This window comes from Cupriavidus neocaledonicus (genome assembly GCF_000372525.1).
GTDB lineage: Bacteria > Pseudomonadota > Gammaproteobacteria > Burkholderiales > Burkholderiaceae > Cupriavidus > Cupriavidus neocaledonicus.
This window is the reverse complement of sequence record NZ_AQUR01000093.1, coordinates 57,672-114,222: the sequence shown is the minus strand read 5'-3', so window position 1 is coordinate 114,222 and position 56,551 is coordinate 57,672. Positions and strand designations below refer to the sequence as shown.

50 protein-coding genes and 1 tRNA gene (2 of these 51 only partly in view) are annotated in these 56,551 nt (G+C 68.0%); 26 read left to right on the top strand and 25 right to left on the bottom strand.

Annotation, left to right across the window (positions count from 1 at the left end; translation table 11 throughout):
- The 3 genes in view from A3AG_RS0113595 to denD are tightly spaced (at most 26 nt apart) and all read left to right on the top strand, a layout consistent with a single transcriptional unit that may run on beyond the window.
- Window positions 1-237, top strand: partial view of an MFS transporter gene (locus A3AG_RS0113595; RefSeq protein ID WP_018005937.1) — the end only. Its footprint begins 1,128 nt before the window's first position; the window shows 237 of its 1,365 coding nt (coding positions 1,129-1,365); its start codon lies off the left edge, out of view; it ends in the stop codon at window positions 235-237.
- A 26-nt stretch (window positions 238-263) separates the two neighbouring features.
- Complete coding sequence (gene otnI / locus A3AG_RS0113590) at window positions 264-1,046, top strand: 2-oxo-tetronate isomerase (RefSeq protein ID WP_018005936.1); 783 nt, start codon at window positions 264-266, stop codon at window positions 1,044-1,046.
- Window positions 1,047-1,072: 26 nt separating this feature from the next.
- Window positions 1,073-2,047, top strand: a complete 975-nt coding sequence (gene denD / locus A3AG_RS0113585) for a D-erythronate dehydrogenase (RefSeq protein ID WP_018005935.1) — start codon at window positions 1,073-1,075, stop codon at window positions 2,045-2,047.
- A 226-nt stretch (window positions 2,048-2,273) separates the two neighbouring features.
- On the opposite strand, the gene A3AG_RS0113580 is transcribed toward denD, so the two are convergent.
- The 3 genes from A3AG_RS0113580 to A3AG_RS0113570 form a co-directional block, all read right to left on the bottom strand.
- On the bottom strand, window positions 2,274-2,711 hold the full coding sequence (locus tag A3AG_RS0113580; protein WP_018005934.1) for a YbgC/FadM family acyl-CoA thioesterase: 438 nt from the start codon (window positions 2,709-2,711) through the stop codon (window positions 2,274-2,276).
- Window positions 2,712-2,822: 111 nt separating this feature from the next.
- Window positions 2,823-3,806, bottom strand: coding sequence for a tripartite tricarboxylate transporter substrate binding protein (locus A3AG_RS0113575; RefSeq protein ID WP_018005933.1), 984 nt, complete (start codon window positions 3,804-3,806; stop codon window positions 2,823-2,825).
- A 72-nt stretch (window positions 3,807-3,878) separates the two neighbouring features.
- Window positions 3,879-4,892: an alpha/beta hydrolase gene (locus tag A3AG_RS0113570; RefSeq protein WP_018005932.1), complete on the bottom strand. Its 1,014-nt coding sequence runs from the start codon at window positions 4,890-4,892 to the stop codon at window positions 3,879-3,881.
- A 336-nt stretch (window positions 4,893-5,228) separates the two neighbouring features.
- On the opposite strand from A3AG_RS0113570, the gene A3AG_RS0113565 reads away from it, so the two are divergent.
- Both A3AG_RS0113565 and A3AG_RS0113560 read left to right on the top strand, forming a co-directional pair.
- Window positions 5,229-6,377: an iron-containing alcohol dehydrogenase gene (locus tag A3AG_RS0113565; RefSeq protein WP_018005931.1), complete on the top strand. Its 1,149-nt coding sequence runs from the start codon at window positions 5,229-5,231 to the stop codon at window positions 6,375-6,377.
- An 88-nt stretch (window positions 6,378-6,465) separates the two neighbouring features.
- The gene (locus A3AG_RS0113560) at window positions 6,466-6,987 is read left to right on the top strand and encodes an O-acetyl-ADP-ribose deacetylase (protein WP_018005930.1); all 522 of its coding nucleotides are present in this window, start codon (window positions 6,466-6,468) and stop codon (window positions 6,985-6,987) included.
- Between the two features lie 55 nt (window positions 6,988-7,042).
- Here the strand turns inward: A3AG_RS0113560 and A3AG_RS0113555 are convergent, their stop codons facing one another.
- The 11 genes from A3AG_RS0113555 to A3AG_RS0113505 all read right to left on the bottom strand — a co-directional run bounded on the left by A3AG_RS0113555 (window position 7,043) and on the right by A3AG_RS0113505 (window position 18,804).
- The gene (locus A3AG_RS0113555) at window positions 7,043-7,990 is read right to left on the bottom strand and encodes an alpha/beta fold hydrolase (protein ID WP_018005929.1); all 948 of its coding nucleotides are present in this window, start codon (window positions 7,988-7,990) and stop codon (window positions 7,043-7,045) included.
- Window positions 7,991-8,028: 38 nt separating this feature from the next.
- Window positions 8,029-8,931 (bottom strand): SDR family oxidoreductase, encoded by a 903-nt coding sequence (locus A3AG_RS0113550; protein ID WP_018005928.1) that lies wholly within the window; start codon window positions 8,929-8,931, stop codon window positions 8,029-8,031.
- A 61-nt stretch (window positions 8,932-8,992) separates the two neighbouring features.
- Window positions 8,993-9,841 (bottom strand): class II aldolase/adducin family protein, encoded by an 849-nt coding sequence (locus A3AG_RS0113545; RefSeq protein ID WP_018005927.1) that lies wholly within the window; start codon window positions 9,839-9,841, stop codon window positions 8,993-8,995.
- 74 nt (window positions 9,842-9,915) lie between these two features.
- A complete protein-coding gene (locus tag A3AG_RS0113540) occupies window positions 9,916-10,926 on the bottom strand; it encodes an NADP-dependent oxidoreductase (protein WP_018005926.1) in 1,011 nt (336 codons plus the stop codon).
- A 98-nt stretch (window positions 10,927-11,024) separates the two neighbouring features.
- Entirely contained in the window at window positions 11,025-11,462 is a 438-nt protein-coding gene (locus tag A3AG_RS0113535) for a PaaI family thioesterase (protein WP_018005925.1), read from the bottom strand.
- A gap of 93 nt (window positions 11,463-11,555) precedes the next feature.
- Window positions 11,556-12,338: an SDR family oxidoreductase gene (locus A3AG_RS0113530; protein ID WP_018005924.1), complete on the bottom strand. Its 783-nt coding sequence runs from the start codon at window positions 12,336-12,338 to the stop codon at window positions 11,556-11,558.
- 54 nt (window positions 12,339-12,392) lie between these two features.
- Window positions 12,393-14,255 (bottom strand): acyl-CoA dehydrogenase, encoded by a 1,863-nt coding sequence (locus A3AG_RS0113525; RefSeq protein ID WP_018005923.1) that lies wholly within the window; start codon window positions 14,253-14,255, stop codon window positions 12,393-12,395.
- Between the two features lie 106 nt (window positions 14,256-14,361).
- Window positions 14,362-14,811 carry a PaaI family thioesterase gene (locus tag A3AG_RS0113520; RefSeq protein WP_018005922.1) on the bottom strand — a complete coding sequence of 150 codons (450 nt, stop codon included), beginning with the start codon at window positions 14,809-14,811 and terminating at the stop codon, window positions 14,362-14,364.
- Complete coding sequence (locus A3AG_RS0113515) at window positions 14,811-15,989, bottom strand: acetyl-CoA C-acyltransferase (protein WP_018005921.1); 1,179 nt, start codon at window positions 15,987-15,989, stop codon at window positions 14,811-14,813. The genes A3AG_RS0113520 and A3AG_RS0113515 overlap by 1 nt, the downstream gene beginning before the upstream one ends.
- Window positions 15,990-16,036: 47 nt before the next feature.
- Entirely contained in the window at window positions 16,037-16,681 is a 645-nt protein-coding gene (pncA, locus tag A3AG_RS0113510; protein ID WP_018005920.1) for a bifunctional nicotinamidase/pyrazinamidase, read from the bottom strand.
- A gap of 41 nt (window positions 16,682-16,722) precedes the next feature.
- The gene (locus tag A3AG_RS0113505; RefSeq protein WP_018005919.1) at window positions 16,723-18,804 is read right to left on the bottom strand and encodes a 3-hydroxyacyl-CoA dehydrogenase NAD-binding domain-containing protein; all 2,082 of its coding nucleotides are present in this window, start codon (window positions 18,802-18,804) and stop codon (window positions 16,723-16,725) included.
- A 493-nt stretch (window positions 18,805-19,297) separates the two neighbouring features.
- Here A3AG_RS0113505 and A3AG_RS0113500 point away from each other — a divergent pair, with 493 nt between their 5' ends.
- A complete protein-coding gene (locus A3AG_RS0113500; protein WP_081610726.1) occupies window positions 19,298-20,836 on the top strand; it encodes an amino acid permease in 1,539 nt (512 codons plus the stop codon).
- 116 nt (window positions 20,837-20,952) lie between these two features.
- Here the strand turns inward: A3AG_RS0113500 and A3AG_RS0113495 are convergent, their stop codons facing one another.
- From A3AG_RS0113495 to A3AG_RS0113470, 6 genes are all read right to left on the bottom strand, one after another.
- Complete coding sequence (locus tag A3AG_RS0113495) at window positions 20,953-21,666, bottom strand: ABC transporter ATP-binding protein (protein WP_018005917.1); 714 nt, start codon at window positions 21,664-21,666, stop codon at window positions 20,953-20,955.
- On the bottom strand, window positions 21,666-22,442 hold the full coding sequence (locus A3AG_RS0113490) for an ABC transporter ATP-binding protein (RefSeq protein WP_018005916.1): 777 nt from the start codon (window positions 22,440-22,442) through the stop codon (window positions 21,666-21,668). Before A3AG_RS0113490 ends, A3AG_RS0113495 begins: the two co-directional genes overlap by 1 nt.
- The gene (locus tag A3AG_RS0113485) at window positions 22,439-23,752 is read right to left on the bottom strand and encodes a branched-chain amino acid ABC transporter permease (protein ID WP_018005915.1); all 1,314 of its coding nucleotides are present in this window, start codon (window positions 23,750-23,752) and stop codon (window positions 22,439-22,441) included. The genes A3AG_RS0113490 and A3AG_RS0113485 overlap by 4 nt, the downstream gene beginning before the upstream one ends.
- A gap of 4 nt (window positions 23,753-23,756) precedes the next feature.
- A complete protein-coding gene (locus A3AG_RS0113480; protein WP_018005914.1) occupies window positions 23,757-24,704 on the bottom strand; it encodes a branched-chain amino acid ABC transporter permease in 948 nt (315 codons plus the stop codon).
- Between the two features lie 210 nt (window positions 24,705-24,914).
- Window positions 24,915-26,165 (bottom strand): branched-chain amino acid ABC transporter substrate-binding protein, encoded by a 1,251-nt coding sequence (locus A3AG_RS0113475; protein ID WP_018005913.1) that lies wholly within the window; start codon window positions 26,163-26,165, stop codon window positions 24,915-24,917.
- Window positions 26,166-26,314: 149 nt separating this feature from the next.
- The gene (locus tag A3AG_RS0113470; RefSeq protein WP_018005912.1) at window positions 26,315-27,940 is read right to left on the bottom strand and encodes a 3-(methylthio)propionyl-CoA ligase; all 1,626 of its coding nucleotides are present in this window, start codon (window positions 27,938-27,940) and stop codon (window positions 26,315-26,317) included.
- Window positions 27,941-28,367: 427 nt separating this feature from the next.
- Between A3AG_RS0113470 and A3AG_RS0113465 the strand changes: the two genes are divergently transcribed.
- From A3AG_RS0113465 to A3AG_RS0113445, 5 genes are all read left to right on the top strand, one after another.
- On the top strand, window positions 28,368-29,945 hold the full coding sequence (locus A3AG_RS0113465) for a protein adenylyltransferase SelO (protein WP_018005911.1): 1,578 nt from the start codon (window positions 28,368-28,370) through the stop codon (window positions 29,943-29,945).
- A gap of 157 nt (window positions 29,946-30,102) precedes the next feature.
- Window positions 30,103-30,570, top strand: coding sequence for a peptide-methionine (R)-S-oxide reductase MsrB (gene msrB, locus A3AG_RS0113460; protein WP_018005910.1), 468 nt, complete (start codon window positions 30,103-30,105; stop codon window positions 30,568-30,570).
- 46 nt (window positions 30,571-30,616) lie between these two features.
- Entirely contained in the window at window positions 30,617-31,156 is a 540-nt protein-coding gene (locus A3AG_RS0113455; protein WP_018005909.1) for a septation protein A, read from the top strand.
- 49 nt (window positions 31,157-31,205) lie between these two features.
- Window positions 31,206-31,532: a BolA family protein gene (locus tag A3AG_RS0113450; protein WP_018005908.1), complete on the top strand. Its 327-nt coding sequence runs from the start codon at window positions 31,206-31,208 to the stop codon at window positions 31,530-31,532.
- 4 nt (window positions 31,533-31,536) lie between these two features.
- Window positions 31,537-32,331: a peptidylprolyl isomerase gene (locus A3AG_RS0113445; protein WP_018005907.1), complete on the top strand. Its 795-nt coding sequence runs from the start codon at window positions 31,537-31,539 to the stop codon at window positions 32,329-32,331.
- 852 nt (window positions 32,332-33,183) lie between these two features.
- Here the strand turns inward: A3AG_RS0113445 and purL are convergent.
- Both purL and A3AG_RS0113430 read right to left on the bottom strand, forming a co-directional pair.
- Complete coding sequence (gene purL, locus A3AG_RS0113435) at window positions 33,184-37,230, bottom strand: phosphoribosylformylglycinamidine synthase (protein ID WP_018005905.1); 4,047 nt, start codon at window positions 37,228-37,230, stop codon at window positions 33,184-33,186.
- 212 nt (window positions 37,231-37,442) lie between these two features.
- Complete coding sequence (locus tag A3AG_RS0113430) at window positions 37,443-38,033, bottom strand: winged helix DNA-binding protein (RefSeq protein ID WP_018005904.1); 591 nt, start codon at window positions 38,031-38,033, stop codon at window positions 37,443-37,445.
- A gap of 246 nt (window positions 38,034-38,279) precedes the next feature.
- On the opposite strand from A3AG_RS0113430, the gene A3AG_RS0113425 reads away from it, so the two are divergent.
- The 11 genes from A3AG_RS0113425 (at window position 38,280) to pgi (ending at window position 49,862) form a co-directional block, all read left to right on the top strand.
- A complete protein-coding gene (locus A3AG_RS0113425) occupies window positions 38,280-38,528 on the top strand; it encodes a hypothetical protein (RefSeq protein WP_018005903.1) in 249 nt (82 codons plus the stop codon).
- A gap of 2 nt (window positions 38,529-38,530) precedes the next feature.
- Window positions 38,531-38,812 (top strand): hypothetical protein, encoded by a 282-nt coding sequence (locus tag A3AG_RS0113420; protein WP_018005902.1) that lies wholly within the window; start codon window positions 38,531-38,533, stop codon window positions 38,810-38,812.
- Between the two features lie 171 nt (window positions 38,813-38,983).
- Window positions 38,984-39,202 (top strand): DUF2188 domain-containing protein, encoded by a 219-nt coding sequence (locus tag A3AG_RS33375; RefSeq protein ID WP_018005901.1) that lies wholly within the window; start codon window positions 38,984-38,986, stop codon window positions 39,200-39,202.
- Between the two features lie 165 nt (window positions 39,203-39,367).
- Window positions 39,368-40,483, top strand: a complete 1,116-nt coding sequence (locus A3AG_RS0113415) for a sensor histidine kinase (RefSeq protein ID WP_018005900.1) — start codon at window positions 39,368-39,370, stop codon at window positions 40,481-40,483.
- Between the two features lie 143 nt (window positions 40,484-40,626).
- Window positions 40,627-42,003 (top strand): amidase, encoded by a 1,377-nt coding sequence (locus tag A3AG_RS0113410; protein WP_018005899.1) that lies wholly within the window; start codon window positions 40,627-40,629, stop codon window positions 42,001-42,003.
- Window positions 42,004-42,125: 122 nt separating this feature from the next.
- The gene (locus A3AG_RS0113405; RefSeq protein ID WP_018005898.1) at window positions 42,126-43,091 is read left to right on the top strand and encodes a TRAP transporter substrate-binding protein; all 966 of its coding nucleotides are present in this window, start codon (window positions 42,126-42,128) and stop codon (window positions 43,089-43,091) included.
- Between the two features lie 87 nt (window positions 43,092-43,178).
- Window positions 43,179-43,730 (top strand): TRAP transporter small permease subunit, encoded by a 552-nt coding sequence (locus tag A3AG_RS0113400; RefSeq protein ID WP_018005897.1) that lies wholly within the window; start codon window positions 43,179-43,181, stop codon window positions 43,728-43,730.
- A complete protein-coding gene (locus A3AG_RS0113395; protein WP_018005896.1) occupies window positions 43,730-45,040 on the top strand; it encodes a TRAP transporter large permease in 1,311 nt (436 codons plus the stop codon). Before A3AG_RS0113400 ends, A3AG_RS0113395 begins: the two co-directional genes overlap by 1 nt.
- 46 nt (window positions 45,041-45,086) lie before the next feature.
- Window positions 45,087-46,394, top strand: a complete 1,308-nt coding sequence (locus tag A3AG_RS0113390; protein ID WP_018005895.1) for a D-amino acid dehydrogenase — start codon at window positions 45,087-45,089, stop codon at window positions 46,392-46,394.
- A gap of 7 nt (window positions 46,395-46,401) precedes the next feature.
- Window positions 46,402-47,991: a bifunctional ADP-dependent NAD(P)H-hydrate dehydratase/NAD(P)H-hydrate epimerase gene (locus A3AG_RS0113385; RefSeq protein ID WP_018005894.1), complete on the top strand. Its 1,590-nt coding sequence runs from the start codon at window positions 46,402-46,404 to the stop codon at window positions 47,989-47,991.
- A gap of 227 nt (window positions 47,992-48,218) precedes the next feature.
- Complete coding sequence (gene pgi / locus A3AG_RS0113380; protein ID WP_018005893.1) at window positions 48,219-49,862, top strand: glucose-6-phosphate isomerase; 1,644 nt, start codon at window positions 48,219-48,221, stop codon at window positions 49,860-49,862.
- 3 nt (window positions 49,863-49,865) lie between these two features.
- On the opposite strand, the gene A3AG_RS0113375 is transcribed toward pgi, so the two are convergent.
- The gene (locus A3AG_RS0113375; RefSeq protein WP_018005892.1) at window positions 49,866-50,564 is read right to left on the bottom strand and encodes an ABC transporter ATP-binding protein; all 699 of its coding nucleotides are present in this window, start codon (window positions 50,562-50,564) and stop codon (window positions 49,866-49,868) included.
- Between A3AG_RS0113375 and A3AG_RS0113370 the strand changes: the two genes are divergently transcribed.
- A complete protein-coding gene (locus tag A3AG_RS0113370; RefSeq protein ID WP_018005891.1) occupies window positions 50,563-51,237 on the top strand; it encodes an arylesterase in 675 nt (224 codons plus the stop codon). The two genes, A3AG_RS0113375 and A3AG_RS0113370, sit on opposite strands and share 2 nt — an antisense overlap.
- Before the next feature lie 74 nt (window positions 51,238-51,311).
- Here A3AG_RS0113370 and A3AG_RS0113365 read toward each other — a convergent pair whose 3' ends face one another.
- Both A3AG_RS0113365 and A3AG_RS0113360 read right to left on the bottom strand, forming a co-directional pair.
- Window positions 51,312-53,246: a SurA N-terminal domain-containing protein gene (locus A3AG_RS0113365; protein WP_018005890.1), complete on the bottom strand. Its 1,935-nt coding sequence runs from the start codon at window positions 53,244-53,246 to the stop codon at window positions 51,312-51,314.
- 230 nt (window positions 53,247-53,476) lie between these two features.
- Window positions 53,477-53,553 (bottom strand) — tRNA-Asp (locus tag A3AG_RS0113360).
- 380 nt (window positions 53,554-53,933) lie between these two features.
- Between A3AG_RS0113360 and A3AG_RS0113355 the strand changes: the two genes are divergently transcribed.
- The 3 genes from A3AG_RS0113355 to A3AG_RS0113345 form a co-directional block, all read left to right on the top strand.
- Window positions 53,934-55,019, top strand: coding sequence for a LacI family DNA-binding transcriptional regulator (locus tag A3AG_RS0113355; RefSeq protein WP_018005889.1), 1,086 nt, complete (start codon window positions 53,934-53,936; stop codon window positions 55,017-55,019).
- Window positions 55,020-55,102: 83 nt separating this feature from the next.
- Window positions 55,103-56,125, top strand: coding sequence for an ABC transporter substrate-binding protein (locus A3AG_RS0113350; protein WP_018005888.1), 1,023 nt, complete (start codon window positions 55,103-55,105; stop codon window positions 56,123-56,125).
- Window positions 56,126-56,181: 56 nt separating this feature from the next.
- Window positions 56,182-56,551, top strand: partial view of an ABC transporter permease gene (locus A3AG_RS0113345; protein WP_018005887.1) — the beginning only. It continues 464 nt past the right edge of the window; only the first 370 of its 834 coding nucleotides appear in the window; the start codon lies at window positions 56,182-56,184; its stop codon lies off the right edge, out of view.

Genomic DNA, 56,551 nt, shown 5'->3' with positions numbered 1-56,551 from the left:
TGCGCGCCGCTGTTCTGGTCGCTGCCGACCTCGTTCCTGTCGGGCATCGCTGCGGCCTCGGGCATTGCGGTGGTCAACTCGGTGGGCAACCTGGCCGGCTTCGTGTCGCCGTACATGGTGGGCGCGCTCAAGGACCTGACCCAGAGCACCCAGCTGCCGATGTACGTGCTGTCGGCCATCCTGGTGGTCGGCGCCGTGCTGGTGTGGCTGACGCCCGCTAAACTGGTCAATCGCTGAACCCGCTTTCGCTTCCGGAGTTTTCCATGCCGCGCTTTGCCGCCAACCTGTCGATGATGTACCAAGAGCACGCCTTCCTGGACCGCTTTGCCGCTGCCGCGGCCGACGGCTTCCGGGCGGTCGAGTACCTGTTCCCGTACGAGCACCCCGCCGCCGAGCTGCGCGCGCGCCTCGACGCGAACGGCCTCGCGCAGGCGCTGTTCAATGCCCCGCCGGGCGACTGGGCGGCGGGCGAGCGCGGCCTGGCGGCGCTGCCGGGACGCGAGGCGGAATTCCGCGGCACCATCGGCCGCGCGCTCGAATACGCCGGCGTGATCGGCAACGACCGCATCCATGTGATGGCCGGCCTGGTCCCGGCCGATGCCGATCCCGCGCGCTGCCGCGCCGCCTACCTGGAGAACCTGGCCTTTGCCGCCAGCGCGGCGGCCGCGCAGGGCGTGACCGTGCTGATCGAGCCGATCAATACGCGCGACATGCCGGGCTATTTCCTCAACCGCCAGGACGACGGCCAGGCGATCTGCAAGGAGGTCGGCGCGGCCAACCTGAAGGTGCAGTTCGACTGCTACCACTGCCAGATCGTCGAGGGCGATGTCGCGATGAAGCTGCGGCGCGACATCGCCGGCATCGGCCATATCCAGGTCGCCGGCGTGCCGGAGCGCCATGAGCCCGACGTGGGCGAGCTGCACTACCCCTACCTGTTCGACGTCATTGACGCGCTCGGCTATGCCGGCTGGATCGGCTGCGAATACCGCCCGCGCGCCGGCACCTCGGCAGGCCTGGGCTGGCTCAAGCCCTACCTCGGCCGCTGATGCAACACCACTGAAGACCTCTTGCCATGAACGTACTGATTACCGGCGGCGCCGGCTTCCTCGGCCTGCAACTCGCCCGCCTGCTGCTGCAACGCGGCACCCTGAACCTGGACGGCCAGGCCGTCGCCTTCGAGCGCCTGACCCTGCTCGACGTGGTCGCGCCGCAAGGGCTGGACGATGCGCGCGTGCGCGTGGTGACCGGCGACCTGTCCGATCCCGCGGTGCTGCGCCAGGCCATCGACCAGGACACCGGCGCGGTGTTCCACCTCGCCGCCGTGGTCAGCGGCCAGGCCGAGGCCGATTTCGAACTCGGCATGCGCGTCAACCTGGACGCGTCGCGTGCGCTGCTGGAAACGTGCCGCGAACTGGGCCACAAGCCGCGCGTGCTGTTCACCAGCTCGGTCGCGGTCTATGGCGGCGAGCTGCCGCCGGTGGTGCAGGACGACACCGCGCTGAACCCGCAATCGTCGTACGGCGTGCAGAAGGCCATCGGCGAACTGCTGCTGTCCGACTACAGCCGCCGCGGCTTCGTCGATGGCCGCGTGCTGCGCCTGCCGACCATCAGCGTGCGCCCGGGCAAGCCCAACGCGGCGGCGTCGTCGTTCGCCAGCGGCATCATCCGCGAGCCGCTGGCGGGCGTGGCGGCCAACTGCCCGGTAGCACCGGAGACTAAGCTGTGGCTGCTGTCGCCACGCGCCGCGGTGGCCGCGCTGGTCAACGGCATCGAGCTGGCGGGCGAGCGCCTGGGCAACCGGCGCGTGGTCAACCTGCCGGGCTTGTCGGTCACCGCCGCGGGCATGGTCGACGCGCTGCGCCGCGTCGCGGGCGACGCGGTGGCGGACTTGGTGACGTGGCAACGCGAGGAGCGCGTCGAGAAGATCGTCGGCACGTGGCCCGCGGCGTGGAATGCGGAACGGGCCTTGTCGCTGGGGTTCGAGAGCGATGCGAGCTTTGATGCGGTGATCCGGGCTTATATGGAAGATGCGGGGGTGGGCAAGTAAGCTGCCCACGCGGCAAGCGGGTCGTAGGCAAATACGTCGGAGCTTGCCATCACCCCTCGCAATCGCTCCCCTCTCCCGCGAAGTGGGAGAGGGGTGGGGGTGAGGGCCGGAGCGGCAACGAAGTCAAGTGTGTCGGTATGCCTGCGCCTGCCCTCACCCCCTGCCCCTCTCCCGCGCGCGGGAGAGGGGAGCAAACAAGCGGGATTTGAAGTTTCGTTTGGGCGGGTCACCCCGCCGGCTTCACCACCTCATACCCCTCGATCACCTCCCGCACCACCCCCGGGATCGGCGCCGACTTCTTCGTCGCCGGGTCCGCGCACACATAGACGATTTCACCGGTGATCAGGTGCTCGTCGCCCCGATACATCTCCACCCGGAACAGCATGCTCGACCGCCCCAGCCGCGCCATGCGGCCGCGGATGTCGAGCTGATCGTCGAAGCGCGCCGACGCGTGGTACTCCAGCGTCGACTTGACCACGAAGATATCCACGCCGTGCGCGTGCAGCACGTCCTCCGGATAGCGGATGCCCAGCGCGCGCCAGTACTCGGTCACGCAGATATCGCAATAGGTCAGGTAGTGCGCATTGAAGACGATCGACTGCGGATCGACCTCGGACCAGCGCACGCGCAGCGGGATGGTGTGGCGGAACTCCTCTTTGGCCATTGACGTGGTCTCCCTGGTGGTTTGTCGGCGCAATGCAAAGCATCAGGCCGCCGCCCCGCCGGCATGGGGCCGGCAGGCGCGGCGGCCTGGTTGAACGCAACGGGTGCTGGCTTACTGCGGCTTGGCCAGCCCCAGCTTCTCGATGATCGCCTTTTCCTTCTTGACGGTTTCCGCCGCGAACTGCGCATACTGCTGGCTGTTCATGTAGAACGGCTCCATGTCGAACTTGGCCAGCGACTCGCGGTAGTTGGGCATCTCCATGGCCTTCCTGAAGGCGTCATGCAGCTTCTGCACGATCTTCGGGTCGGTGCCCTTGGGCGCGACCAGGCCGAACGGCGAGGTCTGCACGATGCCCATGCCCAGTTCCTTCAGCGTCGGCACGTTGGGGAAGCGCGCCGAGCGCTTCTCGCCCCAGGTCGACAGCAGGCGCAGCTTGCCCTGCTCTACGTACGGCGCCCACGCCGGCGTGTCGGCCACCGACATCACGTGGCCGCCCAGCAGCGCCTGCATCGATTCCGAGTTGCCCTTGTACGGGATATGCGAGAACTGCACGCCCTGCTTCATCGCCAGTTCTTCCATGGTCAGGTGCAGCGTGGTCATCGACCCCGGCGAACCGTAGGTCAGCTTGCCCGGGTTGGCCTTGGCGTAGGCGATGTAGTCCTGCATGGTCTTGATCGGCGACTCGGCCGGCACCACCAGGCCGAACGAATAGCCGGCGAGGTTGATGATGTAGCTCAGGTCCTTGACCGGGTCCCAGTTGATCTTGGTGGTGTACGGCAGGCGGTAGACCGGCATGGCCACCTGCGCCAGCGTGTAGCCGTCGGGCGCGGTGCTCTGCATCAGCTGCGCCGGCAGCACGCCGCCGGCACCGGGCTTGTTCTCGACGATCACCGGCTGGCCCAGGATCTTCGAGGCGTTGTCGGCCAGCACGCGGAACGGGATATCGGTGGAGCCGCCGGCGGTGTAGCCGATCACCAGCCGGATCGGGCGCTGCGGGAACTTGTCGGCCTGGGCCTGGGCGGGCAAGGCGGCAAGACCGAGGGCCGCGGTGGCGGCGGCGATGCCCGCGCGGGCGAGGAAGTGGCGGCGTTGCATTTGAATGTGTCTCCTAGTGCTGCAAATCACTGCTTGAAAAGTGCGTGGACCGGCGCGACCGCAAGTCGGGGCCTAGTCCTGCGAGGTGCCGAACGCGGTGCGCAGCGCGGCGACGGCATCGGCATGCGCCTGCGCCACCGCGGGCACGAACCGGCCCAGCTTGAAGAAGTCATGGATCATGCCGGGGTAGTCGGCCAGCGTGGCGGCAACGCCGGCGGCGCCGAGCTTTTCGGCATAGGCCACGCCCTCGTCATGCAGCGGGTCGTAGCCGGCCACCGCGATCCAGGCCGGGCAGACCCCGCCTACCTCGGCACCGGTGCCGCCGCCGTCGAGCGGCGCGAAGCGCCAGTCGTCGCGGCTGGCATCCTGGTCCAGGTACTGCGCGAAAAACCAGCGGATCATGTCCGCCGTCAGCAGGTAGCCATCCGCCAGCGCGCGGTGCGAGGGCGTATCCTGGCGCGCGCAGGTGCCCGGATAGATCAGCAGTTGCAGCACCGGTGCCAGCCCGGCATCGCGCGCCTCGACCGCGCAGGCGGCGGCCAGCGTGCCGCCGGCACTGTCGCCGCCCAGGCCGATGCGGGCGGGGTCGGCGCCGAGCTTGTCGGCTTCGGCAAAGACCCAGTGCAGCACATCGAAGGCGTCGTTGACCGCGGTCGGGAAGCGCCATGCCGGCCCGAGCCGGTAATCCACCGACAGCACCATGCAGTCGGCCTGGCCGCACAGCAGGCGGCACAGCGGGTCGTGCGAATCGACGCTGCCGACCGTGAAGCCGCCGCCATGGAAATACACCAGCAGCGGCAGCGGCTCGATCCAGCTGGCTTCGCGCGGCGTGTACAGCCGCACCGGGATGGCGTGGCCGTCGCGGGCCGGCACCAGCAGGTCTTCCGCGGTATGCACCGGTGGCGGGTTGATATCGAGGATCGGCGCGCTCTTCTCGTAGGCGATCTTGGCGTCTTCCGGCGCCATGGCGTGGATCGGCGGCCGCTTGGCGCGCGCGATCAGGGCCAGCAACGTGGCCATCTGCGGGTCCAGCGGATGATCCGGCAAGCCTGGCGTGGCGGATGGGGAAGACGGTACGACAGACATAGGGCGCGATGCGGCACAAACCCGACGCGGGCCCCGCGCGGGCGCGGCGTCGGCATCGGGACAAGTTCGAATAGTGAACGGTCGTTCGATTTTAGTATGATGCCAGATGTTTCCGACCCCGGGCAGTCCGAGATAACCCCGAAAAGTCCGACTCACCGTGCCACGCGGCAAGTTTTTGCGCGATGATCGGCTGGCGGCACGCCCGGAGCGAGCGAAAACGATTGCGGCAGGTCCATTGAAGCCCAGGACAGCGCACGGCGCCAGTCACAGGCAAGGGCCGTGACGAAAGGAATTCCAATAATTTCGCGGCATATCCCAGCAGGAGACAAGCAAAACATGGCGTTCATCTACTATCTGACCCACATTCACCTGGACTTCGGCGCGGTCAGCGTGCTGAAGTCGGAATGCGAGCGCATCGGCATCCGCCGGCCATTGCTGGTGACTGACCAGGGCGTGGTCGCGGCCGGCGTGGCGCAGCGCGCCATCGACGCGATGGCGGGCCTGCCGGTGACGGTGTTCGACGAGACCCCGTCGAACCCGACCGAGGCCATGGTGCGCAAGGCCGCCGCGCAGTACCGCGAGCACGGCTGCGACGGCCTGGTGGCGGTGGGCGGCGGGTCGTCGATCGACCTGGCCAAGGGCATCGCGATCCTGGCCACGCACGAGGGCGAGCTGACCACCTATGCCACCATCGAAGGCGGCAGCGGCAAGATCACCGACCAGGCCGCGCCGCTGATCGCGGTGCCCACCACCGCGGGCACCGGCAGCGAGGTCGCGCGCGGCGCCATCATCATCCTGGACGATGGCCGCAAGCTGGGCTTCCACTCCTGGCACCTGCTGCCCAAGTCGGCGGTGTGCGATCCAGAACTGACCCTGGGCCTGCCCGCCGGCCTGACCGCCGCCACCGGCATGGACGCTATCGCCCACTGCATCGAGACCTTCCTGGCTCCCGCCTTCAACCCGCCCGCCGACGGCATCGCGCTCGACGGCCTGGAGCGCGGCTGGACCCATATCGAGCGCGCCACCCGCGACGGCAACGACCGCGATGCGCGCCTGAACATGATGAGCGCGTCGATGCAGGGCGCGATGGCGTTCCAGAAGGGACTGGGCTGCGTGCATTCGCTGTCGCACCCGCTCGGCGGGCTGAAGATCGACGGCCGCACCGGCCTGCACCACGGCACCCTCAACGCGGTGGTGATGCCGGCGGTGCTGCGCTTCAACGCCGACGCGCCCACCGTGGTGCGCGACCACCGCTACGCGCGCCTGCGCCGCGCCATGCACCTGCCCGACGGCGCCGACCTGGCGCAGGCGGTGCACGACATGACCGCGCGCCTGGGCCTGCCCACCGGACTGCGCCAGATGGGCGTCACCGAGGACATGTTCGACAAGGTGATCGCGGGCGCGCTGCGCGACCACTGCCACAAGACCAACCCGAAAGAAGCCAGCGCCGCGGATTATCGGCGTATGCTTGAGCAGTCCATGTAGCACACCGCGTAGCATCCAGCGGCCTCCCGCCGGTCGGACCGACCAAGCGGCTGTCCGGCGGCCCTCCCTCCACAGCGCAGGAGACAACATGAGCGGCGAGCACTTGCAGGTAGTCCATGGCGATATTACCCGGATGGAAGTCGATGCCATCGTCAATGCGGCCAACAGCGGCCTGCTCGGCGGCGGCGGCGTCGACGGGGCCATCCACGGGGCCGGCGGTCCCGCCATCATGGAGGCCTGCCGCGCGATCCGCGACGCGCAGGGCGGCTGCCCCACCGGCGAGGCGGTGCTGACTACGGGCGGCCGCCTGCCGGCCCCTTACGTGATCCACGCGGTCGGGCCGGTGTGGCACGGCGGCGGCCAGGGCGAGGACGAGCAGCTCGCCAATGCCTACCGCAACAGCATCCGTCTGGCGGCGCAGCATCACCTGCGCACGCTGGCCTTTCCCAACATCAGCACCGGCATCTACGGCTTCCCGCGCGAACGCGCGGCGGATATCGCCATCGCCGCGGTGCGCGAGGCGCTGGCCGGGGCGCCGGAGATCGAGCAGGTCACCTTCGTCTGCTTCGACGACGAGAACTACCGGCTTTACCGCGAGCGGCTGAGCTGAAATCCCGCCGGCGGCGGCCTGGGCCGCCGCCGGCGGAGTTCTGCGTTGCCGGCGCTCAGGCCGGCAGCGCGCTGCGGATCAGCTGGTTGATCCGTTCCGGCTGCTCGTGGATCACCCAGTGGCTGCCCTCGGGGATGCGCTCGAGCCGCAGGTCGGGCACGAAATCGGCCAGGCCGTCCACCAGCGACTTCGGCAGCGCGCGGTCGCGCTCGCCCCAGATCACCAGCGTCGGTACCCTGACCACGAACGCGGCCGGATCCAGCCGCGCAATGTCGGGCGGTGGCTCGCCCTCGCCCGGCGGATGCATTGGCGAGGCCCGGTAGAAGTTGACGCCGCCGGTGAGCGGATGCACGCCGGCGTCCTTGCCTTCGCCCGGCTGCGACCACGCCGCGTGGTACCTGGCGCGCGTCTCGGCGGTGTACCAGGCCGCCGGCTTGCCGTCGTCGTCGGACAGCATCCGGTCCAGCAGCGCGAAGTCGTTGGCGGCCAGCGCCTGTTCCGAACCCGGCTTGCGCAGCCAGTTCATGTAGGCCGACGCGGCCTGCTGCGCCGGATCGGTGGCGAGCGCGCGCGCGAACAGGTACGGATGGGGCGAATTGACGATGACCAGCTGGCGCACCAGCTGCGGGAACTGGATCGCCAGGTTCCAGCAGATCGCGCCGCCCCAGTCGTGCGCCACCACCACCGCCTGGTCATAGCCCAGCGCGCCGACCAGCTGCACCAGGTCTTCGACGATATGGCGCGGCCGGTAGGCGCTGACGTCGGCGGGCTTGCTTGACAGGTTGAAGCCGCGCAGGTCGGGCGCGACGGCGAAATGCGTGCGGCCGAACTCGGCCAGCTGCGCCTCCCATTCGAACCAGAATTCCGGAAAGCCGTGCACGAACAGCATCAGCGGCTTGCCGCGCTCGCCCGCGCTGGCGTAGTGCAGCCGGGTTTCGTTGGGCAGCGTGGCGTACTGCAGGTGGCGGATCACGGCGGCGGGCGCTACCATGTTGTTCTCCATATGCGGTCCTCCTCGTGGCGGCGTTGTGCGGCGCATGGTCAGCCGCGCAACGCGGCAACGAGGCCCGCGCGGACCTCGGGCTTGTCGGCAAACGGATCGCCGGGGTTGCGCTGCCCGACGATATCCTCGAAGCGCTGGCGCACGGGAGCGAGCGCCTGGGGGTGGGAATAAATATAGAAGCTTTCCTCGCGGATGGCATCGAACGTGATTTGCGCCACCTCCGCCGCGGTCACCTTGCCGGAGCCGACGGCCTTGTCCGACAAGGCCTGCGACACCATTTGCGAACGCGTCGGCGGCGCCTGGTTGGCCAGGTCGGCGGGCCGGTTGCGCTGCGACTGGCTGATGCCGGTCGGCACGAAGTACGGGCACAGCACCGAGCAGCGCACCTGCTCCGTCACCAGCCCCAGGTCCTGGTACAGCGTTTCGGTCAGCGCCACCACCGCGTGCTTCGACACGTTGTACACGCCCATCGCCGGCGGATTCAGCAAGCCCGCCATCGATGCGGTGTTGACGATATGCCCCTCGAACGCCGGATCCTTCTCGGCCGCGGCCAGCATCAGCGGCGTGAAGATGCGCACCCCGTGCACCACGCCGTACAGGTTGACGCCAAGCACCCATTCCCAGTCCCGCTCCGAGTTTTCCCAGATCAGGCCGCCCGCGCCCACGCCGGCATTGTTGAACAGCAGGTTGACCTGGCCAAAGGCTTCGAGCGCGGCATCGGCCAGTGCCTGCACCTGCCCGGCTTGCGAGACGTCGGTACGCAGGCCGATCACCGGCACGTTGCGCGCCTGGAACTCGGCGACGGTCGCGTCCAGCGCGTCTTCCTGCACGTCGGCCAGCACCAGCTTCATGCCGAGGTCGGCGGCGATGCGGGCGAATTCCTTGCCGAAGCCCGAGGCGCCACCGGTAATGACGGCCACCTTGTTGGAGAAATCCTTCATGTCGTCTGTCCTGTCGCGTGAGTCCAATGGGAGCTGTCCGCCGCATGGCGGGCATGCGGGTTCAGTCCAGCAGGTCGGGCTGTTCCTTGACGATGCGGGCATAGAGCGGCTGGAACTGGAACCAGCCCGCCTGCGCCGTGCCGACGATCGAATAGGCCTGGCGCGCGGCGGCGTCGGCAATCACCTTCAGCGGCGCCTGCGTGCGCGCGGCGGCGGCTTCGGCCAGCAGCTGCACCTGGCACGAGCGCTCCATGGTGATGAACCACCACGCCGCTTCGTCGACGGTCTTGCCGACCGTCAGCAGGCCGTGGTTCTGCAGGATCGCGGCCTTGTTCTGCCCGAGCGCGTTGGCGATGCGCTGGCCCTCGTCCAGCTCCACCACCACGCCGCCAAAGTCGTCATAGACCGCATGGTCGTTGTAGAAGGCGCACACGTCCTGGGTCAGCGCATCGAGCGGGCGGCCCAGCGTCGACCACGCGCGCCCATAGGTGCTGTGCGAATGCGCGGCGGCGACCGCGTCGGGGCGGGTCTGGTGCACGCGCGAATGGATCGCGAAGGCCGCGGCATTGACCGGGTAGTCGCCCTCGACCACGTCGCCGTGGTGATCGCAGCGGATCAGGTTGGAGACCCGGACCTGGCTGAAATGCACGCCGAAGGGATTGACCCAGAAGGTATCGGGGAACTCGGGGTCGCGCGCGGTGATATGGCCGGCCACGCCTTCGTCGAAGCCGAATTTCGAGAACAGCCGGAAGGCGGCGGCCAGGCGCTGCTTGCGGTGCAGGCGCTCTTCGCCCGCGGTGGCGAACTGGGGCGGCCGTGGCAGGTTGCGGTAGCGGGCCTTGACCTCTTCGGGCAGGCCGGCGCCGATCTCGTCGGCGCTCTGGATTTGCGGGGCTTGCGGGGCATTCATCGGTGTCTCCGTCCTGGTGATATCCGTTGCCCGCGGCGCGCCGTGCAGACGCGCCGCGGCCCTGCATGCGCCGGTCAGACCAGCTTGACCAGCTGCTTGCCGAAGTTCTTGCCCTTGAGCAGGCCGATAAAGGCCTCCGGCGCGCTCGCCAGGCCCTCGGCGATGCTCTCGCGGAACTTGAGCTTGCCCTGCGCGACCGCGGTGCCCAGTTCCTTCAGCGCCTGCGGCCACACATCCATGTGCTCGGAGACGATAAAGCCCTCGATGGTCAGGCGCGAGACCAGGATCAGCTGGGGGTTCTTCAGCGGCAGTGGCTGGCCGTCATAGCCGGCAATCATGCCGCACAGGGCAATGCGGCCGAAGGCGTTCATGCGCGACAGCACCGCGTCGAAGATCTCGCCGCCGACGTTCTCGAAATAGCCGTCGATGCCATCGGGCGTGGCTTCCTTGAGCATGGTGTAGAGCTCTTTCGGGTCTTTCGCCGCCTTGTAGTCGATACAGGCGTCGAAGCCCAGCTCATTGACCACGTAGTCGCACTTGTCCTTGCCGCCGGCAAAGCCGACCGCGCGGCAGCCGGCCAGCTTGGCCAGCTGGCCCACCACGCTGCCGACCGCGCCCGACGCGGCGCTGACCGCGATGGTCTTGCCCGCCTTGGGCTGGATGATCTTGTTCAGGCCATACCACGCGGTCACGCCCGGCATGCCGACCGCGCCGAGGTAGGCCGACAGCGGGATATGCGTGGTGTCGACCGGCTGCAGGCCGGTGCCGTCGCTGACGCCCATTTCCTGCCAGCCGAACATGCCGACCACCTTGTCGCCCGGCTTGAACTTGCTGTTTTTGCTTTCCACCACTTCGCCGACGGTGCCGCCGATCATCACTTCATTGAGCGGCTGCGGCGCGGCGTAGGACTTGCTGTCGTTCATGCGGCCGCGCATGTACGGGTCGAGCGACAGATAGTGGTTGCGCACCAGCACCTGGCCGTCGGCGATCTGCGGCACGGGCACTTCTTCCAGCCGGAAATTGGCCGGCGTGACCGCGCCTTCGGGACGCGAGGCCAGGACGATGCGCTTGAATGTGTTGGACATGGTCGAATTCCTTCCAATGGGAGATGGAAACTGCATGGAAACTGCTGAAGCGGGGCAATGCGGCACATGAAGCGCCCCGCCTGTCCTGGCGCCGACGCTCAGCCGTCGGCGCCGGTATCGGTTTCGCCGGGGCGCTGCGGCGGCATGCGCCGGATGTACTTGAACGTGCCCGAGCCGCGCGCCACGGTCTTGCCGTCGGCATCGACGATCTCGGCCTCGCAGAACACCATGGTGGTGGTGCGGTGCACGGTGGTGCCGCGCGCGCTCAGGTGGCCGCGGCCCGGCGCCATGAAGCTGCTCTTCATCTCGATGGTGACCACGCCGCGGCCATCGGCATCGCTGCTGCGGCCGGCCACCGCCATGGCGACGTCGAGCAGCGTCATGATGACGCCGCCGTGGGCCATGTCCCAGCTGTTCTGGTGGCGCTTCTCGATCGGCAGCGAGATCTCGCTGCGCCCGCCCTCGGCCAGGCTGCAGGTCACGCCAAGCTCGGCAAGGAAGGGGATATGGCTCAGGGAGCCGGTGTACTGGTTCATGGCAATGCGAATGGAAGTGGGGGATTGGAGAGGCGCCGGCGGTTTGCCCGCCGGCGCCGACCCCGCATTATTGCCGCAAACGAAGGCCGTCGCTCAGACCGCGCTGACGCCGCCGTCGACCGCCAGGATCTGCCCGGTGATGTGCTTGCCGGCATCGCTGGCGAACAGCAGCGCGGCGCCCTTCAGGTCTTCGTCGTCGCCCAGCCGATGCAGCGGCACACCCGCGCACATGGCCTCGACGCCCATGCGCTCGAGCGAGCCCTTGGTCATCTTGGACGGGAAGAAGCCCGGCGCCAGCGCGTTGACGGTGATGTTGTGCTCGCCCCACTCCGCCGCCAGCGTGCGGGTGAAATTGACCACCGCGCCCTTGGAGGTGTTGTAGGCAATGGTCTCCATCGACCCCGGCGGATTGCCGGCCAGGCCCGCGATCGACGCCACGTTGATGATGCGGCCGTAGCGGCGCGGGATCATCGACAGCTTGCCGATGCGCTGGCTCAGCAGGAACAGGCCGCGGATATTCAGGTTCATGACCTTGTCCCACGCTTCCAGCGGATGGTCTTCCGCCGGCGCGCCCCAGGTCGCGCCGGCGTTGTTGACCAGGATGTCGACGTGGCCAAGCCTGGCGATGGCCTCGTCGGCCAGGCGCGCGATCTCGGCTTCCTGCGAGCCGTCGGCGGCGATCCAGTCGGCCTCGATGCCGAGGCCCTTCAGGTGCTCCTGCGCGGCGCGCAACTCGTCGGCCTTGCGCGCCGACAGCACGATGCGCGCGCCCTGCTCGCCCAGCGCCTCGGCAATCTGCAGGCCAAGCCCGCGCGAGCCGCCGGTGATCAGCGCGGTCTTGCCCTTCAGGTCAAACAATTGCTGGATGGTGCGCATGTTGTCTCTTCCTTGGTTGTCTTGAGTGAGGCAGTAAGCAGGCAGAACCGGTGCTCAGAACCAGGCGTCCTGCATGTCCAGCGTGGTGCGGTCGAGCGAGGCCAGCAGGTCGAGCTGCGGACCGACCCTGGGTAGCTCGAAGCGGAAGAAGTACGCCGCCGCGGCCAGCTTGCCGCGATAGAAGTCCTGGTCTTCCTGGCCGCTCGCCTGCGCCAGCGCGGCTTGCGCCAGCAGTGCCTGCTCCAGCCAGATCCACGCCACCACCACATGTCCGAAGGCTTCGAGATAGATCGATGCATTGGCCAGCGTCACGTTGGCATCGCCGGCGCTCCACAGCGTCTGTGTGACCTCGGCCAGACGCTTGGTTGCGGCGCCGAGTGCGCGCGCCTGCTGCGCCAGTTCGGCATCGTCCGCGGCCAGCGCGCGGCCGATGGTGGCCTGCACGCGCTCGCCCAGCAGCCTGAACGCGGCGCCATCCTTCATCACCACCTTGCGGCCCAGCAGGTCCAGGCCCTGGATGCCGTGCGTGCCTTCGTGGATGGGGTTCAGGCGGTTGTCGCGGTAGAACTGCTCGACGTTGTATTCGCGCGTGTAGCCGTAGCCGCCATGCACCTGGATCGCGAGGTTGTTGGCCTCCAGGCACCATTGCGAAGGCCAGCTCTTGGCGATCGGGGTCAGGATATCGAGCAGCAGCGCCAGGCGCGCGTGCGCGTCCTGGTCGCCGGCGGCGGCGGCCGCTTCCTCTTCGTCGACCAGCCGCGCGCAGTAAAGGTTAAGCGCCAGGCCGCCCTCGACATAGCTCTTCTGCGCCAGCAGCATGCGGCGGATATCGGCGTGCTCGACCAGCTTCACCTGCGGGCTGGCGGCGTCCTTGCCGCCGGGGCCGACCGGGCGGCCTTGCGGACGGTTGCGCGCATAGTCCAGCGCGTGCAGGTAGCCGGTATAGCCCAGCATCACCGCGCCCAGGCCCACGCCGATGCGCGCCTCGTTCATCATGTGGAACATGCAGGCCAGGCCCTTGTGCGGCTCGCCCACCAGGTAGCCGATGGCGCCGGCCTTGCCGCCCGGCCGATACTTCATGCCCTCGCCGAAATTCAGCAGGCAGTTGGTGGTGCCGCGGTAGCCCATCTTGTGGTTCAGGCCGGCCAGCACCACGTCATTGTGCTCGCCCAGCGAGCCGTCCTGGTTGACCAGGTACTTCGGCACGATAAACAGCGAAATGCCCTTCACGCCCGGGATCAGCTTGCCGTCCGGGCCGGGAATCTTGGCCAGCACCAGGTGGACGATGTTCTCCGACAGCTCGTGCTCGCCGGCGGAAATCCACATCTTGTTGCCGCGCAGCCGGTATTGCGCGCCCAGCGGCGATTCGCCTTCGTACTCGGCGCGGGTCGTGATATCCGACAGCGAAGAGCCGGCCTGCGGCTCCGACAGGCACATGGTGCCGAAAAAACGCCCTGCCATTTCCGGCTTGACGAAGGTCTCGACCTGCGCCGGCGTGCCGTGCGTCAGCAGCAGGTTGGCATTGCCGATGGTCAGGAACGGGTAGGAACTGGTGCCGACGTTGGCGCCCTTGAAGTAGGCAAAGCCGGCTTTCTCGACCACCACCGGCAGCTGCATGCCGCCCAGTTCGTAGTCTTGCCCGGCGGCCATCAGGCCGGCGTCGCAGAAGGCCTTCAGCGCGGTGCTGACCTCGGGGATGATGCTGACGGTCTCGCCGTCGAATTCGGGCTCGTGCTGGTCGTTCTTCTTGTTGTGCGGTGCGAACAGGTCGGTGGCGATCTTCTCGCAGGTGTCCAGCGCGGCATCGAAGGTCTCGCGCGAGTGGTCGGCGTAGCGCGGGATGCGGGTCAGCTCGTCGACCTTGAGCCATTCATACAGGATGAAGTTCAGGTCGCGACGGGAAAGGATCATCGACATGGTGTCTCCAGGCGGCGCACTGCGTGGCGCGCCGCGAATTCTTTTAGCCAGATTCAAGGTGAAGCGGTCAAAAAAAGGCGCTGCCGCACCCCTTCCCTTCCCTCGGTCAACCACCGTCGCCAAGGCGCGCGATGGTCCCCTGCGCTACCGCACAGAGCTTCTCCTCGCCATCCCTGACCGCAAACACGTCGCAGCGCACCACCGCCTGCTGGCGGCCCACGCTGACGCATTCGGCGCGGGCGATCAGCAATTCGCCGATCGCCGGGCGCACATAGTTGATCTTGTACTCGGAAGTCACCACGGGCACCTGCATGGCCGCGCCGCCCGCGTAGGTCAGCGCGTTGTCGGCCAGGTAGCTGACCACGCCGCCGTGCAGGAAGCCATGCTGCTGTTGCAGCGCTTGCCGTATCGGCAGCCGCAGCTCGGCCTTGCCCGGCGACAGCGCCGCCAGCTCGGTCCCGACCAGGACCGAGAAGGGCTGGCTGGCCAGCACTTCGCGGCCCCAGGCGAGCATGCCGGCGGCCGTCGCCGGCCGCGTCGTGCCCGCTGCGGACATCAAAGGACCTCGAACAGGCCGGCGGCGCCCTGGCCGCCGCCGATGCACATCGTCACCACCACGTATTTCACGCCGCGGCGCTTGCCTTCGATCAGCGCATGGCCGACCAGGCGCGCGCCCGACACGCCGTACGGATGGCCTACCGCGATGGCGCCGCCGTTGACGTTGAGGCGGTCCATCGGGATCCCCAGCGTGTCGGCGCAGTACAGCACCTGCACCGCGAAGGCTTCGTTCAGTTCCCACAGGCCGATGTCGTCGACCTTCAGGCCGGCCTTCTTCAGCAGCTTGGGCACCGCGAACACGGGACCGATGCCCATCTCGTCCGGCTCGCAGCCGGCCACGGCAAAGCCGCGGAACACGCCCAGCGGCTGCAGGCCCCTGGCCGCCGCCACGCGCGCGTTCATCACCACCGCCGCCGAGGCGCCGTCCGAGAACTGCGAGGCATTGCCGGCGGTGATCACGCCGCCCGGCACCGCGCTGCGGATCTTGGCCACGCCTTCCAGCGTGGTATCCGGGCGGATGCCCTCGTCGCGGTCGATGGTGACTTCCTTCGTCACCAGCTGGCCGGTGGACTTGTCGGCAACGCCGGCGAGCACCGTCATCGGCACGATCTCGTCGTTGAACTTGCCGGCTTCCTGCGCGGCCGCGGCGCGCTGCTGGCTGCGCACGCCGTACTCGTCCTGGCGCTCCTTCGAGATGTTGTAGCGCTTGGCCACGTTCTCGGCGGTCTGCAGCATGTTCCAGTAGATTTCCGGCTTGTTCTTGGTCAGCCAGCTTTCCTGGACCATATGGCGGTTCATCTCCTGCTGCACGCACGAGATGCTCTCGACGCCGCCGGCGACGAAGATGTCGCCCTCGTCGGCGATCACGCGCTGCGCGGCCATGGCTATGGTCTGCAGGCCCGACGAGCAGAAGCGGTTGACGGTGGCGCCGGGCACGGTAACCGGGCAGCCGGCGCGCAGCGCGATCTGGCGCGCGATATTGGCGCCGGTGGCGCCTTCCGGGTTGGCGCAGCCCATCAGCACGTCTTCGACCTCGGCGGCCTCGATCTTGGCGCGCGCGATGGCGTGCTGGACCGCGTGGCCGCCCAGCGTGGCGCCGTGGGTCATGTTGAAGGCACCCTTCCAGCTCTTGGCCAGGCCGGTCCGTGCGGTGGATACGATGACTGCTTCGTTCATGTGTTGCTCCTCGGAATCTCTTGTGTCGTTCAGTTCGGTGTTTCGGTTCAGCCCTGGCCACCGAGCAGGTCGGCGGACATCACGCGCGCGACGCCGGCGGCGCCGAGGTCCTGCCATGCCCGCGCCAGCGACCCGTGCAGGTCGATGGCGCGGCATGCATCCTCGACCACCGCGGCCTCGAAGCCCGCGGCGCGCCCATCGAGCGCGCTCCAGGCCACGCAGTAGTCCGTCGCCAGCCCGGCGCAGAACACGCGCCTGACGCCGTGCTCGCGCAGGTAGCCGGCCAGTCCGGTGCGCGTGGTGCGGTCCGCTTCCATAAAGGCGGAGTAGCTGTCCACGCCGGCATGGTGGCCCTTGCGGATCACCAGTCGCGCGTGCGGCACGTGCAGGCCCGCATGCAGCGCGGCGCCGGGCGTGTCCTGCACGCAGTGCACCGGCCACAGCACCTGCTCGCCATACGGCAGTGCCAGCGTCTGGAACGCCTGCGTGCCGGCATGGTTGGCCGCGAACGAGACGTGCGCGGCCGGATGCCAGTCCTGCGTCAGCACCACGTGCCCGAACGCGCGCGCCAGCCGGTTGATGACGGGCACGACCTCGTCGCCGCGCGGCACGGCCAGCGCGCCGCCAGGCATGAAGTCGTTCTGCACGTCGATCACCAGCAGGCAATCGTCAGGTCGGAGGGTGGTGTCCATGTCAGAGCCAGGAAGAACCGTGGTGGCGCGTCAGCCGCGGCTTACCCGTTGAAGCCCTTGCCTTCGTCCGCCAGCTTCTGCAGCAGCGGCGCGACCTGCCAGGCTTCGCCGTGGTAGCCCTTGGCGTAGCGCTTCATGGCCAGCGCCACGTTGTACAGGCCGACCTGGTCCGCGTAGAGCATCGGGCCGCCGCGGAACAGCGGGAAGCCGTAGCCGGTCAGGTACACCATGTCGATATCCGAGGCCTTGGAAGCAATGCCCTCTTCCAGGATCTTGGCGCCTTCGTTGACCAGCGCGAACACCAGGCGCTCGACGATCTCCTCGTCCGAGATCTTGCGGCGCGTCAGCCCCAGGTCCTTGGAGTGCTGCACGATCATGTCGTTGACCTGCTGGTTCGGGTACGGCTTGCGGTCGCCCGCCTTGTAGTCGTACCAGCCCGCGCCGGTCTTCTGGCCGAAGCGGCCCATCTCGCACAGCAGGTCGGCGGTCTTGGAGTACTGGATGTCCGGCTTGTCCACGGCGCGGCGCTTGCGGATGGCCCAGCCGATGTCGTTGCCGGCCAGGTCGCCCATGCGGAACGGGCCCATGGCAAAGCCGAACTTCTCGATGGCCTTGTCGACCTGCTCGGGCAGCGCGCCTTCGTCCAGCAGGTAGCCGGCCTGGCGGCTGTACTGCTCGATCATGCGGTTGCCGATAAAGCCGTCGCACACGCCCGACACCACCGCGGTCTTCTTGATCTTCTTGGCCACCTGCATCACCGTGGCCAGCACGTCCTTGCCGGTCTTCTCGCCGCGCACCACTTCGAGCAGCTTCATCACGTTGGCCGGGCTGAAGAAGTGCATGCCGACCACGTCCTGCGGACGCCTGGTGAACGAGGCGATCTTGTTGACGTCCAGCGTCGAGGTGTTCGAGGCCAGGATCGCGCCGGGCTTCATCACTTCGTCCAGCTTCTTGAACACGACTTCCTTGACGCCCATTTCTTCGAACACGGCCTCGATCACCATGTCGGCGTCCTTGATGTCGTCATAGGACAGCGTCGTGCTGAGCAGGCCCATGCGCTGCTCGACCTTCTCCTGCGTCAGCTTGCCCTTCTTGGCGCTGTTCTCGTAGTTCTTGCGGATGATGCCGACGCCGCGGTCGAGCGCTTCCTGCTTGGTTTCCAGGATCGTGACCGGAATGCCTGCGTTGAGGAAGTTCATGCTGATGCCGCCGCCCATGGTGCCGGCACCGATCACGGCGACCTTCTCGATCTTGCGCACCGGGGTGCCTTCGGGCACGTCGGGAATCTTGCTGGCGGCACGCTCGCCGAAGAACGCATGACGCAGTGCGCGCGATTCCGGCGTGGTCACCAGGAACAGGAAGCCCTCGCGCTCCTGCTTCAGGCCCTGCTCGAACGGCTTGAGCGAGCCCGCCACGGCTTCCAGGCACTTCAGCGGCGCCGGGAAGTTCTTGGCCATCGCGGCCACGGTGTTGCGGGCGAAGCCGAGGTAGCCTTCGGCGTTTTCGTGGCGTACCTTAAGGTCGCGCACCTTGGGGTGCGGGCCGCTGGCGGCGCCGACGTTCTGCGCGAACTTGATGGCCGCGGGCAGCACGTCGCCGTCGACGATCTCGTCGAACAGCTTGGTGCCGGCGAACTTCTCGGACGGCACCGCGGTGCCCGACACGATCATGTTGGCGGCGGCCTCCAGGCCGATCACGCGCGGCAGGCGCTGCGTGCCGCCGGCACCGGGCAGCAGGCCCAGCTTCACTTCCGGCAGCGCGATCTGCGCGCCCTTCGACGCAACGCGATAGTTGCAGCCCAGCGCCAGCTCCAGGCCGCCGCCCATCGCGACCGAATGCACCGCCGCCACCACCGGCTTGGACGAGGCTTCCAGCACGCGGATCACCGAGTGCAGGGTCGGTTCCTGCATGGCCTTGGGCGTATTGAATTCGCGGATATCGGCGCCGCCCGAGAATGCCTTGCCGGCGCCGGTAATGACGATCGCCTTGACGGCGGCATCGTCCAGCGCACGGGTCATGCCTTCGACGATGCCAAGCCGGGTGCTGTGACCCAGGCCGTTGACAGGGGGATTGTCGAGCGTGATGACGGCTACGCCGTCCTGAACCTGATACTGCGCTGTCATGCTGGTTCCTTTGGTGTCAGAAGTTGTCTCGGGATTCGAATTCTCGAATGAATGTTTTCTGCAGCGCGGGGCGTGCCGGCTGGTGCCGGTGCCTGCCCCGGGTCGCGGCGCTTACGGGCGGGTTAACCCTTGACCCGATCCGCCGCTTTCCCGCGCCCCACAACGCCCTCCGGCGCCTGGGCGAAACAAGCATACACAGAATAGCACGGTCGTTCAATTTTAATTTCCGAACATTTTGGGGACCATGCGCAACGCGAATGCCGCCCCTGATCGCGCTGCATGGAGCCGGCGCTTAACGACCCGGAGGTAGCCGCGCGTGATGGCGGTTACGGCACTTGCCTGTTCGCGCGAGCGCCGTCCCCCAGACCAGTATCGGACTTTATTTGACCGATACGGGAAAATCGCCGGCGCGGACGCGGTAGACTCGCGGCTTTTCGTTTTTTGCCGCCGGGCCTTCACGAGATGCCGGGCGGCGGAAGGTCCAGCGACCCTGATGTCTTCCCCCACTACTTCTTCGTCCAGGCGCGCTTTGGCGCAGCATGGACACCAGCACCCGGTCGTCGAGCACGACGACCTCCAGCGCAGGCTCAAGGCCCGCCACCTGACCATGATCGCCGTCGGCGGCGCGGTCGGCACCGGCCTGTTCGTGGCCTCGGGTGCGTCGATCGCGCAGGCCGGCCCGGGCGGCGCGCTGCTGATGTATATGCTGCTCGGCCTGATGGTGTATTGCCTGATGACCAGCCTGGGCGAGCTGGCGGTGCACATGCCGGTGGCCGGCTCCTTTGTCACCTACAGCGCGCTCTATGTCGACGAGGGCTTCGGCTTCGCGCTGGGCTGGAACTACTGGTTCAGCCTGGCCGTAACCATCGCCGTCGAGCTGACCGCGGCGCAGCTGGTGATGCAGTACTGGTTCCCCGACGTGCCGGGAGTGCTGTGGAGCGCCGGCTTCCTGCTGCTGATGTTCGGGCTCAACGCGTTCTCGGTGCGGGGCTTCGGCGAGGCCGAATACTGGTTCGCGCTGGTCAAGGTAATCACCGTGGTGGTATTCCTGGGCGTGGGGCTGCTGATGATCTTCGGCATCATGCAGGGCGGCCCGCAGTCCGGCTGGCATAACTTCACCACCGGCGACGCGCCTTTCGTCGGCGGCATCCCGGCCATGTTCGGCGTGGCCATGATCGCCGGCTTCTCCTTCCTCGGCACCGAAACCGTCGGCGTCGCCGCCGGCGAGGCCGAGCGCCCCGCCGTCACCATTCCGCGCGCGATCCGGCAGACCTTCTGGCGCATCCTGCTGTTCTACGTGCTGGCGATCCTGGTCATCGGGGTGCTGATCCCCTATACCGACCCCAACCTGCTGCGCAACGACGTGACCGACGTCGGCGTGAGCCCGTTCGCGCTGGTGTTCCGCCACGCCGGGCTGGCCTTCGCCGCCGGGCTGATGAACGCGGTGGTGCTGACCGCGCTGCTGTCGGCCGGCACCTCGAGCATGTACGTGTCGACGCGGATCCTGTACGGCCTCGCCGTCAGCCGCCGCGCGCCGCGCGTGTTCGGCCGGCTCACGCGCAACGGCGTGCCGTTTGTCGCGCTGCTGGCGACCACCGGCATCGGCGCGTTGTGCTTTCTGAGTTCGCTGCTCGGCAACAAGACCGCCTATCTGTGGCTGCTCAACACCTCGGCCATGACCGGCTTCATCGCCTGGCTCGGCATCGCCGTCAGCCACTACCGCTTCCGCCGCGGCATGGCCCACCAGGGGCATGACCTCGGCAAGCTCGCCTACCGCTCGCCGCTGTATCCGTTCGGGCCGATCTTTTCGGCTGTGCTGTGCCTGGTGATCATCGGCGGGCAGAATTACCAGGCCTTTGCCGACATCCCCAACCGGTGGCGGGAGATCGTCGCGACCTATATCGGCGTGCCGGTGTTTCTGGTGCTGTGGCTGGGATATCGGCTGGTCACCGGGTCGCGGTTGATTGCGTATGAGGATATGCCGTTTGCGTTTCCGGAACGGAAGGCGCAGGACGAGCGAGAGGCCGCGTAAGAAGTTGGGGCCGGGCACAGCGAAGCATGGCACTTCGTTGAGGCTCCGGCCCTCTCCCCCGCCCCTCTCCCGCGAGCGGGAGAGGGGAGAAAACGGCGGGAATCGCAGGGCTGGCCCTACACCTCCAGCCACTCCTTCCTGACCTGCCCGTTCGCCTTCAGTTCGCCCGGCGTGCCTTCGAACACGATATGCCCGTGGCCCATGACATAGACCCGCTGCGAGATATCGAGCGCAATCGCCAGCTTCTGCTCGATCAGCAGCACCGAGACGCCGCGTTCCTTCAGGGTCTTCAGGTAATCGCCCACCAGCGCCACGATCATCGGCGCCAGCCCTTCGGTGGGCTCATCGATCAGGATCAGGTCGGGATCGCCCATCAGCGTGCGGCATAGCGTCAGCATCTGCTGCTCGCCGCCGGACAGCACGCCGGCCGAGGTGTTCTCGCGCTCCTTCAGGCGCGGGAACATGTTGAACATATCCTCCACGCTCCAGCGCGGCTTCGGCTGGCGCGGGTTGCGCTTCTCGCCCAGCAGCAGGTTCTGCCGCACCGTCAGCGTCGGGAAAATGTCGCGGTTCTCCGGCACGTAGCCGATGCCGAGGTGCGCGATCTCGAAGGTGCGCCGCCCGAGGATCTCTTCCCCGCGAAACTTCACCGACCCTTCGGCCCTGACCATGCCGAGAATGGCCTTGGCCATGGTCGAGCGCCCCACGCCGTTGCGCCCCAGCAGCGCCACGATCTCGCCCTCGTCGATATGCGCGTCGACGCCGTGCAGGATGTGGCTCTTGCCGTAATAGGCGTGCAGGCCCGTGACTTCCAGCATGCGCTTGCCCATCAATGCGCTCCTTCGGTGGTGGCTTCGTCCAGCGTGGTGCCCAGGTAGGCTTCCTTGACCTTGCGGTTGTTGCGGATTGCCTGCGGGGTATCGGTGGCGATGACTTCGCCGTAGACCAGCACCGAGATGCGGTCGGCCAGCCCGAACACCACGCTCATGTCGTGCTCGACCATCACCAGCGTCTTGCCCACGGTGACCTTGCGGATCAGCTCGACCGCATGGTCCGATTCGGAGCGGCTCATGCCCGCGGTGGGCTCGTCCAGCAGGATCACCTCGGCACCGCCGGCGATGGTGATGCCGATCTCCAGCGCGCGCTGCTCGGCATAGGTCAGCAGGCCGGCCTGGGTATCGCGCCGGTGCTGCATGCCGATCAGCTCGAGCACCTCCTCGGCGCGCTCGCGCGCGTCGCGCAGCCCGGTGAGCCGGTGCCAGAACGAATACTTGTAGCCGAGCGACCACAGCACCGCGCAGCGCAGGTTCTCGAACACCGACAGCCGGTGGAAGATATTGGTGATCTGGAAGCTGCGCGACAGCCCCATGCGGTTGATGACGAAGGGCTGCAGCCCGCCGATCTCCGCGCCGTTCAGCCGCACCGTGCCGCTGCTCGGCGCGAAGCGGCCCGAGATCAGGTTGAAGGTGGTCGACTTGCCGGCGCCGTTGGGGCCGATCAGCGCATGGCGCTCGCCCTTGGGAATGCTCAGGTTCACGCCGCGGATGATCTCCGTCTGGCCGAACTTCTTGCGTACCTCGGTCAGTTCCAGTGCCGCCGCGCTCATGCCCTGCCTCCTGCGATTTCTGCCTGTACCTTGTCCCATTGCGCGCGCGATGCGCGCACCGCCAGCCGCCACGCGGCCAGTCCCACCGCCCACAGCGCCGCGGCCGCCAGCCACGGGGCCCAGGTGGCGGCATCGAAGCCGACGCCGAACAGCTTCATGGCGGTGCCATTGGCGCTGTCGACCTGGACCTTGTAGACCAGCTCGACCGTCAGGATCATCGCCACCAGCAGCACCGCGCCGGCCGCACCGGCCTTGGTATAGGACGGCAGCATGCGGCGCAGCTTGCCCTTTGCCGCCAGCGGCAGCTGCATCAGCAGCAGGCTGGCCAGGCCACCCGGCACGAACATCACCATCAGCACGAAGAACAGGCCCAGGTACAGCAACCAGGCCTTGGTCAGGTCCGACAGCGCCACCGCGAACAGCACGAACACCACCGCGCCGATGATCGGCCCGAAGAACACGCCGGCGCCGCCGATGAACACCGCCAGCAGCACGCCGCCGGAACGCACCGCGCTGACGTTCTCGGCCGAGACGATCTCGAAGTTGATCGCCGCCAGCGCGCCGGAGATGCCGGCGAAGAACGCCGACAGGATCAGCACCAGGTAGCGCACGCGCTGGGTGTTGTAGCCGATGAACTCGACCCGCTCGGGGTTGTCGCGCACCGCGTTGGCAATGCGGCCCAGCGGGGTCTGGGTCCAGGCGTACATCGCCACCATCGATACCAGGCACCAAGCCGCGATCAGGTAGTAGACCTGGCGCCCGGGCCCGAAGGTGATGCCCAGGAACGGGTCGCCGACCACGCGGTTGGTGGAGATGCCGCCCTCGCCGCCGAAGAACTCCGGGAACATCAGCGAACTGGCAAAGACCATCTCGCCGATGCCCATGGTGATCATGGCGAAGGTGGTGCCGGCCTTCTTGGTGGTGACGTAGCCGAAGATGACGCCGAAGAACGCGCCGGCCAGCCCGCCCACCAGCGGCAGCATCGACACCGGCAGCCACACCTTGCCGGCGCCGACCATGTTCAGCACGTGCACGGCGATAAAGGCGCCCAGCCCTGAGTACACCGCATGGCCGAACGACAGCATGCCGGTCTGCCCCAGCAGCATGTTGTACGACAGCGCGAAGATGATCATGATGCCCATCTGCGACAGCAGCGTGATGGCGAAGCCCCCGGTGAAGAACAGCGGCAGCACCAGCATGACCAGCACGGTCAGGCTCCAGATGATCCAGCGCGCCAGGTTCAGCGGGCGGTAGCGCAGGGTGCGGCCGGTTGCGACCGGCTCGCGGGGTTGTTGCATCGCTTGCTCCATGGCCTCAGCTCTCCCGGGTTCCCATCAGTCCACGCGGGCGGAAGATCAGCATCACCACCAGCAGCAGGTACGGCAGCACCGGCGCCACCTGGGCCACCGTCAGCTTCCACAGCGAATAGAACGGCGTGGCCTCGCTGACCGCCAGCCCCAGGCCGGTCATCAGGCCCGCCAGCGAGGCGTCGATGGTGACCGCGAAGGTCTGCAGCACGCCGATCAGGATCGACGCAATGAACGCGCCCACCAGGGAGCCCATGCCGCCCACCACCGCTACCACGAACACGATCGACCCCACCGCGGCGGCCATCGACGGCTCGGTGACGAAGGCATTGCCGCCGATCACCCCGGCCAGCCCCGCCAGCGCGGCGCCGCCGCCGAACACCATCATGAACACGCGCGGCACGTTGTGCCCCAGCGCCTCGACCATTTCCGGATGGGTCAGCGCGGCCTGGATCACCAGCCCGATGCGGGTGCGCGTCAGCACCAGGTAGATCGCCACCAGCATGCCCAGCGACACCAGCATCATGAAGGCGCGGTATTTCGGGAACGACGAGGTGAACACCGTGAACAGCGGCCCGTCGAGCTCGGCCGGGATCCGGTACGGCACCGCCGCCAGGCCCCACACCAGCTTGACGCCCTCTTCGATCAGGTAGGCCAGGCCGAAGGTAAACAGCAGCTCGGCCACGTGGCCGTACTTGTGCACCGTGCGCAGGCCGAAGCGCTCCACCAGCGCGCCCGCGCCCGCCACCAGCAGCGGCGCTAGGATCAGCGCCGGCCAGAAGCCGATCTTGCTGGCGATGGTGTAGGCAAAGTAGGCGCCCAGCATGTAGAAGCTGGCATGGGCAAAGTTGAGCACGCCCATCATGCTGAAGATCAGCGTGAGGCCCGACGACAGCATGAACAGCAGCAGCCCGTAGCTGATGCCGTTCAGCAGTGAGATGACGAAGAATTCCACAGCGTGTCCTTCAAGCTGGTGCCGCCATGCGGGGGCATGCCGGCAACCGTCCGGGTCGATCGAGGGTGAGCGCCACCGCCGGGGGCGGACATCGCCCCCGGACACTCCCCGTTATGGTCTGGAAAAAGACCGGAATGTCGGCCGGAAAGACCGGAAGTATGCCGGCCGCGCGGCCACTTTGTCAGCGTTGGCCGCGCCCCGCCGTCGGGATCAGCCCGGCCGCTTCATCTGGCACGAGGTCGGCTGGGCCGACACGTACTGGTCCATCAGCGCGTTGGTCTTCCAGCCGTAGCCGGTGTTTTCCTGGTCGTACTTGACTTCCTTGCCGTCGACCTTGGTCCAGGTGGCCACCACCAGCGGCTGCTGCGCCTGGTGGTCGGTGTTGCGCATCTCGACCGTGCCGTTCATGCTGTCGACCTTGATGCCTTCCAGCGCCTTGGCCACCTTGACCGGGTCGGTCGAGTTGGTGTCCTTCATCGCCTTGCTGAGCATGGCAATGCCGGTGTACGAGGCCATCACGTAGAAGTCGTCGTTGTACTTCTTCTTGTAGCCCTCGATGATGTCGGCGCCGCGGAAGCCCTTGTTGTTGGGGTTGTAGTAGCCCACGTACTTGACGTGCTCGGCGCCGGCCGCGCCCATCGCGGTCGGCACGCCGGTGGTGCCGGCGTAGTAGGTGTAGTAGTTGGTGGTGAGGCCGGCGTCCTTGCCGGCCTTGATCAGCAGCGCGAGGTCGCTGCCCCAGTTGCCGGTGATCACGGTGTCGGCGCCGGAGGCCTTGATCTTGGCCGCGTACGGCGCGAAGTCCTTGACCTGCGCCAGCGGATGCAGGTCTTCGCCGACGATCTGGATGTCCGGGCGCTTGCGCTTCAGGTAGTCCTTGGCGGCGCGCGCCACCTGGTGGCCGAACGAGTAGTTCTGGTTGATCAGGTAGACCTTCTTGACGTTGGGGTCCTTGGCCAGGAAGGTGGTCAGCGCCTCCATCTTCATGTCCGAGTTGGCGTCCAGGCGGAAATGCCAGTAGTTGCACTTGGCATTGGTCATGTCCGGATCCACCGCGGCGTAGTTCAGGTAGACGATTTCCTTGCCGGGGTTGCGCTCGTTGTGCTTGGCCACCGCATCCTGCAGCGCCAGGCCGACCGACGAGCCGTTGCCCTGCACCACGTAGCGGATGCCCTGGTCGATCGCCTGCTTGAGGATGGTCAGGCTTTCCTGCGGCGACAGCTTGTTGTCGAAGCCCACCACCTCGAACTTGTGCGGACCGGCCCAGCCCTTCTGGTTGGCGACATCGGCGACGTACTGCCAGCTCTTGAGCTGGTTCTGGCCAACCGGGGCCATCAGGCCCGAGAGCGGATCGATAAAGGCGATCTTCACCGTATCCGCGAGTGCGGACCCCGAAACCAGCGCAGAACCCAGTGCGGCAAACGTGGCCACACCGGCCACCAGCGGACGCATTTTGGTCATACCTGTCTCCTTCACTCTTATCGTGGCTTGTGGTTCGATGTCGTCGATGCAACCGGCCGCGTGGCGCCCTCCTGTTCGCGCCGCGCGGCCGGCCCCGGCAGCGCCGTGCCGCAAACCGGCCCGGCGCACCGGATGCTGGCCTGCCGGCCTCAGGCAGTCGGCAGCTTGTAGTCCTTGAACTGCTCGCGCAGCCGCAGCTTCTGCATCTTGCCGGTGGCGGTCAGCGGAATCTCGGTGACAAAGGCCACGTCGTCCGGAATCCACCACTTGGCGACCTTGCCTTCGAAGAACTGCAGCAGTTCCTCGCGGCTGACCTCGGCGCCGGGCTTCTTCACCACCACCAGCAGCGGGCGCTCGTCCCACTTGGGGTGGTAGGCCGAGATGCAGGCCGCCATGTGCACCGCGGGATGCGCGGCGGCGACGTTCTCGATGTCGATCGACGAAATCCATTCGCCGCCGGACTTGATCACGTCCTTGCTGCGGTCGGTGATCTGCATGAAGCCGTCGGCATCGATGGTGGCGACGTCGCCGGTGGGGAACCAGCCATCGACCAGCGGGCTGACGTCATTGCGGAAATAGCGGTCGATGATCCACGGCCCGCGCACCAGCAGGTCGCCGAAGGCCTTGCCGTCCCACGGCAGTTCCTTGCCCTCGCCGTCGACGATCTTCATGTCGACGCCGTAGATGACGCGACCCTGCTTTTCCTGGATCTTGTGGCGCTCGGCGTCGGGCAGGTCGTGGTGCTTGGCCAGCAGCTTGCTGGCGGTGCCCAGCGGCGACATCTCGGTCATGCCCCAGGCGTGGATCACCTCCACGTCCAGCGCCTCGAGCGCGCGGATCATCGCCGGCGGCGCGGCCGAGCCGCCGATCACGGTGCGGCGGAAGGTGGAGAATTTCAGCTGGTTGGCCTGCACGTGCTGCAGCAGGCCAAGCCACACCGTCGGCACGCCGGCGGAGAAGGTCACCTTCTCCTGCTCGAACAACTCATAGAGCGAGGCACCGTCGAGCTTGGGCCCCGGCAGCACCAGCTTGGCGCCGACCAGCGGCACCGAATACGGCAGGCCCCAGGCATTGACGTGGAACATCGGCACCACCGGCAGGATCACGTCGCTGGCCGAGCAGCCCAGCGCATCCGGCATGGCCGACGCATACGAGTGCAGCACCGTGGAGCGGTGCGAATACAGCGCGCCCTTCGGGTTGCCGGTGGTGCCCGAGGTGTAGCACAGGCTCGACGCAAGGTTCTCGTCGAACTGCGGCCATTCGTAGTTGCCGTCCTGCGCGTCGAGCAGTTCTTCGTAGCACAGCAGCGGCACCTTGGACTCGGCCGGCATGTGCGCGCGATCGGTCATCGCCACCCAGCCGCGCACGTTGGGGCAATGCGGGGCCACGCCCTCGACCAGCGGCAGGAAGGTCAGGTCGAAGAAGACATAACCGTCTTCGGCGTGGTTGACGATATAGGCAATCTGCTCGGGGAACAGGCGCGGGTTGACGGTATGGCAGACGGCGCCCATGCCCGACACGCCGTAATAGATCTCCAGGTGGCGGTAGCCGTTCCAGGCCAGCGTGCCGACGCGCTCGCCCTGCTGCACGCCGAGCGCGCCCAGCGCCTGCGCCAGCTTGCGGGCACGCAGCTCGCAATCGCGGTACGTATAGCGATGCAGGTCGCCCTCCGTGCGCCGCGAGACGATCTCGGTGCTGCCGTAATAACGCGCGGCGTGTTTGATGATGGAGGAAATGAGCAGCGGTGCGCTCATCATTTGACCCATCAATGCCATGAACCTGCCTCCTGAATGCTGTTCTGTTCCACCGAAAAACGAACAACCGTACTATTTTTGGACGGTCGTTCGCATCTATGGCGTCGGCAAGGAGCCGACCCGGTCGTGCACTGCCGTACTGTCGTCGCGTTGCTGTGTTCGGGGCCGCAATTCTGCGGAAGTCCATGCACCGGATTCATGGGCTCAGTGAAGGCGGGAAATAACCTTGCGGTGCATGGCGGCATGTTCCGGCGGGGCGCGGTCTCGTGCCGTTGAGGACGTACAATACTGCGTGGCATGTTGCACCTCAACATGTCGTTTTCCCTAGCCACCATCGCATTTTCGTGCCTTGCGCATGCCGCGCCGCACCGCCTGACACGCGTGCCGCGGCACCGCGCCGAGCGCACCGAAAGCGCACTGCCACCTGGCGCCCGAGCGCCCCTACGCGATGCCAGACACGCCCCCGCCGCACGCTCCGCAAGCCGTTGCCGATACCGCCACGCCGGCGACCCTGCCGCTGCCATTCCCGACCGCGCCCGGCTTTGCCGAACTGGGCCCGCAGTTCTTCACGCGCCTGCGTCCGACGCCGCTGCCATCGCCATACCTGGTCAGCGTGGCGCCTGCGGCCGCGGCGCTGCTGGGCTGGGATGCCAGCATCGGCAGCCGGCAAGACTTCATCGACACCTTCATCGGCAACCAGGTGCCGGACTGGGCCGATCCGCTGGCGACGGTCTATTCCGGGCACCAGTTCGGAGTCTGGGCCGGCCAGCTCGGCGACGGCCGCGCCATCCGCCTGGCGCAGGCGCAGACCGACACCGGCCCCTGGGAAATCCAGCTCAAGGGCGCGGGCCTGACACCCTATTCGCGCATGGCCGACGGGCGCGCGGTGCTGCGCTCGTCGATCCGTGAGTACCTGTGCTCGGAGGCGATGGCCGCGCTGGGCGTGCCCACGACGCGCGCGCTGTCGATCATGGGCTCCGACGCGCCGGTGCGGCGCGAGACCATCGAGACCGCCGCGGTCGTGACCCGGCTGTCGCCCACCTTCATACGCTTCGGGCACTTCGAGCATTTCGCCGCGCACGACGACGTGGCCGCGCTGCGCAAGCTGGCGGATTTCGTCATCGACAACTTCATGCCCGCCTGCCGCGACGACGGGCAGCCGTACCAGGCGCTGCTGCGCGAGGTCTCGCTGCGCACCGCCGACCTGATCGCGCACTGGCAGGCGCTGGGCTTCTGCCACGGCGTGATGAACACCGACAATATGTCGATCCTGGGCCTGACCATCGACTACGGCCCGTTCGGCTTCCTCGATGCGTTCGACGCCAACCATATCTGCAATCACTCCGACACCCAGGGCCGCTACGCCTACAGCCAGCAGCCGCAGGTGGCGTTCTGGAACCTGCACTGCCTGGCGCAGGCGCTGCTGCCGCTGTGGCTGCCGCCCGCGCAGGCCGACCAGGAAAGCGCGCGCGATGCCGCCATCGAAGCCGCGCGCGCCGCGCTGGACCCGTTCCGCGAGCGCTACGCCGCGGCGTTCTTCCGCCACTACCGCGCCAAGCTCGGCCTGCGCCCGCCTGCCGGGGGTGACGACAAGACCGACGAGCCGCTGCTGACCAGCCTGTTCCAGCTGCTGCACGGCCAGCGCGTCGACTACACGCTGTTCTGGCGCAAGCTGTGCGGCATTTCGTCCACCGATGCCTCGCGCGACGCGCCGGTGCGCGACCTGTTCCTCGACCGCGCCGCCTTCGACGCCTGGGTGGCCGACTACCGCGTGCGCCTGCGTGCCGAGCAGTCGCACGATGCCGCGCGCGAACTGGAAATGCTGGCGGTCAACCCCAAATACGTGCTGCGCAACCACCTGGCCGAGACCGCCATCCGCCGTGCGCGCGAGGACAAGGATTTCAGCGAGGTGGACCGGCTGCTGGCGGTGCTGTCGCGCCCGTTCGACGAACAGCCCGAGGCCGAACACTACGCGGCGCTGCCGCCGGACTGGGCCGCGGGGCTGGAGGTCAGCTGCTCGTCCTGACGACCGCGACCGGCACCGCGCGCCTGCACGCCGGCGCAAGCCGGTGTAAGGTTCGCGCAATTCCGGCGACCAATGCCGTGGACAAACCGCAAGGAACAAGCGTGGACGCTGAACGCCTGACCGGCCACCCACTCCAAGGAACACCGCGAGGACAACCATGACCACCACCAAGACCGACGCCGAGTGGCGTGCACAACTCTCCGACATCGAATACCGCGTAACCCGCGAAGCCGCCACCGAGCGCCCCTTCACCGGCCGCTACTGGGACCACTGGGACCAGGGCATTTACCACTGCGTGGGCTGCGGCACGCCGCTGTTCGAATCGGCGACCAAGTTCGATGCCGGCTGCGGCTGGCCCAGCTATTTCCGCCCGATCAATGGCGAGGTGATCGCCGAGCATGTCGACCACAGCCACGGCATGACGCGCATCGAAGTTCGCTGCAAGGAATGCGGCAGCCACCTGGGCCACGTCTTCGAAGACGGCCCGGCCCCGACCGGCCTGCGCTATTGCATCAACTCGGCTGCGCTAAAATTCGACGATCAGGCCGACGAGCACACGCCGGCCCAGCGTGCGGCGGATGATGCCCACGCTGCCGAAGCACCCAAACCCGACCCGCAGACCTGATGCCTGAACTGTCCGGCGACGACGCCGGACAACAACCTGGACCCGCATGAAATTCCTGTTCGACCTGTTCCCGGTCATCCTTTTTTTTGCCGCGTTCAAGCTGGCCGACATTTACACCGCCACCGCCGTGGCCATCGCCGCCACGGTGGTGCAGATCGGCTGGGTCTGGTTCCGGCACCGCAAGGTCGAGCCGATGCAGTGGGTCAGCCTGCTGATCATCGCGGTCTTCGGCGGCGCCACGCTGGTGCTGCACAACGAGACCTTCATCAAGTGGAAACCGACCGTGCTGTACTGGCTGTTCGCGGCCGCGCTGCTGGGGTCGGTGCTGGTGTGGCGCAAGAACCTGATCCGCGCCATGATGGAAAAGCAGGTGTCGCTGCCGGATCCGGTGTGGGCGCGCCTGAACGTTGCCTGGGCCGGCTTCTTCGCCGCCATGGGCGTGCTCAACCTGTACGTGGCCTACCAGTTCTCGACCGAGGCCTGGGTCAACTTCAAGCTGTTCGGCAGCATGGGGCTGATGCTCGTCTTCATCGTCGCGCAAAGCGTCTGGCTGTCGCGCCACATGCCGGAAAACACCCAGGACTGACGGCGGCACCCCGCCCCGTTCCGCCCCCACGAACCGAAGGAAACCATCGATGGCAGCCGATCCCGAGACGATCGAGGCAATGCTGCGCGCAGCGCTCGACCCCAGCCACCTGGCCGTGCGCGACGACAGCGCGCTGCACGCCGGACACGCCGGCGCCGCGTCCGGCGGCGGACATTATGACGTGACAATCGTCAGCGAGCGCTTTGCGGGTCACAACCGGGTTGCCCGGCACCGCATGGTGTATGATGCGCTGCGCGGTCTGTTCCCCACGCAGATCCACGCCCTGGCCGTGACTGCGTTCACCGGCCAGGAGTACCAATCCCGCGCACAATCCCTCGCACCCTCACGCGATTCTTCCAGCAACTCTCAGACCTGATTCCATGAAGACCACCGTCCTCTCGTTCAGCCTGGCGGCTGTGCTTGCTGCCGGCAGCCTGCCGGCCATCGCCCAGAATGCCGCCGTCGTGAATGGCAAGGCCATTCCGTCGGCAAAGCTGGACAAGTTGATCGCCGGCACCGGCCAGCCCGACAACCCGGAGCTGCGCACGCGCGCCCGCAACATGCTGATCGACCGCGAACTGCTCGTGCAGGAAGCCAACAAGCGCGGCCTGACCCAGCGCGACGACGTGCAGGAGCAACTGGAACAGGCCCGCCTGAACGTGCTGGCCGGCGCGGTGTTCGAAGACTACGTCAAGACCCACGGCGCCAGCGACGCCGAGCTGCGCAAGCAATACGACAAGATCAAGTCGCAGTTCGGCAACGGCAAGGAATACCACGCCCGCCACATCCTGGTGGAAAAGGAAGCCGACGCCAAGGCCATCATCGCCAAGATCAAGGGCGGCGCCAAGTTTGAGGACCAGGCCAAGGCCGCGTCGAAGGACCCGGGCTCGGCCGCCAACGGTGGCGACCTGGACTGGGCCAACAGCGGCAGCTACGTGCCCGAGTTCTCGGCGGCCATGACCGGCCTGAAGAAGGGCCAGATGACCGACACCCCGGTCAAGACCCAGTTCGGCTGGCACATCATCGAGCTGGTCGACGTGCGCGACGCCAAGATCCCGTCGTTCGAAGAAGTGAAGCCGCAGCTGACGCAGATGCTGATGGGCGACCAGAACTGGCAGCGCGAGCAGTTCCAGGCCATGATGAAGGCCCTGAAGGACAAGGCCAAGATCCAGTAAACCGCGCGCCGGTCGCCCCCGCCGGCCCTGCAGCCATCCAGGATGCAGCGCGTGCAGACGACCGGCCGCTACCGGCAGCTCTGGCATCTCTCGTCCCGCGGCCTGTGCTATTGCGCACTGGCCTGGGCCACCCTGGACGGCGCCGCCCCCGGCTGGCGCCGGCTCCATCCCCACCTCCCCTTGCGGGATCGGTATTCCCCGGAAAAAACCTTGCATGCGGTCGTGGCCTATCAACTGGCCAGCGGCGCGCTGGTGCCTGCGCGCGGATATGAGGGCGCGCGGATGCTGACGTTTGCGTATGTGGCGTGGAGTTCTAGGCCGCGAGGAGCGGCTGCGGCCTGACGCCGGTTTTGTGGCTCAGGTGGATGCGTACAGTGCTGGTGTACATGGGTGCGAGCGCCGGACTTCGTTGATGCTCCGGCCCTCACCCCCGGCCCCTCTCGCGCAAGCGGGAGAGGGGAGCAAACCCGGCAGCAAGTCTCGCCCGCCTCGGGCTTTTCCAGTATCCGCTTGCGTACTCCCTCGCCCGCTCGACACCTTGCTGCAGCCGTAGCATGAGTATGTCGCTGACCTTCCACCTGGACAGGAACACCCTTCCCACCGAAACCGAGCAATTCAAGACCTGTGGCGGGTCGCGCGGCTGCTCGAACCGCTCGGCTTTCCGCTTAGCGATTGGTATCCTCCGGCCGACTCCCCGGAACAATCGTTGCTCAACCGGGCCTTCGATGACCAGGCCAGGACCTGCTGCCACGCTACACAAGCCCGTAGCGCGCGTCCGGCATGCAAGAAAAAAAGCCACCGGCACGCCGGTGGCTTCCTGATTGGACTGCCCTGAGCGGACGCCGGTGAGCCTTAGCCCACCCACTTCCTCGCATTCCGGAACATCCGCATCCACGGGCTGCCGCCGTCGGCGACCTGCTTCCATGCATCCGGTGCCCAGCTCATGGTCGCGGCGCGGAATACGCGCTCGGGGTGCGGCATCAGCACGGTGAAGCGGCCGTCGACGGTGGTCACCGAGGTGATGCCGTCCGGCGAGCCGTTCGGGTTGAGCGGATAGGTCTGGGTGACCGCGCCGTAGTTATCGACGAAGCGCAGCGCCACCTGGGCCTGGTCGATATTGCCCTGCTGCGAGAAGTCGGCAAACCCTTCGCCGTGCGCGACCACGATGGGGATGCGGCTGCCTTCCATGCCGGCGAAGAAGATCGACGGCGACGACTGCACCTCGACCGTGACATAGCGCGCTTCGTACTGCTCCGACTGGTTACGCGTGAACTTGGGCCAGGCGCCGGCGCCCGGGATGATCGGGGCCAGGTTGCTCATCATCTGGCAGCCGTTGCACACGCCCAGCGCGAAGGTGTCCTGGCGGTTGAAGAAGGCGGCGAACTGCTCGGCCATCTGCGCGTTGAACAGGATGGTCTTGGCCCAGCCCTCGCCCGCGCCCAGCACGTCGCCGTAGCTGAAGCCGCCGCAGGCGACGAAGCCGGTAAAGTCGGCCAGGTTGGCGCGGCCGGCGATCAGGTCGCTCATGTGCACGTCGTGCGTGTCAAAGCCGGCGCGGTCCATGCTGTACGCCATCTCGATCTGCGAGTTGACGCCCTGCTCGCGCAGGATCGCCACGCGCGGACGGGCGCCGGTGGCAACGAACGGCGCGGCAATATCCTCGGCCGGATCGAAGGTCAGCACCGGGCTGATGCCGGGGTCGGCCGCATCCAGCAGGCGGTCGTATTCGCTGTCGGCGCAGGCCGGGTTGTCGCGCAGGCGCGCGATGCGCCAGCTGACTTCGCTCCAGTTGCGCTGCAGGTCGGTGCGCGAGGCGCCGAACACCTTCTTGGCGTCGCGGTAGATCTCGACCTGGTCGGTGGTGTTGGGCTTGCCCACCACGTGGCTGCATGCCGACAGGCCGGCCTCGCGCAGCACCGCGAACACGGCGTCGCGGTCTTCCATGCGCACCTGCACCACCGCGCCCAGTTCTTCGGAGAACAGCGCGCGCAGGGTCTGGTCGTTGCGGCGCTCGGCGATCTGCTGGGCCCAGTTCTTGGCGTCGCCGTAGTCCTGCTCCTGCTGCGGATCGAGCGCCAGCATGTCGACGTTCAGCGACACGCCGCAGTGGCCGGCAAAGGCCATCTCGGCCAGCGTGGCGATAAAGCCGCCATCGGAACGGTCGTGGTAGGCCAGCAGCTTGCCCTCGCGGTTCAGGCGCTGGATCACGTTGAAGAAGTTCTTCAGGTCTTCGGCGTTGTCGACGTCCGGCGCGCTGTCGCCCACCTGCTGCGTGACCTGCGCCAGGATGCTGCCGCCCATGCGGTTCTTGCCGCGGCCCAGGTCGACGGCGATCAGCACGGTGTCGCCGGCGTCGGTGCGCAGTTGCGGCGTCAGCGTGCGGTTGACGTCGTCCACCGCGGCAAAGGCCGAGATGATCAGCGATACCGGCGCCACCACTTCCTTGTCGACGCCCTGGTCCTGCCACTTGGTACGCATCGACAGCGAATCCTTGCCCACCGGGATGCTGATGCCCAGCGCCGGGCACAGTTCCATGCCGACGGCGTGCACGGTGTCGTACAGCTTCGCGTCCTCGCCCTCGACGCCGCAGGCGGCCATCCAGTTGGCCGACAGCTTGACCTTGCCCAGGTCCTTGACCGGCGCCGCGGCCAGGTTGGTCAGCGCCTCGCCGATCGCCATGCGGCCCGAGGCCGGTGCGTCGATCACGGCCAGCGGGGTGCGCTCGCCCATGGTCATCGCCTCGCCGGCATTGCCCTTGTAGTCCAGCGTGGTCACGGCCACGTCCGCCACCGGCACTTGCCACGGCCCGACCATCTGGTCGCGCGCGTTCATGCCGCCCACGGTGCGGTCGCCGATCGAGATCAGGAACGACTTGCTGGCCACGGTCGGATGGCGCAGCACATCGCGCACGGCCTGCTCCAGGCTGATGCCGGTCACGTCGACGGCCGGCAGCGGCTGCTCGACGCGCTTGACGTCGCGGTGCATGCGCGGCGGCTTGCCCAGCAGCACGTCCATCGGCATGTTGACGGCGTAGTGTTCCTTGAGCGCGGCGTCGACGCTGGCGTCGACCAGCTGCAGCTGCTTCTCTTCCGTGGCGATGCCGACCACGGCGAAGGGCGAACGCTCACGCTCGCACATGGCCTGGAACTGCGGGAAGCTGTCCGGCGCGATCGCCAGCACATAGCGCTCCTGCGACTCGTTGCACCAGATTTCCGCCGGCGACAGGCCGGACTCTTCCAGGTGCACCTGGCGCAGGTCGAAGCGCGCGCCGCGGTCGGCGCCGTCAACCAGTTCGGGGAAGGCGTTGGAGATGCCGCCGGCGCCGACGTCGTGGATCGACAGGATCGGGTTGGCGTCGCCGAGCTGCCAGCAGGCGTTGATCACTTCCTGCGCGCGGCGCTCCATCTCGGGGTTGCCGCGCTGGACCGAGTCGAAGTCCAGGTCGGCGGTGTTGGTGCCGGTCGCCATCGAGCTGGCGGCGCCGCCGCCCATGCCGATGCGCATGCCCGGGCCGCCCAGCTGGATCAGCAGCGTGCCGGCCGGCAGCGGGTTCTTGTGCGTGTGCGAGGCGTCGATATTGCCGATGCCGCCGGCGATCATGATCGGCTTGTGGTAGCCGCGCACGGTGCCGCCGACGTTCTGCTCGTAGACGCGGAAGTAGCCGCCCAGGTTGGCGCGGCCGAATTCATTGTTGAAGGCGGCGCCGCCGAGCGGGCCGTCGATCATGATCTGCAGCGGCGAGGCTATGCGGTCGGGCTTGCCGGTCACGCCGGGCTTGTCGTCCGGGTTGCGGTGCGCCACCGGCTGGGCGGCGTCGCGGTCGTTTTCCCACGACTCCACCGCCTCGGGCAGCATCAGGTTGGACACCGTGAAGCCGGTCAGGCCGGCCTTGGGCTTGGCGCCGCGGCCGGTCGCGCCTTCGTCGCGGATTTCGCCGCCGGCGCCGGTGGAGGCACCCGGGAACGGCGAGATCGCGGTCGGGTGGTTGTGCGTCTCCACCTTCATCAGCGTATGCGTCAGCGCCTCGTGGCGGCCGTACTTGTGGTCGGTGCCGCGCGGGAACCAGCGCTCGGCCACGTCGCCTTCCATCACCGCCGAGTTGTCCGAGTAGGCCACGATCGAGCCCTGCGGATTGAGCTGGTGCGTATTGCGGATCATCGCGAACAGGGACTTGTCCTGCTGCACGCCGTCGATGGTCCAGGTGGCGTTGAAGATCTTGTGGCGGCAGTGTTCGCTGTTGGCCTGCGCGAACATCATCAGCTCGACGTCGGTCGGGTTGCGCTCCAGCTTCGCGTAGGCGTCGACCAGGTAGTCGATCTCGTCCTCGGACAGCGCCAGGCCCATCTCGACGTTGGCCGCGGCCAGCGCGCTGCGCCCGGCCGAGATATCGATGAAGCGCAGCGGCTTGGCCGGCAGTTCCTGGAACAGGCCGGCGGCATCGTCACGCGACGCGACCACGGTCTCGGTCATGCGGTCGAACAGGTGCGCGGCAACCGCGGCGCGGGTGTCCGCGTCCAGCGTCTTGCGCCCGCGCAGCAGGCCCTTCTTGCAGACCACGGTGATCTCGATGCCGCGCTCGATGCGGTGGATATGGGTCAGGCCGCAGTTGTGGGCGATATCGGTGGCCTTGCTGGCCCACGGCGAGATCGTGCCGAAGCGCGGGATCACCACGAAGCGGTCGCCCTCGGGCTGCTCGGCGAACGGCGCGCCGTAGGTCAGCAGCGCCGCCACGCGCGACTGGTCGTCGGCTGACAGCGGCGTCTGCGCGTCAACAAAGTGCAGGAACTGGCCATGCACGGACTCGATATCGGCATCGATCTGCCGCAGGGCGGTGAGCAGGCGTTGCTGACGGAAGGCGGAAAGCGCCAAAGCGCCGGGGAAGCACGAGAAATGCGCCATGATCGTAGCGGTCAGGGAGGCGTGGAGGTAAAGCCTGGTAGGGGCCTGGTAGGGGCTGCTGCTTGCTCGGCACCGCTGCATGGGGTGCCGGCTGGCGGGAAACCGCTATTGTACCTTGCCGGCACCCGCTTTTTGCACTGCGACATCATGGCCGCGCTGTGTCAGCCCGGATCGTGATAATGCTTATGCATCACTTTCTGGCAATGCGCGAGTCAGAGTGACGTCGCCGACCGCGCCGCCTGCTCGTACAGCCCCGTCAGCACGCGCATCAGCCTGGCCAGTTCGCCGATTTCGGCATTCTCTTCGCTGCCGGCGGTGAAATTGCTGGTCAGGCACTGCTCGCGGATGTCGCGGTAGCGGGAACACGCCTCGGCACCGGCTTCGGTGGTGGAATAGGTGGCCTCCTTGCCCACCCGCTCCCCGCTCACCAGCCCCAGCCCCTGCAGCTTCTTCAGCGCATAGGTGACCAGGTGTGTGTCTTCCACGTTGAGCACGAAGCAGATATCGGCCAGCCGCTTGGGTCGGCCACGGTGGTTGACGTGGTGCAGCACCAGCACGTCGAGGAAGGTCAGGTCGCGCACGCCGGCGGCGCCCATGCAGCGCACCACCCAGCGGCTGTAGGCGTTGTAGGCGGTATTCAGGCCGAACTCGAATTCCGACAGCTCGGGGCTGCGCACCGACACCAGGTGCGACGACGACACGATATTCGCGCCGGCGGCGCGCGACAGCGCGGTCGCTGGCCTGCCGGCAGGCGTATCGGCGACCGCGGCGGCGGGCGCGCTTTCGGCTGGCTTGCGTGACATGGAAACGATTCCTTTCGATGGAGGGCGTCATTGACGGTGTTCGGAGTGCCAGATGGCGCGGGCTCGCCCCGCCGGGCACCGCCTTTGGCCTGACAGTTTATCGGTGAATTACCACGAATAAAACGACATTTCGGACCGCACCCAGCCGCCCGCAGAGCCGAGCAGGCGTCATCGCATTTCAGGCTCTTCCCAGACCGCCGGGAAACGCTATACTGTATATCCATACAGTACCGATCCGAGCCCCCCATGTCGCCCGAACCTGCAAACTGCCCCCTTTGCGGCGCGGCTGCCGAGCGCACGCGCGCCGCCCCCCGCGGCTATCTCTACCTCTGCCCCGGCTGCGGCGCCTTCCACATCAGCCGCAGCGCCCTGGCCTGCCGCCAGGACATCCCGGCTTCCGCCAGGAGCGATGTGCGGCTGCTGCGCGCCTATGGCCACGAGCCCCGGATCGAGGTCTGCCGGGACGGCGTGCGCATCGTGCCCGGGCGGAGGTAGGCATGGGCAACAGCAAACGCGCGGCAAGCTGCCACCTGCCGGCGGCAACGCCCGAGTATCCGGTGCCGGGAGCGAACGGCATCCTGGCGCAGGTGCAGGGACACCATGTCGCCGCCGCGCTGCAGATCCTGCCGCGCGCCACGGCGGACGCGCCCAACCACCATGAGGTGCTGGTCGAAGCCGGCCATCTCGGCACGGTCCGGCTCTTTATCGTGAAGAAGCTCGCGCGCCATAACCGGCACAGCCACTACTACTGGTCGGCCTACCGCGCCGAGCCCGCCTGAAGCGAAGCATCAAGACGTGATGCATTTCTGCCACGCTACCTCTTGAGTAGGGATATGCTATGGCGACCACGGCGCGGCAATATCGAACTGTCGGATGCGTTCACCCATCCGGCTTCGACCGCCCGCTACACGTAGCGGGCGCTTTTTTTGCGCCCTGACCCGGGAGGCAATATGCAAGCGCGAATCATTCGCGTTACACCAGTCGACTCTGGCTGGGCGCTGGACTGCGCAAGCTTTCCGCAACCGCAACGATTCCCGACGCTCGAGGACGCGATCTCGGCGGGATGGGCGCAGGCCCGGCGCGAGCACGGCGAGTTGCACATCCATCGCCACGACGGTGGCCTGCGCCTGCGCGCGACGGCAGGCAGCGCCGAAGATTCGCAAGGCTGAGATCGCCGGCGGTGGCAGGCACGGGCGCGGATCACTGCAGAGGCACTTGCCGTGGCCGTTAACGCGCCGCCACGGACCTGCTGTCGTCGGACACGCCGGCAATCAGCGTAAGATGGCTCCCACCCCGCTGCATAGACGGTTCGCCCCAATCCTGCCGGAGCAGACATGCGACTAGCCGATTTCATCCTGCGCGACATGAACCGGATCCTGACCGAATGGGAGGCGTTTGCCGCCACCCTGATGCCGGCCGCCAGGCATATGGATTCACTCGCGCTGCGCGACCACGCACTGCAGATCCTGCAGGCCGTGGCCAAGGACCTGTCGACCCCGCAAACGCGCCACGCCCAGCGCGAAAAATCGCTGGGGCGGGCGCCGCGCCTGCCCGACGCCCCGGAGACCGCGGCCCAGACCCATGCGCTGGTGCGGGCGCGCCATGGCTTCAACATCAACCAGATGATCGGCGAGTACCGCGCCCTGCGCGCGAGCGTGCTGCGCCTGTGGATGGACGCCTGCCATCCGGACCTGCCGGATCGCGGTGACATGATCCGCTTCAACGAAGCCATCGACCAGGCCGTCGCCGAATCGGTCGGCTATTTCGATGCGCAAGTCGAGCAGTCGCGCAACCTGCTGCTCGGCATGCTGGGCCACGACATGCGCAGCCCGCTGCAGACCATCCAGGCCACCGCGAGCTACCTCGCCGCACTCAATGCCGGCGAGAAGGTCTCCGAAGCCGCGGCCCGCCTGATCCGCAGCGGTGCCCGCATGAACGCGCTGCTGGACGACCTGTGCGATTTCAACCGGGCCAAGCTCGGCCTGGGCATCAACATCGCCCCCACCGACGTCAATCTGGCACAGGTGTTCGGCGATGCCGTGGACCAGCTGCGCGCCGCCCACCCCGACCACCGCATCGAGTTCGTGGTCCATGGCAACGTGCAGGGCGTCTGGGACGGCCCGCGGCTGCAGCAGCTGCTATCCAACCTGGTCACCAATGCGGTCACGTACGGCGCGGCGGACGCGCCGGTCCGCGTGGTCGTGACCGGCGACGACGCGCGGGTCCGTTTCGCGGTCTGGAACAGCGGGCCGCCGATCGATCCGCAGACCCTGAGCCAGATCTTCGACCCGCTCCGGCGGGGCGAGGATCCGCATGACAAGAATCCCCCCGGGCTCGGGCTCGGGCTGTATATCGCGAGCGAAATCGCCAAGGCCCACCAAGGCTCGATCGAAGCGCGCTCGGATGCGGCCGGCACCGTGTTCGAGGTACGCCTGCCGCGCCAGGCGTAGCCGGCGGCGCTACCGGCGGCCTGCGCGCCATCACATAGAGGCCATCCCTATCTGTCGCCTTGCAGGGCTTCTTGCTACCCTTGAGGTTCCCAGGCCGCCCCCGGCGCGCGCTGCGCGCGCCTTCGCCCCTCATTTGCAGACCCATGCCCTTGATGCTTCCCGACCTCGATACCCTCAACGCCCGCCTGCGCGACGGCGCCACCAGCCGCGCGCAGATCGTCGAACAGGCTGCGGCCCGGGCGGCCACGCCGGCGGCCGAGGCCGTGTTCCTGCATAGCACCTTCGACACCGCCGCCCAGGTGGCGCGTGCCGCCGATGCCGCCAGCCGCGCCGGCAAGGCGCTGCATCCGCTGGCGGGCCTGCCGGTCTCGGTCAAGGACCTGTATGACGTGGCCGGCGAGGTCACCCGCGCCGCCTCGCTGGTGCGCGCCGATGCCGCGCCGGCCGCGGCCGACGCGCCCGTGGTGGCGCGGCTGCGCGCGGCCGGCGCGGCGCTGGTCGGGCGCACCAACATGACCGAGTTCGCGTTCTCGGGCGTGGGCCTCAATCCCCATTACGGCACGCCCGCCAATCCGGCTTGCGGCGAAGGCGCCGCGCGCATCCCGGGCGGGTCGTCATCGGGCGCCGCGGTATCGGTGGCGCTGGGGCTGGCGGTCGCCGCGCTCGGCAGCGACACCGGCGGCTCGATCCGCATCCCGGCCGCGCTGTGCGGCATCACCGGCTTCAAGCCCACCGCGCGGCGCGTGCCGCTGGCCGGGGCCTTCCCGCTGTCGTACACGCTGGACACCGCCTGCGCGATGGCGCGCACGGTCGGTGACTGCATCGCGGTAGACAGCGTGATCGCCGACAGCGCGGTGCTGCCGCGCGTGACCGATCCCGCCGCCACGCGGCTGGCGATTCCGCGCCAGCTGCTGCTGGACGATCTCGACCCGGTGGTGGCGCGCGCCTTCGACCGCGCCCTGGGCCGGCTGTCGGCCGCGGGCGTGCGGCTGGAGCATGTCGAGCTGCCCGAACTCGCCGAACTGGCCGCGCTGAACGCGCACGGCGGCTTCAGCGCGGCCGAGGCCTATGCCATCCACCGCCACCTGCTGGCGGCCCGTCGCGACCGCTACGATGCGCGCGTGGCGTCGCGCATCGACCGCGGCGCCGGCATCAGCGCCGCCGACTATATCGACCTGGGCCGCGCGCGGCTGGACTGGATCGCGCGCATGGAAGCGCGCCTGGCCGGCTTCGACGCCGTGGTCTGCCCCACCGTGCCGATGGTGGCGCCCGAGATCGGGCCGCTGCGCACCGATGATGCGCAGTTCTTCCGCGTCAATGCCCTGTTGTTGCGCAATACCTCCGCCTTCAACTTCTTCGACGGCTGCTCGGTGTCCATGCCCTGCCACGCGCCGGACGAGCTGCCGGTGGGCCTGATGCTGTCGCACGGGCCGATGCGCGACGCCGCCCTGCTCGGCACGGCGCTTGCATTGGAGCGCATCGTACAGCCCCTCGTGCAGCCCTCAGCGCGCGACGACTGAGCCCGCCGCCGCGCCGTTGGTCTTGCGCCACGCGCCCGGCCCTGTGCCAGGCCTGCGCGTGGCACCAGGTAGTACGCAACCCGCTGTACAACCGCGCCCCCGCGCGCACAGGAGAGATCGAGATGCGAGTCAAGGCAATGATCGCGGCCACGCTGATGCTGGCCGCCGTGGCGGCACAGGCGGACACCAAGTGGGACCTGCCCACCGGCTACCCCGTCGCCAACCTGCACACCGAAAACCTGCAGCAGATGGCCAGCGATGTCGACAAGGCCACCGGCGGCAAGCTCAAGATCGTGCTGCATCCGAACGGGTCGCTGCTCAAGGCCAACGAGATCAAGCGCGGCGTGCAGACCGGCCAGGTGCAGATGGGCGAGATCCTGATGTCGCTGCTGGCCAACGAGAATCCAATATTCGGCGTCGACGCGGTGCCGTTCCTGGCCACCAGCTATGCCGATGCCTACAAGCTGTGGCAGGCCTCGCGCCCGGTCACGGAGAAGGTGCTGGACAAGCAGGGGCTGAAGCTGCTGTACGCGGTGGCCTGGCCGCCCCAGGGCATCTACGCCAACAAGCCGATCAACTCGGCCGCCGACATGAAGGGCCTGAAGTGGCGCGCCTACAATCCCGCCACCTCGCGCATCGCCGAGCTGGTCGGCGCGCAGCCGGTCACGATCCAGGCCGCCGACCTGGCGCAGGCGCTCGCCACCGGCACCGTCAACTCCTTCATGTCGTCGGGCGCGACCGGCGTCGACACCAAGGTGTGGGAGAGCGTTAAGTACTTTTATGCGGTCGATGCCTGGCTGCCCAAGAACATGCTGGTGGTCAGCAAGAAGGCCTTCGCCGCGCTCGACAAACCCACCCAGGACGCGCTGCTCAAGGCCGTCGCCGACGCCGAGAAGCGCGGCTGGCAGGTGTCGGAGCAGAAGACCAGGGAATACCTGGCCACGCTGGCCAAGAACGGCATGACGGTGCAGCCGCCGTCGCCACAGCTCAAGGCCGACATGCAGAAGCTTGGCCAGACCATGGTCGACGACTGGGCCAAGAGCGCCGGCGCCGACGGCAAGGCCATCCTCGACGCCTACCGCAAGTAAGGCCGCGGGCCCACCGACTCCAGCGCCTGCAGCGCCGCCGCGCCGGCTGCGTTGCAGGAAGCCCATCCTCCCCCTGCGCCGCCCACCATGCCTACTGCCCCCTCCTCCAAGCGCTGGCTCGACCGCGTGCTGGACCTGTTCGCCGCGCTCGGCGCGCTGTGCATCCTTGCCGTCTGCGTCATCATGATCCTGATGTCGCTGTCGCGCGAAACCTCGGTGATCTTCAAGGGCGGCGACGACATCGTGGCCTGGCTGTGCGCCGCCTCCGCCTTCCTGGTGCTTGGCCAGACCTTCCAGCATGGCGGCATCGTGCGCGTGGAGATGCTGCTGTCGGCGCTCGGCCCGCGCCGGCGCTGGCTGCTGGAACTGGTCTCGCTGACCATCTGCCTGGTGTTCGCCGCCTACGCGGCCTGGGCGCTGGGCACCTTTGCCTGGCAGAGCTGGGAGATCGGCGATGTCTCGCAGGGCCAGATCGTGATCCCGCTGTGGATACCGCAGAGCTTCGCGGTGCTGGGCTGCACCGGTTTCCTGCTGGCGGTCGCCGACGAATGGCTGCGCGTGGTGCGGCGGCAGAAGCCGCGCTACCAGCTGGCCCAGGAAGCCAAGCTGGCCGCCGGCGATTTCGGGGAGACGGTCTGATGAGCACGGTCGTGGTTGCACTGATCCTGCTGCTGGTGCTGATCGTCTTCCTTGCGCTGGGCGCGTGGATTCCGGTGGCCATCGCGGTCACGTCGTGGCTCGGGCTGGTGGTGTTCTCCGACCGCGAGGCGCTGGTCAGCCTGGCCAACGCGTGGTGGTCGTCGAGCGCCTCGTACACGCTGGCATCGCTGCCGCTGTTCGTGTGGATGGGCGAGATCCTGTTCCGCACCCGGCTGTCGGAGCAGATGTTCAGCGGTCTGTCGCCATGGCTGAGCTGGCTGCCCGGGCGGCTGATGCACGTCAACATCCTGGGCTGCGGCATCTTCGGCTCGGTGTCGGGCTCGTCGGCGGCTACCTGCGCCACCATCGCCAAGTCGGCGCTGCCCGAACTGACGCGGCGCGGCTACGACGAGCGCGTCACGCTGGGCTCGCTGTCGTGCGCCGGCACCCTCGGCATCCTGATCCCGCCGTCGATCACCATGGTGGTGTATGCGGTCTCCGCGGACGTGTCGATCATCCGCGTGTTCCTGGCGGGCTTTATCCCGGGGCTGCTGCTGATGCTGCTGTTTTCGGGCTACATCGTGGTCTGGGCGCTGGCCAACCCGGACAAGACCCCGGCCTCGGAGCACTTCAACTGGCGCGCGCGGCTGGCGTCGGTCCGGCAACTGCTGCCGTGCATCGCGCTGATCGCCTTCATCACCTGGATCATGGTGACCGGCTACGCCACCGCCACCGAAGCCGCCGCCTATGGCGTGGTCGCGTCGCTGGCGCTGGCGTGGGTGGGCGGTTCGCTCACGCGCGCGGCGTTCTGGGACAGCCTGATGTCGGCCACGCGCCTGACCGCGATGATCATGTTCGTGCTGGGCGCGACCTCGTTCCTGTCGGTGACGATGAGCTTCACCGGCATCCCGCGCGCGCTGGCCGAGTGGGTGGCCGCGCTGCAGCTGTCGCCGTGGGCGCTGATCGCGGTGCTGACGGTGATCTACATCGTGCTGGGCACGGCGCTGGACGGCATCTCGATGATCGCGCTGACCACCGCCACGGTGCTGCCGATGGTGCAGGCGGCGGGCTTCGACCTGGTCTGGTTCGGCATCTTCATCGTGCTGCTGGTGGAGATTGCCGAAGTCACGCCGCCGGTGGGCTTCAACCTGTTCGTGCTGCAGAGCATGACGGGCAAGGACAGCAACTATATCGCGCGGGTCTCGCTGCCGTTCTTCATGATGATGGTGCTGGCGATCGCCATCGTCACGATCTGGCCCGGCGTGGTGACCTGGCTGCCGGACGCGGTCATGCAGCAGGAGGTCAGGTAGCCTTGGCCGGCAGGGCAACGGACGCGCTAGGGAGGTTCCCGGAACGATGCATGTGATCGTGATCGGCGCCGGCGCGATCGGCGTCAGCTCCGCGTGGTACCTGCGCCAGGCCGGTTTCGACGTGACCGTGCTCGAGCGCCGCGGCGCGCCGGCGCAGGAAGCCAGCTTTGGCAATGCCGGCGTGATCGCGCCCGGCTACGTCACGCCCTGGGCCGCGCCCGGCATGCCGGCCAAGATCCTGCGCACGCTCTTCGCGCGCGAGGCCCCGGTGCTGTTCCGCCCCGCCGCGGATCCGGCGATGTGGCGCTGGATCGCGCGCTGGCTGCGCGAATGCCGGCTCGAGCGCTACCGCGCCAACAAGCTGCGCATGCAGCGGCTGGCGTTCTACAGCCGCGCCTGCCTGCACCGGCTGCGCAGCGAGCTGGAGATCGACTACGAGCAGTCGCAGGGCTACCTGCAGCTGTTCCGCAGCGCGCGCGACCTCGACCTGGCCGGGCCCGCCATCGCCCTGCTGCGCGAGAACAACGTGCCGCACCGGCTGGTCAGCGCCGCCGAATGCCGCCGGATCGAACCGGGCCTGGCCGCCGGCACGCCGCTGGCCGGCGGGCTGCACCTGCCGGAGGATGAATCCGGCAACTGCCCGATGTTCGTGCGCGCGCTGCACCGGCATGCGCAGGCCGCGGGCGTGTCGTTCCGCTTCGACACCGCGGTGACGCGCATCCGGCCCGGGCCGGCCGGCAAGCTGGAGCTCGAGCTGACCGAACCCGGCGGCCAGGGCTCGGCCCCGGTGCTTGGTGCCGACCGCGTGCGGGTCGCCGCCGGCGCCGACAGTGCCGTGCTGCTGCGTGCGCTGGGCCTGCGCGTGCCGCTGTATCCGGTCAAGGGCTATTCGGTCACGGTGATGATCCGCGACGAACTGCAGGCCCCGCTGGGCGCGCTGATGGACGAGTCGTACAAGGTCGCGATGACGCGCATGGGCAACCGGCTGCGCGTGGCCGGCACGGCGGAGCTGGGCTCGCGCCGGCTCGACCTGCGCCCCGCCGCGCTTAACACGCTGGTCAAGGTCGCGCGCGACTGGTTCCCGGTGGCGGGCAACTACCAGCAGGCCACGCCTTGGGCCGGCGCGCGGCCGATGCTGCCCGACGGCCCGCCGCTGATCGGCCCCACCGCGGTGCCCGGGCTGTTCCTGAACCTGGGCCATGGCTCGACGGGCTGGGCGATGAGCTGCGGATCAGGCAAGATTGCGGCTGACCAGATCGCCGCCAGCGCCGGCGCTTGCGCCGGCCGCGGCGGTCCGGAGATCGACATGGAAGGCCTGCTGCCCGACCGCTACGGGCTGGGGCCGGCCAATTGAGCCTGACATGACCCGCCCTGCCGCCACCGTCATCACGCCCACCGACCACCAACCAGGCTGGCTCGCCCTCGATGCAGCCGCGCCAGCCCCGGTGCCGCTCTACGACGTGGCCGCGATCCGCCGCCTCGAGCACGCCGCGCTGGCGCAGTTGCCGGCCTTCACGCTGATGTCGCGCGCCGGCACGGCGGCGGCACGCTGGCTTGCCGGCCATGCGCCCGAAGGGCCGCTGCTGTTCCTGGCGGGGCCCGGCAATAACGGCGGCGATGCGCTGGTCGCCGCCACGCAGCTGCACCGCGCCGGCCGCGCGGTGCAGGTCTGGCTCGCCGCCGAGCCGCAGCACCTGCCGGCCGATGCCGCCACCGCGTGGCAGCAGGCGCAGGCAGCGGGGGTGCCGTCGAGCGTGACGGCGGAGGTGGACACCAGCCATCACGCGCACTGGCCCGCCGGCACCGCCGCGATCGTCGACGGCCTGCTCGGCATCGGCCTGAACCGCCCCGCCGACGGCCGCATGGCGTGGTGGATCGACCAGATCAACCGCGCCGCGCTGCCGGTGTTTGCGCTGGACATCCCCAGCGGCCTCTCTGCCGACACCGGCGCGGGCGCGCCCGCTGTGCGCGCCCAACGCACGCTGACCTTCATTGCCGCCAAGCCCGGCCTGCTGACGCTGGACGGGCGCGACTGCGCCGGCGCGGTCGAGATCGCGCCGATCGGCCTGGACTATCCCCCACGCGCAACACCGCAGGGCCTGGTGAACGGCCCCGCGCTGTTCGGTGCCGCGCTGCCGCGCCGCCGCCACGCCAGCAACAAGGGCACGCATGGCGCGCTGGCCGTGATCGGCGGCAACCTCGGCATGACCGGCGCGCCGCTGCTCGGCGCCCGGGCCGCGCAATGGCTCGGCGCGGGCAAGGTGCATATCGGCTTCCTGGCGCAGCCGGCACCGTTGCTCGATCCGCTGCATCCTGAACTGATGCTGCATGCGGTCGACGCACTGGCGCTCGCGTCGATGTCGGCGCTGGTGATCGGCCCGGGCATGGGCACCGATGCCAACGCCCGCCAGCACTTCGCGCGGCTGCTGCAGGCGACGACGCAGCCGCTGGTGCTGGATGCCGATGCGCTGAACCTGCTGGCGTCCGATCCGGCGCTGGCCGGTGCGCTGGCCACGCGCGGCGCAGCCACCGTGCTGACGCCGCACCCGCTCGAGGCCGCACGGCTGATGGGCGTGCCCGTGGCCGAGGTCCAGCGCGACCGCCCCGCCGCTGCCGCGGCGCTGGCCGCGCAATGGCAGGCGGTGGTGGTGCTGAAGGGATCGGGCAGCGTGATCGCCGCGCCCGACGGCAGCCCGTGGACGCTGAACCCCACCGGCAACGCGGCGCTGGCCAGTGCCGGCACCGGCGACGTGCTGGCCGGCATGCTGGGCGCGCTGCTGGCGCAAGGCATGGCGCCGCTGGCCGCGGCGCAGGCGGCGGTGTGGATCCACGGCCGTGCCGCCGATGTGCTGGTCGAACAAGGCACGGGCCCGGCAGGCGTCACGGCGAGCGAACTGTATGCGCCGGCACGCGCCATATTCAACCAGTTGCTGGGCGCCGCGCGCGCGTGAGGCGCGCGATCGCGCGCATACCGGCGGCGCTGGCCGCACCTGCCGTCAGACAACGTCCGATACCCGCGCGGCGCCGCTGCTGTTATGTTGCAAGTGGTAACGATATGACGCCGCCGCGAGCCGCGATGCCGCGATCGCTGGCGATATACTTACCGCTCCGCCTTGCAAGCCGGCAATGCCACGCGGCTCGCGCCCCGCAACCCGCTAGTCCTGCACGCTAGTCCTGCATGCCCACTGACCTTCACGCCTGGAACGCCCTGCTGCGGCACCATGACACTCTTCGCGACGCCCGGATGCGCGACTGGTTCGATCGCGAAGGCGCACAGCGCGTCGCGCAATGCTCGCTGGAAGCCGCCGGCCTCTACCTCGATTACTCGAAGAACCGCATTACCGCGCAGACCATGAGCCTGCTGATGCAGCTGGCGGCCGAGGCCGGCGTCACGCGGCGCCGTGACGCGATGTTCGCGGGCGAGCATATCAACACCACCGAAGACCGGGCGGCCCTGCACGTGGCCCTGCGCGCCAGCGCCGGCGCCGCCTACAAGGTCGACGGCGAAGCGGTGGTGCCGGCCATCCAGCAGGTGCTGGCGCGCATGCGCGACTTCTCCGCGCGCGTGCGCAGCGGCGCCTGGAAGGGCGCGACCGGCGCGCGCATCACCGATGTCATCAACATCGGTATCGGCGGCTCCGACCTGGGACCGCGCATGGTGTGCCGGGCGCTGTCGCACCTGGCCGATGCGGATGGCAACACCGCGCCGCGCCTGCACTTCGTCTCCAACGTCGACGGCACCGACCTGGCCGAGACCCTGGCGCGGCTCGATCCGCAGCGCACCCTGGTGATCGTCTGCTCCAAGACCTTCACCACGCTCGAGACCATGGCCAACGCGCGCAGCGCGCGCGCGTGGTTTGTCGCCAGCGGCGTGGCCGAGCAGGACCTGGCCAAGCATTTCGTCGCGGTCTCGACCAATACCAAAGCGGTGCGCGAGTTCGGCATCGACCCGGCCAACATGTTCGAGTTCTGGGACTGGATCGGCGGGCGCTTTTCGCTGTGGTCGTCGGTGGGCCTGTCGATCACGCTGGCGGTGGGCTTCGATGCCTTTGCCGACCTGCTCGCCGGCGGGCGCGCGATGGACGAGCATTTCCGCACCGCGCCGCTGGAGCGCAACATGCCGGTGATCCTCGGCATGCTGGGCATCTGGTACCGCAATTTCTGGAACCTGCCCACCAGCTGCATGGCGCCCTACTCCACCTCGCTGGAGCTGTTCCCCGCCTTCCTGCAGCAGCTGGAGATGGAGAGCAACGGCAAGTCCGTGCAGCTCGACGGGCAGCCCGTCCGTACGCATACCTCGCCGGTGGTGTGGGGCACCGCCGGCACCAACGGCCAGCACGCCTACTTCCAGCAGATCCACCAGGGCTCGCAGGTGGTGCCGGTGGATTTCGTCGCGCCGCTGGTGCCGCCGCGCCGCCTGCCCGGCCATCACGCCAAGCTGCTGGCCAATTGCTTCGCGCAGGCCGAGGCGCTGATGCGCGGGCGCAGCGCCGACGAGCTGCGCGCCGCCGGAATGAAGGACGAGGTGCGCATCGCGCATATGGTGTTCGACGGCAACCGCCCCAGCAACACGCTGCTGATGGAGGACCTGACGCCCAATGTGCTGGGCGCGCTGATTGCGCTGTACGAGCACCGCACCTTCGTGCAGGGCGTGGTGTGGCGCATCAACTCGTTCGACCAGTGGGGCGTCGAGCTGGGCAAGATCCTGGCGCGGCCGATCGAGGCCGAGTTGGCCGGCACCGCCACCGGCCAGCACGATGCCTCTACCGCCGCGCTGATCGCGCGTGCCCGCGCGGTGCTGCAGGCGGGCGCGGCCAGCTAGCCGCTAGACCTCGAGGCCGATCCATTCGTCGCTGGCCACGCGGCCGGCGTCGATGGTCAGCACGCGCCCGCAGCGCGACGCCACCGAGCGGTCGTGCGTGACCAGCACCAGCGTCGAGCCGGCGTCTCGGTTCAGCTCGAACATCAGCGCGATCACGGCTTCGCCGGTGGCGGTGTCGAGGCTGCCGGTCGGTTCATCGGCGAACAGGATGTCCGGACGCGCGACGAAGGCGCGCGCCAGCGCCACGCGCTGCTGCTCGCCGCCCGACAGCGTGCGCGGGTAGTGGCCCAGGCGCGCGCCCAGGCCCACGCGCTGCAGCATGTCGACGGCGCGCTCGCGCACTTGCGCGGTCTCGCCGCGCAGCTCCAGCGGCAGCATCACGTTCTCGAGCGCGGTCAGGTGCCCCACCAGCTGGAACGACTGGAACACGAAGCCGACATGCCGGCCGCGCACCGCGGCGCGCTGGTCTTCGTCCAGTGCATACAGGTCCTGGCCCTGCAGCCGCACCGTGCCGGTGCTGGGCAGGTCCAGCCCGGCCAGCAGTCCCAGCAGCGTTGACTTGCCGGATCCGGACGCGCCCACGATGGCCAGCGTTTCGCCCGGCGTGACGGAAAACGTCACGTCGTGCAAAATCGTCAGCGAACCGGTCGTGTCGGCTACGGTCTTTCCAAGGGATTCGACTGCGAGAATGGAAGAAGACATGGATATAGGGATCCGAGGGAAAAGGCGCAGGCTGCTGCTCGCAGCCGGCATGGCGCTGGCGCTTCCGGCCGCCGCCCGGGCCCAGGCAAAGGCCGCGGCCCCGGCCACCGCCCCTGCGCTGCTGGTGCTGGGCGACAGCCTGTCGGCCGAATACGGCATCGCGCGCGGCGCGGGCTGGGTCACGCTGCTGCAGGACCGGCTGCGGCAGGAGCGCTTCGATTATAGCGTCGTCAATGCCAGCATCAGCGGCGAGACCACCATCGGCGGCAAGACCCGCCTGCCCGAGCTGCTGTCGCGGCACCGCCCCGCCGTCGTGGTCATCGAGCTCGGCGCCAACGACGCGCTGCGCGGCTTGCCGTTGCACACCACCGAAGCCAACCTGCGCAACCTCGTCACCACGGCGCAGCAGGCCGGCGCCAGCGTATTGCTGATCGGCATGCGCATCCCGCCCAACTATGGCCAGGACTACACCGAGAAGTTCGTCTCGCTGTATCCCAGGCTGGCCGGCGAATACAAGGTGCGGCTGGTGCCCTTCTTCCTCGACCAGGTAATCGCGCGGCAGGACTGGTTCCAGCCCGACCGCATCCACCCGACCGCCGCGGCGCAGCCCGCATTGCTCGATACGGTGTGGCCGCAGCTCAAGCCACTGCTCAAGCACGGCGCCGCGAAGTGACCATAAAAAAACCCCTGCCGTGCGGCAGGGGTTCCTGATTCAGGCGTGGCCGGCGTGGCGCGGCCAGGCGCGAATCACTCGGCGCCTTGCGCCTGCGTCGCGCCTGCCGGCGTCAGCAGCTTGACCTTGGAGCGGGCCTTCAGGCTTTCATAGAAGGCCTGCAGGTCGGTCTGGCCGGCCAGTTGCGCCAGCTGCTGCGCCTCGGCCTGGCGGCGGGCCGGATCGGCGGGCGCCGGCTGGATGACCTTGGTGATGCGATAGACCGCATAGCCCTGCGCGCCCAGGTCGACACCCACCAGCGCCGGCAGCTTGGCGGCATCGGCGCGCATCACCGCTTCCACGGCCTGCGGCGTCATGCCCTCGGCCTTGGTACGCGACACCGTCTGCGCCGCGCCAAAACCCTCGGCACTGTCGACCTGCTTCAGCGCGGCCAGGCGCGCCTCGCCTTCCTTGCGCGCCAGTGCCGCCGCCTGCTGCGCGATATAGCCTTCGCGCACCTGGGCTTCGACTTCCTCGAACTTGCGCACGGTGGCCGGGCGGTACGCGACGATGCGCGCGGCCACCAGCGTGTTCGGCGCAACCTGCACGGCTTCGGTGTTGCGCTTGTTCTTGATGGCGTCGTCGCTGAACAGCGCCTTGAGCAGCTTCTCGTTATTCAGCGGGCTCTGCGCGCCCAGCGCCGGATTCGGCTGGCGCGTGACGTTGTCGGCGGTCTGGATGGTCAGCTTGAACTTGTCGGCGGCCGGCTTGAGGCTGTCGGCCTGCTCGTAGACGGTATTGCCGAAGGCATCGGCCTGCTCGGCAAACTTCTTGTCGGCGAACTGCTTGCGCAGCTCGGCCTCCAGCTCGGTGCGCACGGCCTCCAGCGGCCTGGTTTCCGCCGGCTTGGTGCCGGTCAGCTTGATGATGTGGTAGCCGAAGTCGGTCTCGACCACGTCGCTGATCTGGCCTTCCTTGAGCGCGTACATGGCGTCCTCGAACGGCTTGACCAGCGCGCCGCGGCCCATGAAGCCGAGGTCGCCGCCCTTCTCGGCCGAACCCGGGTCCTGCGAGTTCTTGCGCGCCACCTCGGCGAAGCTGTCCGGATGCTTGCGCACCTCTTCCAGCAGCCTGGTGGCCTTGTCGCGGGCGGCCTGGCGCTGCGCCGCCGGCGCATCCTTCGGCGCGCTGATCAGGATATGGCTGGCGCGGCGCTGCTCGTCGACACGGAAGCGCGCGATATTGCTTTCGTAGTACGACTTCAGCTCTTCCGGCGTCACCGCCTGCGACGCGGCCAGCGCTTCGCCCGACAGCACCAGGTATTCCACCTTGGCCTGCTCCGGCACCGAGAAGTCCTGCTGGTGGCTGTCATAGTAGGCCTTCAGCGCGGCGGCATCGGGCTGCACCTTGGCGGTGTAGCCGGCGGGCTTGAACAGCAGTGCCTGCACCTCGCGCTGCTGGTCGCGCACCGCCATCAGGCGCTCGATCAGCGACTTCGGCACGAACGCGGTCGCGGCAATCGACGCGCCCAGCTGCTGCGTGGCCAGCTCGAAGCGCATGCGCGCATCGAACTGCTCGGGGGTCATGCCCTGCGACTGCAGCAGCTGCAGGTAGGCCTTGTCGTCGATCTTGCCGTCCTTGCCGCGCGGCAGCTGCGCAATCGCCGGCAGGCTGCTGATCTCTTCGAGCAGCTTGGCGTCCGACACCGTCAGGTGCTCGCTGGCCACCGCATTGGCCATCACGCGCTGCTGGATCAGCTGCTCGAGCACGACCTTGCGTGCCTCCGGGCCCTCGAACTGGCGCGGGTCATAGCTGGCGCCCAGGATCTGGCGCGCGCGCTCGCTCTGGTCGCGCACCACGTTGTCGACTTCCTGCACGCTGATGGCCCGGCCGTCGACCTTGGCCGCATCGTGCGAGCTGTCCATGAAGCGCGAATAGCTTTCCACGCCGAAGAATACGAACGACGGGAAAACAAGCACCAGCAGCAGCAAGAGCATCAGGCGCCGGTTGTTGCGTACGAAATCAAGCATGCGGATTCGGGAAGTGGATTGGCACGAAAGACAAACTCCGCGATTCTATCAGGAGCCGGTGGGCGGGCACGCAATGTGCTCGGTCGGGAACATCAGGCACGCATGAAAAACGCCCGCTGGCGCGGGCGTTTCATGAAGCTGGCGGAGAGGACAAAACCCGCCTGCGTGCCGCAGGCGGCTCGCTCGACGCCGTACAAAAGAAAAAGCCCGCTTATGCGGGCTTTTCAAATTGGCGGAGTGGACGGGACTCGAACCCGCGACCCCCGGCGTGACAGGCCGGTATTCTAACCGACTGAACTACCACTCCTGTGTCGGTGCCTGCTGCAGCCGGCTTTCGTACCAAGCGCAGCAGCAGAGAGGCCGAACTATAGCGTATGTTCCCGTACCAGCGCAATACGGGGACACGTTTAAATTTGGCTCCTGGTGCGGCCCCCCATCATGTGAGCGCCGCAAGCACTCAAGCTAAGGGCCCGTGGCTGGTCGCTGCCAACCCGTGTCATCGCGCTGTCACTTGCGTCCCGCACAATCGTCCCGATTCGGCCTTCCAGGCCACTCGCATGACCGCGCCGGTTGTTTTGCGGCGCACCGCACCAACGGTTGTCCTTGACACCCGTTTTTTTGCGGCTTGAATGAAAACGTTTTCAATTTCTCTGCAGCAACTCTTGTACTGATCCCGCTTCCTGCCGAATGCGCCGCAACGCCACCTCCCTCGCCGCTCCGCCCGTGCCATCCAATGGCGCGACCCTGGTCAATGTCGCCAGGGCCGCGAGCGTGTCGCTGGCGACCGCCTCGCGCGTGTTCAGCAATCCGGAGCTGGTCCGCCAGGACACCGCCGAGCGCGTATTGCAGGCGGCGGGTGAGCTTGGCTTCCGCCCCAACCTGCTGGGCGCCAAGCTCCGGGCCCAGCGCTCGCGCATCGTTGGGGTCATGCTGCCGACGCTCGAGAATGCCGTGTTTGCCGAATGCTGGCACGGCATCGAGGAGGCGGCGCTGGCGCAAGGCTATTCGCTGATGCTCGTCACCAGCCGCTACGACCCGGCCCGCGAACGCGAGCGGATCGAATATCTGCTGCGTCACCGCGTCGACGGCATGGTGCTGACGGTGGCCGATGCCGCCCGCAGCGCGGTGCTGGAACAGCTGGATGCCGAAGGCGTGCCTTATGTCCTTGCGTACAACCAGGGCGCGCGCCGGGGCAAACGCTATTCGGTATCGGTGGACAACCGCGTCAGCGCGCGCGCCGGCGTCGAGAGACTGATCGCGGCCGGGCATCGGCGCATCTCGGTGGTGTCGGGCGCCTTCGTCGCGTCGGACCGCGCCAGGCTGCGCCACATGGGTTACCAGGACGCGATGCGCGCGCATGGCCTGCAGCCCTTGCCGCCGCTGTCCCTGCCGGCCCATACGCCCACGCAGACGCCGGCGGAGGTCGAGCGCATCCGGCGATTCGTCACGGCGCCATCCGCGCCCACCGCGCTGTTTTGCACCAACGACATGCTGGCGATCGGTGTGATTTCCATCCTGAAGCGCCTGGGACTGTCCGTGCCCGGCGATGTATCCGTGCTCGGCTACGACGGCATCGAACTCGGCCAGTTGCTGGAACCGCCGCTGTCCACCGTGGCGCAGCCCAACAACGAGATCGGTGCCCGTGCGCTGGGCTGCCTGCTGGCGCGGCTGGAGCCTGCCAGCGCCAGGGCCGCGCCTGCCCCCCGCATGCCGCGCGCGACGCTGCTGCCGCACGCGCTGCGCGAAGGCGCTACCGTCGGGCCGCCGGCTTAGCGGCACTGCAACCGAAGCAGCGCCGACATCGCCTCGCCCTACGCCGTTTTCCACCACCGTCGTATCTAGAAAAGGAGTGCATCATGCAATCGACTTCGTCCTGGCTGCGCCGCTTGCGCTGGCTGCTGCCCGCGGTTGGCGCGGTCGTATTCAGCCACGCCGCGGCCGCGCAAACGGCAATCTGCTACAACTGCCCGCCGGAATGGGCGGACTGGGCAGCGCAGATCCGCGCGATCAAGGAAAAGACCGGCGTCACGGTGCCGCACGACAACAAGAACTCGGGCCAGTCGCTGGCCCAGATCGTCGCGGAAAAAGCCAATCCGGTGGCCGACGTGGTGTATTACGGCGTGACGTTCGGCATCCAGGCCCAGAAGGAAGGCGTGACGGCACCCTACAAGCCCGCCAACTGGAATGACATCCCCGACGGCCTGAAGGACCCGCAGGGCCACTGGTTTGCCATCCATTCGGGCACGCTGGGCCTGATGGTCAATGTCGACGCGTTGCGCGGCAAACCGGTGCCGCAGTCATGGGCCGACCTGCAGAAGCCCGAGTACAAGGGCATGGTTGGCTATCTCGACCCGGCCAGCGCCTTTGTCGGCTACGTCGGCGCGGTGGCGATCAACCAGGCCCTGGGCGGCTCGCTGGACAACTTCGGCCCGGCCCTCAAGTTCTTCAAGGACCTGCAGAAGAACCAGCCCATCGTGCCGAAGCAGACCGCGTACGCGCGCGTGCTGTCCGGTGAAATCCCGATCCTGCTGGATTACGACTTCAACGCCTATCGCGCGCGCTACAAGGATCGCGCCAACGTTGCCTTCGTGATTCCCAGGGAGGGCTCGCTGGTGGTGCCCTACGTCATGAGCATGGTCAACAAGGCGCCGCACCCTGCCGAAGCCCGCAAGGTGCTGGACTTCGTGCTGTCCGACGCCGGCCAGTCGCTGTGGGCGAATGCCTATCTGCGCCCGGTACGGGCCAAGGCCGTGTCCAGGGAAGTGGAATCCCGCTTCCTGCCGGCCGCGGACTATGCGCGCGCGAAGACCATCGACTACGGCAAGATGGCCGAAGTGCAAAAGGCCTTCAGCGACCAGTACCTGAAGGAAGTGCGCTGACGCCGCGCCGGGGCGCGCGTCGGCCCCGGCCAGTCCCCCTCGAGATGGAGAAACCCATGCGCCGTCGCACCACTGCGCCAACCGCCCGCACGCTGATCGTCTTCGCGCTGCCGGCGCTGATCGTTTTCCTGGCGTTCTTCTGCCTGCCGATGGCCAAATTGCTGGCGGTCAGCGTGGCGGGCGAAAGCGGCGCGGGAGTCTACTGGACCGTGCTGTCCAGCCCGCGCTACCTGCACAGCCTGCTGTCCACGGTGCTGTTGTCGGCCTCGGTGACGCTGGCCACGCTGGCGATCGCCGGCGTGGCGGGAACCTTTCTGCAGCGGCATCCGGTGCCGGGCAAGCCGGTTCTGGTCGCCATGCTGACCTTTCCGCTGGCCTTTCCCGGCGTGGTGATCGGCTTCATGGTCATCATGCTGGGCGGCCGCA

Coding starts and splice junctions, on each gene's coding strand:
- A3AG_RS0113575 (WP_018005933.1), bottom strand. CDS start 3,806: ATGCAACGCCGCCACTTCCTCGCCCGCGCGGGCATCGCCGCCGCCACC.
- A3AG_RS0113470 (WP_018005912.1), bottom strand. CDS start 27,940: ATGGCATTGATGGGTCAAATGATGAGCGCACCGCTGCTCATTTCCTCC.
- A3AG_RS0113365 (WP_018005890.1), bottom strand. CDS start 53,246: ATGCTTGATTTCGTACGCAACAACCGGCGCCTGATGCTCTTGCTGCTG.
- A3AG_RS0113500 (WP_081610726.1), top strand. CDS start 19,298: ATGTCTTCCCCCACTACTTCTTCGTCCAGGCGCGCTTTGGCGCAGCAT.
- A3AG_RS0113540 (WP_018005926.1), bottom strand. CDS start 10,926: ATGTCCAACACATTCAAGCGCATCGTCCTGGCCTCGCGTCCCGAAGGC.
- A3AG_RS0113405 (WP_018005898.1), top strand. CDS start 42,126: ATGCGAGTCAAGGCAATGATCGCGGCCACGCTGATGCTGGCCGCCGTG.
- A3AG_RS0113400 (WP_018005897.1), top strand. CDS start 43,179: ATGCCTACTGCCCCCTCCTCCAAGCGCTGGCTCGACCGCGTGCTGGAC.
- A3AG_RS0113385 (WP_018005894.1), top strand. CDS start 46,402: ATGACCCGCCCTGCCGCCACCGTCATCACGCCCACCGACCACCAACCA.
- A3AG_RS0113355 (WP_018005889.1), top strand. CDS start 53,934: ATGCGCCGCAACGCCACCTCCCTCGCCGCTCCGCCCGTGCCATCCAAT.
- A3AG_RS0113425 (WP_018005903.1), top strand. CDS start 38,280: ATGTCGCCCGAACCTGCAAACTGCCCCCTTTGCGGCGCGGCTGCCGAG.
- A3AG_RS0113375 (WP_018005892.1), bottom strand. CDS start 50,564: ATGTCTTCTTCCATTCTCGCAGTCGAATCCCTTGGAAAGACCGTAGCC.
- A3AG_RS0113495 (WP_018005917.1), bottom strand. CDS start 21,666: ATGGGCAAGCGCATGCTGGAAGTCACGGGCCTGCACGCCTATTACGGC.
- msrB (WP_018005910.1), top strand. CDS start 30,103: ATGACCACCACCAAGACCGACGCCGAGTGGCGTGCACAACTCTCCGAC.
- A3AG_RS0113560 (WP_018005930.1), top strand. CDS start 6,466: ATGAGCGGCGAGCACTTGCAGGTAGTCCATGGCGATATTACCCGGATG.
- A3AG_RS0113390 (WP_018005895.1), top strand. CDS start 45,087: ATGCATGTGATCGTGATCGGCGCCGGCGCGATCGGCGTCAGCTCCGCG.
- A3AG_RS0113395 (WP_018005896.1), top strand. CDS start 43,730: ATGAGCACGGTCGTGGTTGCACTGATCCTGCTGCTGGTGCTGATCGTC.
- A3AG_RS0113370 (WP_018005891.1), top strand. CDS start 50,563: ATGGATATAGGGATCCGAGGGAAAAGGCGCAGGCTGCTGCTCGCAGCC.
- A3AG_RS0113455 (WP_018005909.1), top strand. CDS start 30,617: ATGAAATTCCTGTTCGACCTGTTCCCGGTCATCCTTTTTTTTGCCGCG.
- pgi (WP_018005893.1), top strand. CDS start 48,219: ATGCCCACTGACCTTCACGCCTGGAACGCCCTGCTGCGGCACCATGAC.
- A3AG_RS0113450 (WP_018005908.1), top strand. CDS start 31,206: ATGGCAGCCGATCCCGAGACGATCGAGGCAATGCTGCGCGCAGCGCTC.
- A3AG_RS0113410 (WP_018005899.1), top strand. CDS start 40,627: ATGCCCTTGATGCTTCCCGACCTCGATACCCTCAACGCCCGCCTGCGC.
- A3AG_RS0113415 (WP_018005900.1), top strand. CDS start 39,368: ATGCGACTAGCCGATTTCATCCTGCGCGACATGAACCGGATCCTGACC.
- denD (WP_018005935.1), top strand. CDS start 1,073: ATGAACGTACTGATTACCGGCGGCGCCGGCTTCCTCGGCCTGCAACTC.
- A3AG_RS0113520 (WP_018005922.1), bottom strand. CDS start 14,811: ATGTCCGCAGCGGGCACGACGCGGCCGGCGACGGCCGCCGGCATGCTC.
- A3AG_RS0113535 (WP_018005925.1), bottom strand. CDS start 11,462: ATGAACCAGTACACCGGCTCCCTGAGCCATATCCCCTTCCTTGCCGAG.
- A3AG_RS0113570 (WP_018005932.1), bottom strand. CDS start 4,892: ATGTCTGTCGTACCGTCTTCCCCATCCGCCACGCCAGGCTTGCCGGAT.
- A3AG_RS0113565 (WP_018005931.1), top strand. CDS start 5,229: ATGGCGTTCATCTACTATCTGACCCACATTCACCTGGACTTCGGCGCG.
- A3AG_RS0113420 (WP_018005902.1), top strand. CDS start 38,531: ATGGGCAACAGCAAACGCGCGGCAAGCTGCCACCTGCCGGCGGCAACG.
- A3AG_RS0113485 (WP_018005915.1), bottom strand. CDS start 23,752: ATGGAGCAAGCGATGCAACAACCCCGCGAGCCGGTCGCAACCGGCCGC.
- A3AG_RS0113555 (WP_018005929.1), bottom strand. CDS start 7,990: ATGGAGAACAACATGGTAGCGCCCGCCGCCGTGATCCGCCACCTGCAG.
- pncA (WP_018005920.1), bottom strand. CDS start 16,681: ATGGACACCACCCTCCGACCTGACGATTGCCTGCTGGTGATCGACGTG.
- A3AG_RS0113530 (WP_018005924.1), bottom strand. CDS start 12,338: ATGCGCACCATCCAGCAATTGTTTGACCTGAAGGGCAAGACCGCGCTG.
- purL (WP_018005905.1), bottom strand. CDS start 37,230: ATGGCGCATTTCTCGTGCTTCCCCGGCGCTTTGGCGCTTTCCGCCTTC.
- A3AG_RS0113545 (WP_018005927.1), bottom strand. CDS start 9,841: ATGAATGCCCCGCAAGCCCCGCAAATCCAGAGCGCCGACGAGATCGGC.
- A3AG_RS33375 (WP_018005901.1), top strand. CDS start 38,984: ATGCAAGCGCGAATCATTCGCGTTACACCAGTCGACTCTGGCTGGGCG.
- A3AG_RS0113350 (WP_018005888.1), top strand. CDS start 55,103: ATGCAATCGACTTCGTCCTGGCTGCGCCGCTTGCGCTGGCTGCTGCCC.
- A3AG_RS0113430 (WP_018005904.1), bottom strand. CDS start 38,033: ATGTCACGCAAGCCAGCCGAAAGCGCGCCCGCCGCCGCGGTCGCCGAT.
- A3AG_RS0113465 (WP_018005911.1), top strand. CDS start 28,368: ATGCCAGACACGCCCCCGCCGCACGCTCCGCAAGCCGTTGCCGATACC.
- A3AG_RS0113490 (WP_018005916.1), bottom strand. CDS start 22,442: ATGAGCGCGGCGGCACTGGAACTGACCGAGGTACGCAAGAAGTTCGGC.
- A3AG_RS0113525 (WP_018005923.1), bottom strand. CDS start 14,255: ATGTCGATGATCCTTTCCCGTCGCGACCTGAACTTCATCCTGTATGAA.
- A3AG_RS0113515 (WP_018005921.1), bottom strand. CDS start 15,989: ATGAACGAAGCAGTCATCGTATCCACCGCACGGACCGGCCTGGCCAAG.
- otnI (WP_018005936.1), top strand. CDS start 264: ATGCCGCGCTTTGCCGCCAACCTGTCGATGATGTACCAAGAGCACGCC.
- A3AG_RS0113475 (WP_018005913.1), bottom strand. CDS start 26,165: ATGACCAAAATGCGTCCGCTGGTGGCCGGTGTGGCCACGTTTGCCGCA.
- A3AG_RS0113550 (WP_018005928.1), bottom strand. CDS start 8,931: ATGAAGGATTTCTCCAACAAGGTGGCCGTCATTACCGGTGGCGCCTCG.
- A3AG_RS0113445 (WP_018005907.1), top strand. CDS start 31,537: ATGAAGACCACCGTCCTCTCGTTCAGCCTGGCGGCTGTGCTTGCTGCC.
- A3AG_RS0113580 (WP_018005934.1), bottom strand. CDS start 2,711: ATGGCCAAAGAGGAGTTCCGCCACACCATCCCGCTGCGCGTGCGCTGG.
- A3AG_RS0113505 (WP_018005919.1), bottom strand. CDS start 18,804: ATGACAGCGCAGTATCAGGTTCAGGACGGCGTAGCCGTCATCACGCTC.